This window comes from Desulfuromonas sp. TF (genome assembly GCF_000472285.1).
Classification (GTDB): domain Bacteria; phylum Desulfobacterota; class Desulfuromonadia; order Desulfuromonadales; family ATBO01; genus ATBO01.
Map to the genome: position 1 here is coordinate 348,618 of NZ_KI421418.1, position 43,756 is coordinate 392,373.

General features: G+C 56.4%; 37 protein-coding genes, 1 tRNA gene and 3 riboswitches. Of the genes, 23 read left to right on the forward strand and 15 right to left on the reverse strand.

Going from position 1 to position 43,756, the window contains the following annotated elements; all coding sequences use genetic code 11:
• Positions 1–434, forward strand: a 434-nt coding sequence (locus DTF_RS0109840; RefSeq protein WP_162148628.1) for a glycosyltransferase, incomplete at its 5' end; no start/stop codon positions are given.
• Positions 435–444: 10 nt separating this feature from the next.
• Positions 445–1,596: a glycosyltransferase family 4 protein gene (locus DTF_RS0109845; protein WP_027715187.1), complete on the forward strand. Its 1,152-nt coding sequence runs from the start codon at positions 445–447 to the stop codon at positions 1,594–1,596.
• A 142-nt stretch (positions 1,597–1,738) separates the two neighbouring features.
• Here the strand turns inward: DTF_RS0109845 and DTF_RS26510 are convergent, their stop codons facing one another.
• Together DTF_RS26510 and DTF_RS25460 are read right to left on the reverse strand one after the other, a co-directional pair.
• Positions 1,739–3,007, reverse strand: a complete 1,269-nt coding sequence (locus tag DTF_RS26510) for a hypothetical protein (RefSeq protein WP_155890776.1) — start codon at positions 3,005–3,007, stop codon at positions 1,739–1,741.
• 179 nt (positions 3,008–3,186) lie between these two features.
• The gene (locus DTF_RS25460; RefSeq protein WP_081702901.1) at positions 3,187–5,235 is read right to left on the reverse strand and encodes a MopE-related protein; all 2,049 of its coding nucleotides are present in this window, start codon (positions 5,233–5,235) and stop codon (positions 3,187–3,189) included.
• A gap of 93 nt (positions 5,236–5,328) precedes the next feature.
• Positions 5,329–5,408: riboswitch (cyclic di-GMP riboswitch) on the reverse strand.
• A gap of 258 nt (positions 5,409–5,666) precedes the next feature.
• Positions 5,667–5,756: riboswitch (cyclic di-GMP riboswitch) on the reverse strand.
• A 643-nt stretch (positions 5,757–6,399) separates the two neighbouring features.
• On the opposite strand from DTF_RS25460, the gene wecB reads away from it, so the two are divergent.
• The 8 genes from wecB to DTF_RS0109900 all read left to right on the forward strand — a co-directional run bounded on the left by wecB (position 6,400) and on the right by DTF_RS0109900 (position 15,441).
• Positions 6,400–7,506 (forward strand): non-hydrolyzing UDP-N-acetylglucosamine 2-epimerase, encoded by a 1,107-nt coding sequence (wecB, locus tag DTF_RS0109860; protein WP_027715188.1) that lies wholly within the window; start codon positions 6,400–6,402, stop codon positions 7,504–7,506.
• Entirely contained in the window at positions 7,503–8,345 is an 843-nt protein-coding gene (gene xrtA, locus DTF_RS0109865; protein WP_226989259.1) for an exosortase A, read from the forward strand. The genes wecB and xrtA overlap by 4 nt, the downstream gene beginning before the upstream one ends.
• The gene (locus DTF_RS0109870) at positions 8,342–8,974 is read left to right on the forward strand and encodes an exosortase C-terminal domain/associated protein EpsI (RefSeq protein WP_027715190.1); all 633 of its coding nucleotides are present in this window, start codon (positions 8,342–8,344) and stop codon (positions 8,972–8,974) included. Before xrtA ends, DTF_RS0109870 begins: the two co-directional genes overlap by 4 nt.
• Positions 8,975–9,052: 78 nt before the next feature.
• Positions 9,053–10,039 carry a VanZ family protein gene (locus DTF_RS22955; protein WP_226989269.1) on the forward strand — a complete coding sequence of 329 codons (987 nt, stop codon included), beginning with the start codon at positions 9,053–9,055 and terminating at the stop codon, positions 10,037–10,039.
• 1 nt (position 10,040) lies between these two features.
• Positions 10,041–12,131, forward strand: coding sequence for an XrtA/PEP-CTERM system histidine kinase PrsK (prsK, locus tag DTF_RS22960; RefSeq protein WP_051361204.1), 2,091 nt, complete (start codon positions 10,041–10,043; stop codon positions 12,129–12,131).
• The gene (gene prsR / locus DTF_RS0109885; RefSeq protein ID WP_027715191.1) at positions 12,128–13,510 is read left to right on the forward strand and encodes a PEP-CTERM-box response regulator transcription factor; all 1,383 of its coding nucleotides are present in this window, start codon (positions 12,128–12,130) and stop codon (positions 13,508–13,510) included. The genes prsK and prsR overlap by 4 nt, the downstream gene beginning before the upstream one ends.
• A gap of 488 nt (positions 13,511–13,998) precedes the next feature.
• A complete protein-coding gene (locus tag DTF_RS27195; protein WP_051361205.1) occupies positions 13,999–14,502 on the forward strand; it encodes a PEP-CTERM sorting domain-containing protein in 504 nt (167 codons plus the stop codon).
• A 336-nt stretch (positions 14,503–14,838) separates the two neighbouring features.
• On the forward strand, positions 14,839–15,441 hold the full coding sequence (locus tag DTF_RS0109900; protein WP_027715193.1) for a C-type lectin domain-containing protein: 603 nt from the start codon (positions 14,839–14,841) through the stop codon (positions 15,439–15,441).
• A 100-nt stretch (positions 15,442–15,541) separates the two neighbouring features.
• Here the strand turns inward: DTF_RS0109900 and DTF_RS0109905 are convergent, their stop codons facing one another.
• On the reverse strand, positions 15,542–16,405 hold the full coding sequence (locus DTF_RS0109905; RefSeq protein ID WP_081702902.1) for a fibronectin type III domain-containing protein: 864 nt from the start codon (positions 16,403–16,405) through the stop codon (positions 15,542–15,544).
• Between the two features lie 104 nt (positions 16,406–16,509).
• Positions 16,510–16,599: riboswitch (cyclic di-GMP riboswitch) on the reverse strand.
• Positions 16,600–17,244: 645 nt separating this feature from the next.
• Between DTF_RS0109905 and glmS the strand changes: the two genes are divergently transcribed.
• From glmS to DTF_RS0109920, 3 genes are all read left to right on the forward strand, one after another.
• A complete protein-coding gene (gene glmS / locus DTF_RS0109910) occupies positions 17,245–19,071 on the forward strand; it encodes a glutamine--fructose-6-phosphate transaminase (isomerizing) (protein ID WP_027715195.1) in 1,827 nt (608 codons plus the stop codon).
• A gap of 136 nt (positions 19,072–19,207) precedes the next feature.
• Entirely contained in the window at positions 19,208–20,395 is a 1,188-nt protein-coding gene (gene msrB, locus DTF_RS27680; RefSeq protein WP_027715196.1) for a peptide-methionine (R)-S-oxide reductase MsrB, read from the forward strand.
• Positions 20,396–20,537: 142 nt separating this feature from the next.
• Positions 20,538–20,969, forward strand: a complete 432-nt coding sequence (locus DTF_RS0109920; RefSeq protein WP_027715197.1) for a CBS domain-containing protein — start codon at positions 20,538–20,540, stop codon at positions 20,967–20,969.
• A gap of 81 nt (positions 20,970–21,050) precedes the next feature.
• On the opposite strand, the gene DTF_RS0109925 is transcribed toward DTF_RS0109920, so the two are convergent.
• From DTF_RS0109925 to DTF_RS0109935, 3 genes are all read right to left on the reverse strand, one after another.
• Positions 21,051–22,748: a TrkA family potassium uptake protein gene (locus tag DTF_RS0109925; RefSeq protein WP_027715198.1), complete on the reverse strand. Its 1,698-nt coding sequence runs from the start codon at positions 22,746–22,748 to the stop codon at positions 21,051–21,053.
• 63 nt (positions 22,749–22,811) lie between these two features.
• Complete coding sequence (locus tag DTF_RS0109930; RefSeq protein ID WP_027715199.1) at positions 22,812–23,549, reverse strand: DUF72 domain-containing protein; 738 nt, start codon at positions 23,547–23,549, stop codon at positions 22,812–22,814.
• A 12-nt stretch (positions 23,550–23,561) separates the two neighbouring features.
• A complete protein-coding gene (locus DTF_RS0109935) occupies positions 23,562–24,014 on the reverse strand; it encodes a hemerythrin domain-containing protein (RefSeq protein WP_027715200.1) in 453 nt (150 codons plus the stop codon).
• Positions 24,015–24,271: 257 nt separating this feature from the next.
• On the opposite strand from DTF_RS0109935, the gene DTF_RS26520 reads away from it, so the two are divergent.
• The 3 genes from DTF_RS26520 (at position 24,272) to DTF_RS26100 (ending at position 27,791) form a co-directional block, all read left to right on the forward strand.
• On the forward strand, positions 24,272–24,445 hold the full coding sequence (locus tag DTF_RS26520) for a hypothetical protein (RefSeq protein ID WP_155890777.1): 174 nt from the start codon (positions 24,272–24,274) through the stop codon (positions 24,443–24,445).
• A 182-nt stretch (positions 24,446–24,627) separates the two neighbouring features.
• Positions 24,628–27,423 carry a phosphoenolpyruvate carboxylase gene (locus tag DTF_RS0109945; RefSeq protein WP_027715201.1) on the forward strand — a complete coding sequence of 932 codons (2,796 nt, stop codon included), beginning with the start codon at positions 24,628–24,630 and terminating at the stop codon, positions 27,421–27,423.
• Positions 27,424–27,662: 239 nt separating this feature from the next.
• A complete protein-coding gene (locus tag DTF_RS26100; RefSeq protein ID WP_081702903.1) occupies positions 27,663–27,791 on the forward strand; it encodes a DUF3096 domain-containing protein in 129 nt (42 codons plus the stop codon).
• Between the two features lie 24 nt (positions 27,792–27,815).
• Here DTF_RS26100 and DTF_RS0109955 read toward each other — a convergent pair whose 3' ends face one another.
• A complete protein-coding gene (locus tag DTF_RS0109955) occupies positions 27,816–28,742 on the reverse strand; it encodes a ribose-phosphate pyrophosphokinase (protein WP_027715202.1) in 927 nt (308 codons plus the stop codon).
• A 212-nt stretch (positions 28,743–28,954) separates the two neighbouring features.
• Here DTF_RS0109955 and DTF_RS0109960 point away from each other — a divergent pair, with 212 nt between their 5' ends.
• Positions 28,955–29,530, forward strand: a complete 576-nt coding sequence (locus DTF_RS0109960; RefSeq protein WP_155890783.1) for an isochorismatase family protein — start codon at positions 28,955–28,957, stop codon at positions 29,528–29,530.
• Between the two features lie 103 nt (positions 29,531–29,633).
• Here the strand turns inward: DTF_RS0109960 and DTF_RS0109965 are convergent, their stop codons facing one another.
• Together DTF_RS0109965 and egtD are read right to left on the reverse strand one after the other, a co-directional pair.
• The gene (locus DTF_RS0109965; RefSeq protein WP_027715204.1) at positions 29,634–33,032 is read right to left on the reverse strand and encodes an IscS subfamily cysteine desulfurase; all 3,399 of its coding nucleotides are present in this window, start codon (positions 33,030–33,032) and stop codon (positions 29,634–29,636) included.
• A complete protein-coding gene (gene egtD / locus DTF_RS22965) occupies positions 33,032–34,111 on the reverse strand; it encodes an L-histidine N(alpha)-methyltransferase (protein ID WP_051361206.1) in 1,080 nt (359 codons plus the stop codon). The genes DTF_RS0109965 and egtD overlap by 1 nt, the downstream gene beginning before the upstream one ends.
• Before the next feature lie 230 nt (positions 34,112–34,341).
• Here egtD and DTF_RS0109975 point away from each other — a divergent pair, with 230 nt between their 5' ends.
• A complete protein-coding gene (locus DTF_RS0109975; protein ID WP_027715205.1) occupies positions 34,342–35,574 on the forward strand; it encodes a bifunctional alpha/beta hydrolase/OsmC family protein in 1,233 nt (410 codons plus the stop codon).
• Positions 35,575–35,705: 131 nt separating this feature from the next.
• Here the strand turns inward: DTF_RS0109975 and DTF_RS0109985 are convergent, their stop codons facing one another.
• The 6 genes from DTF_RS0109985 to DTF_RS22975 form a co-directional block, all read right to left on the reverse strand.
• A complete protein-coding gene (locus DTF_RS0109985; RefSeq protein WP_027715206.1) occupies positions 35,706–36,173 on the reverse strand; it encodes a cyclic nucleotide-binding domain-containing protein in 468 nt (155 codons plus the stop codon).
• Between the two features lie 2 nt (positions 36,174–36,175).
• Positions 36,176–36,793, reverse strand: a complete 618-nt coding sequence (locus DTF_RS0109990) for a phospholipid-binding protein MlaC (protein ID WP_027715207.1) — start codon at positions 36,791–36,793, stop codon at positions 36,176–36,178.
• A gap of 2 nt (positions 36,794–36,795) precedes the next feature.
• Positions 36,796–37,548, reverse strand: coding sequence for a VacJ family lipoprotein (locus DTF_RS22970; protein ID WP_027715208.1), 753 nt, complete (start codon positions 37,546–37,548; stop codon positions 36,796–36,798).
• A gap of 118 nt (positions 37,549–37,666) precedes the next feature.
• The gene (mlaD, locus tag DTF_RS0110000; protein ID WP_027715209.1) at positions 37,667–38,113 is read right to left on the reverse strand and encodes an outer membrane lipid asymmetry maintenance protein MlaD; all 447 of its coding nucleotides are present in this window, start codon (positions 38,111–38,113) and stop codon (positions 37,667–37,669) included.
• On the reverse strand, positions 38,110–38,898 hold the full coding sequence (locus DTF_RS0110005; RefSeq protein WP_027715210.1) for an ABC transporter ATP-binding protein: 789 nt from the start codon (positions 38,896–38,898) through the stop codon (positions 38,110–38,112). The genes mlaD and DTF_RS0110005 overlap by 4 nt, the downstream gene beginning before the upstream one ends.
• A gap of 138 nt (positions 38,899–39,036) precedes the next feature.
• Positions 39,037–39,771, reverse strand: coding sequence for an ABC transporter permease (locus tag DTF_RS22975; RefSeq protein WP_051361213.1), 735 nt, complete (start codon positions 39,769–39,771; stop codon positions 39,037–39,039).
• Positions 39,772–39,933: 162 nt separating this feature from the next.
• On the opposite strand from DTF_RS22975, the gene DTF_RS0110015 reads away from it, so the two are divergent.
• The 5 genes from DTF_RS0110015 to gltX all read left to right on the forward strand — a co-directional run bounded on the left by DTF_RS0110015 (position 39,934) and on the right by gltX (position 43,632).
• Positions 39,934–40,155, forward strand: coding sequence for a hypothetical protein (locus DTF_RS0110015; RefSeq protein ID WP_155890779.1), 222 nt, complete (start codon positions 39,934–39,936; stop codon positions 40,153–40,155).
• A gap of 167 nt (positions 40,156–40,322) precedes the next feature.
• Positions 40,323–40,396: transfer RNA gene (locus tag DTF_RS0110020), tRNA-Cys, on the forward strand.
• A 54-nt stretch (positions 40,397–40,450) separates the two neighbouring features.
• Positions 40,451–41,275 (forward strand): sulfite exporter TauE/SafE family protein, encoded by an 825-nt coding sequence (locus DTF_RS0110025; RefSeq protein ID WP_035056661.1) that lies wholly within the window; start codon positions 40,451–40,453, stop codon positions 41,273–41,275.
• A gap of 39 nt (positions 41,276–41,314) precedes the next feature.
• On the forward strand, positions 41,315–42,121 hold the full coding sequence (amrB, locus tag DTF_RS0110030; protein ID WP_027715213.1) for an AmmeMemoRadiSam system protein B: 807 nt from the start codon (positions 41,315–41,317) through the stop codon (positions 42,119–42,121).
• Between the two features lie 113 nt (positions 42,122–42,234).
• Complete coding sequence (gene gltX / locus DTF_RS0110035; RefSeq protein ID WP_027715214.1) at positions 42,235–43,632, forward strand: glutamate--tRNA ligase; 1,398 nt, start codon at positions 42,235–42,237, stop codon at positions 43,630–43,632.
• Positions 43,633–43,756 lie beyond the last annotated feature (124 nt).

Consider the following 43,756-nt stretch of genomic DNA (forward strand, 5'->3'; position numbering starts at 1 on the left):
ACCCCGAAGGGGATTTTAGCCCTGCATTGCGCCGCATGATCCAGGAGTTGGGCCTGAACAATGTTCACATGATCGACAAGGTCGATCATGAACAGCTCAACACCTGGTATTGCGCTGCCGACCTTTTCTGCCTGGCAACCCAGGGCGAAGGGTGTCCAAATGTTGTTTTGGAGGCTTTGGCCAGTGGTGTACCGGTTGTTGTGACTGATGTTGGTGCCATAAGGGATTTTGTTGCGCCTGGGCATAACGGTTTCATTGCTGATATTCAGAATTTGAAGGCTTTGGAACAGAATATTAAAAAAGCTTTGACTACTCTTTGGGATCGGAAAGAGATATCTGAAAGGATGCAGAGCAGGACATGGGAGGCCTGCGCCCGGCAAGTATTGGCTATTTATCGAAAGGTCCTTGAACCTGTGGCAGATCAAAAGTGCTGAGGAGAAGTGTGTGAAAATTCTTTATCATCATAGAACTCTTGGCGATGGCGCAGAGGGTATTCATATTCGTGATATGGTTGCAGCATTCCGAGCACTTGAGCATGAGGTCATGGTTGTGGGGCCGGTTGGTGAGACAAAGCCGGAGCTCAATCAAAGGGTTGGCTTGTTGACTAGATTGAAAAAGGGAATGCCCTGCATCCTATTTGAAGTCTGCGAGATTGCTTACACAATTTATAGTGCCTTTCAGATCTTTCGGTTAATCAAAAAAAATCGACCTGATTTCATTTACGATCGTTATATAACTTTTAATGCCGGATGTATTTTGGCTGCAAAAATCAACAAAGTTCCGATACTGGTTGAAGTAAATGCTCCTCTTGCGCTTGAACGTAGTCAGGAACCGGATGAAAAATTGATTTTTCGCAAGTTGGCTTTTTTTATTGAGAGTTGGGTTTGCAAACATGCTAACAGAACGATAGTCGTTTCAACTCCACTCAAGGAATATTTAATCTCTGTGGGTGTACCGCAAGAAAAAATCATTGTCATGCCTAATGGTGTGAATGATAAAAAATTCATACCCGCTCCGAAGTCTCAAGAACTTCTCGATGAATTAGGCATCGGAAGAGATGATGTAACAATTGGCTTTACGGGAGTTTTACGGCCGTGGCATGGAGTTGATATTCTGGTGCGGTCTGTTGCTGAGTTGTCAAAGGAAAAAAATATTTTTCTTCTGATTGTTGGGGACGGCCCCATCAGGCAGGAGATTGAACAATTGATCAAGGAAACAGGCTTGGAAGGTAAAGCAGCGATCACCGGACGTGTTGACCATGAGAAAGTTCCCCAGTATGTAAATCTGATCGATATCGCGGTTAGTCCCAAGACCACCTTTTATGCATCACCCATGAAGGTCATCGAGTATATGTCAATGGGCAAGGCTGTTGTGGCACCGGATACAAAAAATCTTTTGGATATTATTGACCCCGAGGTAAATGGAAAGGTTTTTCTGGTAGACGATTTCTATAGTCTGAGAGACGTCTTGGCATCGCTTTCTGAAAATGGGTGTTTCCGTAATTCCCTTGGCGCTTCGGCCAGAGAGAAAGTGAACAGACGACTGAACTGGGGCTGGAATGCCAGTGAAGTCTGTCGCATTGTTAGTGATTTATAGCCGATTAATAGTGTTTTGGTATCCGTAACTGACAAAGACAAATGAGTGACCAGCGTAGCCGTTGTCCTGAAAACTCCAAGGCACAAAAGCCTCCGGATGACTCCGGAGGCTTTGTGCCTCTGAGTGAGATATAACAAATTCTTTAATTGATAATGCGCAGGTTCGCGACAGGTTTAGGTGGCGTACCTCCTGCTGAATCGGAATCAGTTCCTGGTTTTAGATCATAGTCAATCGTGTGAATCAAAGAACTTGGTGCATTATGACCATCACCATTGGCCGTAGATGAAACATCTTTTATGGCAAAATAGATTCTATTCACAGACTGCTCAATAGAATTTGGAATGGTGAAGCGAGTCCATGCCGGCTTTTTCCAAGAGTTTGGGCGCCTGAACTTATTTGTAGTTCCACGCTCCCAATACTCAGGCTCTGCTACGGTAGCTTGAGCATAATTTGCATTGGTGATAGGAGATGTGGAGTAGCGGACCTCGAAAGTCGACTGAGATGACGAATTATATCCGGTTGCATTAAAAGAGTCGTCCATGAATCCAATTTCCCACTTGTCGCTTTCCGGCCAATATCCAACCCAGACTGAGTTAATTGAGATATCATTCTCTGGTTGACTTGTTTCACTTAACTTAACTTCGTCTAGGATATAATATGTTTTACTTGAATTCGGGTATCGAATTTCCAAATAAAAACTATTCATAACGGAAAAGTAGTTGTACGGAGAAGGATTGTCGTCTGGTTTATCAGCCTCTTTCATACCTCTCTGGTGTTGGGGGTGGCGATTTAGCTGCATATGCAACCATGTGCCTGAATTGACAGTGAACATGTGATAATAATGTTGGTTGTTGGCTTCTTTAGGACAACTTTCCCCTCCTAGACCGCCACCATCCCAACACAGATATGTCCCAAAGTGAATATTACCGTTATTAGGATCAGATGTCAGGCCGCTATTAGAGATGCCGACAGGCTTGAAATAAAAATCAAGTCTATCTGTATCATTGGTCGCCAAACCCTGGCTGCTAAAGTTTTTACCCCATTGAAACCAATGCCCAGCTTGATAAACAGAAGTTTTACCAGTGTCATATACCTTTAGAGATCCTCCAGATTCCGTACTAGGCGCCCTGTCTTGCACGATAGTACCAATACTATCATTGCCATAGTCACTTTTTTGGAATGCCCTTGGGAACCACCCTGAATCCCCATAATAAAACTTTCCGTCATTTTTCCTCCAGCCGGACCCTCCGTATCCATTTGTGTCATTTGACCAAGTCCATCCCGGCCAGGTTGTTCCAGACGTACCCGATTCATTCCAATCAAATATGGTTTGCGCCCCAAAAGCGACACCGGAGCAAAGGAAGATGATTGCTATTGCCAAAAATGCTTGTTTGATAAAGTTTATGCTCATAATCGATCCTTTTAACTAAATGTTTCCCTATTAGCCAAGACTACGTTATTCATACTTGTATGCAACCTGCCTGAAAAACTTCCGTGCTCCTTCAGATACGGTGAATCCAGACCGTCGATGGGAGGCCGCAATACGGCAAGGCAGAAGACGGTCATACCATACGGCAGGTTGAAAGACATTTACTTTTTCCCTTTCCCGGGATGCCCATCACCCCATTTCCCGTTTTTCCCCGAAGTATCTGAAGTGTCGTCCGCCATGCCGTTACAGTTCTCATCGATGCCGTTGCCGGTGATTTCAGTGGCCCTAGGGTTGATGCTCGCATCGTTGTCGTTGCATTCAGTAGCATATCCATAGCCATCGCCGTCGAGATCGTCATCGTCCTCCATGCCGTTGCAGTTCTCGTCCAGCCCGTTGTAGGGGATCTCTTCCACGTTGGGATTAAGCAGGGGGTCGAGGTCATCGCAGTCAGTCGCCTGGCCGAATCCGTCGCGGTCCAAGTCATCGTCGTCGGCCATCCCGTTACAGTTCTCGTCCAGCCCGTTGTACGGGATTTCTTCGGCCCCCGGGTAGATCTGCGGATCGTTGTCATTGCAGTCAAGATCCTGGGGGGAGCCGTCAAGATCGAAGTCCGTGACGACCGGGGCAGGGTCGCTGATCTCGCCGACCTTTTTCAGGTAGAAGTAGTCCAGGCCGACGTTCGCTTCGCGGCTGCGGAGAACGACGGTCGTCGTGCCGGCGGCCAGTTCGATGGTATAGGGATCGAACTGGGGCGTGGTGTAGTCGCCTTTTCCGCGGTTGGCAATGGGGTCATCCCGCCAGACATTGAACTCAGAAGCCGAAAGGTTCGGGTTGAGGTCCCAGACGAATTCGGAGCCGCCATTGATGGAGACATGGAAGGAGTCCGAAGCCTCGTCCGGTGCATGGACGCGGCCGATGATCTGGTAGACGCCCGCTGATTTTACATTGAAGACGAATTTGGCGCTCCCTGAATTGCTGGATGTGGTCTTGATGTAGGCGCCGCCCGAAACGGAGGTATCGGAGACCTTCTGTACGGTTCCGCTCAGGGTGGCCATCTCGGCCTCGAGGGTTCCGGATGGCGCCGGGGAAACGTTCCCGGTATCCGCAGTATCGTCCGCCATGCCGTTACAGTTCTCATCGATGCCGTTACCGGTGATCTCAGTGGCCCCCGGATTGATGGCTGAATCGTTGTCGTTGCAATCAACGGCATATCCATATCCGTCGCCGTCGAGATCGTCGTCGTCTGCCATGCCGTTGCAGTTCTCGTCAATCCCGTTGTAGGGGGTCTCCTGGGCTCCCGGGTAGATCATAGGATCGTTATCATCGCAATCAAGTTCCTTGGGGTAGCCGTCCAGGTCGAGATCGGTGACGACCGGGGCGGGATCGCTGATCTCGCCGACCTTTTTCAGGTAGAGGTAGTCCAGGCCGACGTTCGCTTCCCGGCTGCGGAGAACGACGGTGGAAGTGCCGGCGGCCAGCTCGACGGTAAAGGGATCGAACTGGGGAGCGGTGTAGTCGCCGTTTCCGCGGTTGGCCATAGGGTCTTCCCGCCAGGCATTGAACTCGGAAGCCGAAAGGCTCGGGTTGAGATCCCAGACGAACTCGGAGCCGCCGTCGATGGAGACATGGAAGGAGTCCGAGGCCTCGCCGGGAGCATGGACACGGCCGATGATCTGGTAGACGCCTGCCGATTCGACATTGAAGGTGAACTGGGCGGTCTCTGATCCGCTGGATGTGGTCCGGATGTAGGCGCCGCCCGAAGCGGACGAATCGGAGATCTTCTTTATGGTGCCGCTCAGGGTGGACCACTCGGCCTCGATGGCTCCTGAGGGCGCCGTTGAGGCGGGGTCCTGCGCCGCCTGGATACATACCTCATTGGAAACCCCGCTCTCCAGCCCAGACGTATTGTAGGCCGTGACGGTGAAGCAATGAGGCGAGCTGTCGTCGAGCCCTGACAGGGTGGCGGTTATGTTGTTGCCGACATCGATGGGTGAGGATCCTTCAAGAGCATCGACGCCGTTGTAGGAACCCGAGCCTGATCCATAATAAAGCCGGTATCCGATGACATCCGATTCCTGGTTCGGATCCCACTCCAGAGTGACGGCGAACGCCGAAGCCAGGCAAATCGAGTTGACCAGGCAGATGGCTAGAACCTGGAGCAATCTTACTGTAAATCGATTGGTTGGAAGACTCGCAGCTTTGCTTTTCATTGACAAAAATTACCTCCATGGCGGATGGTCTTGAGCTGCTTCGAATAGAAGACCGATCCGCCACCGGAGGCGGATAACAGATTCTTCAGTCCGTTCGGCAACCCGACCATCCCGTTACGGCTTTGGGATTCGTGGCTTTGGTACCCCCCTTGCGGGGTTTACCCTTTTCGTGGACTTGGATTGTAGGTTGTGGGCTCCATCCGGAAATTGCGGATGGGAGATGGTTATGCTGTTACATTCGCATGTCTGAACGTATCTAAATTCACCGGCCCTGTTGAAATCTTCTCCTCTTCACTCCAGACGCTCATCATCTGCCTTTTTCATCCCCTTTCTCGCTGATGGATTTGGTTCATTCACGAAAAAAGCGCTTTCCTTCATGCCGAAGAAAAGCGCTCCAGAACGGACCGATGCCCGCTTGTGATTGCGTTTCTCTTGGCAACCCGGCTATCCGCCATAGCCTTTGCGAAGGCGGACCCGTGGCTTTGCGTCACCGGATTACTCCGGTTTTGCCTTTGTCTGAGAAAAAATTACTATCTTTCCAGTGTTTGGATCGTTGGCCTATGTAGTTTGCACCTGGCGTGCCAATAACGATCATCTAAGAATGTCAGGGTCGATTCTCCACCCTGAGCCGTCGTTCTGCCAAAGCGCTTCCCCCTCCTGCCTGCATAGGGAAATTTGCTTTCGGAGACGGTCTTTTCGAGTTGGAAGGGGGCGGGAGTACTGGACTTTTTAGGTCTTCGCGTTTTCACGCAGCGGAATGGCGCAAAACGTCACAACCCGTTGTTATACAAGCGAAAATTGATTGAAAAAATTTATCGATGGGGCCTGGCGGGTGAAGATTTTCACCCTTTTTTCACCTTTTCCCGGGACCGTTTGAGGTGTTCTTGCAACTCGGTGTGGCGTGCGTGACACGATCCGGGGATGGGGCGGCGGTGAACCGCTCTGCGGAAACAGAGTCTGCCATGGGACTGTTTCCATCTGAAACACCCCCCTGCCTTCCTGTTTCCGATCGCGCCATGGGTCCGCCAATCTTTTTGGGATGGAGCGAGTAAGTAGCTGAATTTTTGGAAAAAACCTTCTTGGTATGGCTCTTGATAAAAGATCTTTTATCTTCAATTGTGCAAATGACGTCCTTGGCCTTGAGCAAATACGAGGAGAAAGACTTTGAAGGTCATTAATATCGTCGGAGCTCGTCCCAACTTCATGAAGATGGCCCCGATCATCGAGGCCATGAACAAGCATCCGGAGAGAATCGAGCATATCCTCGTCCACACCGGTCAACACTACGACGAGAAAATGAGCGTGTCCTTCTTCGGTGATCTGGGCATGCCCCATCCGGACATCAATCTCGAAGTCGGCTCCGGCTCCCATGCCGAACAGACCGCCAGGATCATGGTCGCGTTCGAAAAGATCTGCCTCAAGGAAAAGCCCGACCTGGTCATCGTCGTCGGCGACGTCAACTCCACCATGGCCTGCACCATCACCGCCAAGAAACTCGGTATCAAAGTTGCCCATGTCGAAGCCGGCCTGCGCTCGCGGGACATGACGATGCCTGAGGAAATAAATCGCCTCTGCACCGATGTTCTCTGCGATTTTCTGTTCACAACCGATCATTGGGCTGACGAAAACCTCATGGCCGAAGGGATTCCTAAAGAGAAGATTTTCTTTGTCGGCAATGTCATGATCGATACCCTGCTCAAGCACAGGGAAAAGGCCAGGGAAGTCGGACTGGTCGACAAGGAGTGGCGGATCAAGCCGGGAGGATTCGCCACCCTGACCATGCATCGCCCCTCCAATGTCGACGATCCCGGCGTTTTCGGCGGTCTTCTGAAGGCGCTGCACGAAATCTCAAGGGAACTCCCCATCGTCTTTCCCATCCACCCCCGCACCCGGAAAATGGCCGAGCAGTTCGGGCTCTCTCATTACTTCAGCAGCGGCGATACGGTCGAAGGGATCTGGATGACCGAACCTCTCGGATATATGGAATTCCTGCACCTGAATATGAACGCCAGACTGGTTCTCACCGACAGCGGCGGACTCCAGGAGGAAACGACAGTCCTGGGGGTCCCCTGCATCACCATGCGAAACAACACCGAACGCCCCATCACCTGCGAGGTCGGGACCAACTTCCTGGTGGGAAACAACCCGGAGAAAGTCCTGGAGTGCGCCAGAAGGATATTGGAAGGTAATGTGCCTGAAGGAAGGGTGCCGGAGAGGTGGGACGGGCGGGCGGCGGAGAGGATTGTGCAGGTACTTCTGGAGAAAAGATGATGGATACTGCTGCGGCGTATTTCCGGAAAAACCGGATATATTTTTTGTTGCTGCTCCCCTTTGTTGCGGTCCTCTACGCCACAATCATGCCCGATCTGTTCGATGATTGGCTGAACGACCCCAACTACTCCCACGGTCTCCTCGTCCCTTTTATTTCGGGGTGGTTCGCCTGGCAGCGCCGAGGTGACCTGCAAGCATCCGAGGTGCGCTCCAGCAATGCCGGGCTGGTCGTCATCTTCACCGCCCTGGTGATGCTGATCGTCGGCGCCGCTGGAACCGAATACTTCACTCAGCGGATATCTCTGGTCCTTCTTCTCGCCGGCATCATTCTCTACTGGTTCGGTAGGGAGGTTTTAAGGATCCTCGCCCTTCCTGTCGTCTTTCTCGTTTTCATGGTCCCTCTCCCCTATATCGTCTATGACGCCATCGCCTTCCCGCTGAAACTCCTGGTGGCCAAGGTTTCGGTGGCCACCCTCAAGGCTGCCGGAGTGATCGTATGGCGAGAGGGGAACATCATCATGTTCCCGAATGTCACGCTGGAGGTCGCCGATGCCTGCAGCGGTCTGCGTTCGCTGATGTCGCTTCTTGCCATCGGCGTCTCCTACGCATTTATCTTTCATAATTCGAGGCTGCAGAGGATCCTTCTGATCTTGATGGCGGTTCCGATCGCCATGATAAGCAACATGTTCCGAGTGATCGCTACCGGTTTTCTCGCGCAATATTACGGTGCCGCAGCGGCAGAGGGTTTCTTCCACGAATTCGCCGGACTTGCGGTTTTCGCCCTGGCGATGGGACTTCTGCTGCTGACCGGTATGATCTTGAGGAGGATCGGAAGATGACCCAGCGCTATCGCTTCTTTGTCGTCTATGCCCTGCTGATCGTCGCTGCCCTGTACCTCCATAACCATGAGGAATCAGCCGTTCCCACCAGCCGTCCCTTGAACGAGATCCCCATGCAGCAGGGAGCATGGGTAATGACCGGCGAAACCCGCTTCAGCGAACAGGTGCTGGCAGTCCTCAACCCGAGCGACTACCTCTACCGTGTCTATCACGACGCGGAAGGCCGGCAGGTTGCCTTCTATCTCGGCTACCACAACGGTGGAAAGGAAACCGGATCGATCCATTCCCCCAAGCATTGTCTCCCCGGCGGAGGCTGGTTCGAACTGAGTGAGAAGAAAATGGCACTGCCGGTTGGCGAGAAGGCTGTCCGTCTGGTCTGTTCGGTCTACCAGAACGGGGATGCCAAGGAGATGTTTCTCTACTGGTTTCAGGTCAAGGGTAAGACACTCAATGACGAGTACAGCCTTAAGCTGGCGGAGGTCACCAATTCCATTCTCCACGGTCGCCGCGATTCGGCCTTCGTTCGCATCTCCATTCCCTTCGAGGAGGACGATGAGGCGGCATTCGAAGCCGGGCGGCGGTTCATTGAGGAGTTCTATCCTGAGATCCGTTCTGTTTTGCCAATGTAGGAGGTCTCTTTTCTTGGTCGAAAAGGTACGCTTTCAGCAGTTTCGGATGGCGGCGCGGTTGAGGTGAGTTAGTTGATCATGTCGATTAAATGGGCTGTTGGCATACTGATAACCCTGATGTATCTGGCCGTCGGCTTTTACCCTTTCAACTGGGTTTATAGAGCACACACTTTTAACAATGAAAAAGCTGTACTTACCGCAGCGGGCTACAATTTCAGCGGACCCGGTATCGCCTGCGCGGACACCTCCCCTGAGTGGGTACAAAAAACCATAGATGGCACTCCTCTGGAAATCGATTTGGAAATTAAAGCGGCGCACCTGCGGCAATTCGGCCCTGCACGCATTTTTACTCTTTCTAAGGACCCATACTTTAGAAACCTGACCATCGCTCAGGAAGACGAGGATCTCATTGTCAGGATGCGGAATCCGGAGACCGGACTGAACGGAATCCCTCCATACGTGGTGAAAGGCGTATTCTCTTCCTCGTCCTGGCATCGCATTAAGGTTTCGATTACGACGAGCGCTCTGCGCATTCATGTAGATGAATCAACGCCGCTTTATGTACCCCTGCCGGAGAAACCCTTTTCCCAGTGGGACCTGACTTATAATCTCGCCTTGGGAAATGAACTGACATTCGACAGGCCCTGGCTGGGAAGTATCCGGCGGGCTACCGTTCGCTCGGGAAAAGAGTCCATTGAATATACTTTACCGGGCATGCTGAACGTTCCGGACAGATACGAAGTCCCGCGAAAGCCGCGCCCCTTACTTCAAACTTTGCTGGGTGGATCCGGCACCGGCGACATCCTTGATTACATGATAAATTTTTTCGGGTTTATCCCTTACGGCCTTATGATCATTTTTTTGAATTCAGGGCGCTCATGGGTGTTTGCGACGATCCTTTGCTTGGTATTGAGCCTGACGATCGAGACCGGTCAGCTGCTCGTCGTTACCGACAGGGTCCCGTCATTGGTGGACCTGACGCTCAACACGCTCGGCGGGATGTCCGGCGCATGGATGGGAGAGATAAGCCTCTCCCGCTGTTCCCCTCGTTTCAAGGTAAAATAAGATGCTACCGCAGACAGTCCTTCCCCTCATCGCCGTGTTCTTAGCAGCTCTCTACAGCCTTTTCCTTCTACTAAAGGCCGAGAAGCAGAGCGGCGGAGTCTATGCGCTGGCTGCAGGATTGTTGCTTTTTGCGGCTCTGGAGCTTTTCGACCTTCTGTCCGTGCTCCGGCCGGAGGAGCTCTGGACCTGGAGGCGGGGGGCACTTTGGGCCGAGTCCTTTCTCCCGGTGGCGTGGGGCCTTTTCTCCTTCATCTTCTGTCGGGAGATCAGGTTCCGGGATATCCTTCTTTCTTCTAAACTTTTTTTGTTCCTTTCGCTCGTCTTTCCATTGGTTATTCTGCTGGTCCCCCTCGATCGTTTCTACTACTCTCCCGATTTCGCCGAGGAGCGGCTTATCTTCCTTGGCCGTGCCGGATACTTCTTTTATTTCGGCCTTCTCATTTTTTTGATCTACGCTCTGATGCAACTGGAACGGACATTGAGAGTGCTGGGAAGGCAGGAGCGCTGGCAGGCGAAGTTTGAGTTTGTAGGCGCCGGCGTCCTTCTTGGGGTTTCCATCGTCTATTTCAGCCAGGGACTCCTTTACAGCTCCCTCGACCTGGCCCTGTTGCCGGCCCGCTCCATTGCGCTGGTGCTGGGAGTGGCTCTGATGGCATTTTCCCGTCTGCGGCGCGGTGTCCCCACGCGACTCGCCGTATCTCGTCAAGCGGCCTATCGCTCAACGGTCCTCCTGGCGGTGGGCCTCTATCTCTTCGCGCTGGGTCTGGCCGGGGAGGGGATGCGCTATCTCGGGCCGCACTCGCAAAGGTATTTTGTGGTTCTGCTGGGTCTGGTCGGAGCCGTGGCGCTCCTGGCGCTGGTTCTCTCCGACACTCTGCGGCGCAGGACCCGGGTCTTCGTTCACAAGCATTTTTTCAAGGAAAAGTACGACTACCGGGCGCACTGGCTGGAGTTCACAAGCCGTCTGTCCAACTGCTCGGATCTGAACGAGGTGGCCGTCGTGGTGCTGGCGTTTTTCTCCGAAACCTTTTCGGTACGGGGCAGCGCCCTTTATCTGCGCAACGGCGAGGGAGGGGATTTCAGGCCTTTTGCCGTCCATGAACTTGCCTTGCCTGTTCAGACCATCCCGGGCCGCGGAACCTTGGCTGCATTTCTGGGAGAGCGGCGCTGGGTGTTCAGTCACCGAGAGGGGCCCACGGAGATCGTCGAGGAAAACCGGACGCTGATGGAAAAGCAGGGGATCCATTTCGTGGTGCCGTTGTTCTTTGACGAACGCCTGGAGGGGATGGTGCTGCTGGGAGAACCCATCAATCCTGCGGAAGTATTCTTTTACGAGGATTATGACCTGATGAAGGTCCTCGCCCGCCAGGCCGCCGCCACCCTGATGAACCAGAAGCTCGCCGAGCAGCTTGCCGCCGGCCGGGAGCTGGCAGCCGTCGGCAAAGTGTCGGCATTTGTCATGCACGATCTGAAGAACTCGGTGTCGAATCTGGCCCTCGTGGTGGAAAACGCCCGCAACTACATGGAGGATCCCGATTTTCAGGCGGACATGCTGGAGACTCTCGACAACAGTGTCCGGCGCATGAAGGGCCTGATCGAGCGTTTGCGGAATTTCGAAAAAAAAACCTGCTTGGAGCTTGCAAGTTGCGACCTTTCAGCCCTGGTGGCGGAGACCGCCCTTGAGATACCGAAAAAATGCATCACATGGGAGGGAGCCCCGACACGCTGCACGATCGACCGATCCGAAATCGCCAAGGTTGTGCAGAACCTGTTGCTCAACGCCCTCGATGCGACCGCCGGCAACGGCCCGGTGCGGCTGGAGGTCGGCTGCGACGGAATGGCGTTTATCCGTTGCCTCGACCAGGGATGCGGGATGTCCGCGGAATTTATTCGCGAGCGGTTGTTCAAACCATTTGCGACAACCAAGCAGAAGGGCTTCGGCATCGGACTCTACCAGTGCAGGCAGATTGTCGAGGCCCACGCCGGCCGGATCGAGGTGAAAAGCACGCAGGGAGAGGGGACGGAGTTTACCGTTTGGCTGCCCTTGACCAATCAACTAATCACGAATCACCAATCACCGGATTTTCTATGAAAAACCTCCTGATCATCGATGACAATGCCGAAATCCGCAAACAGCTCAAGTGGGGCCTCGGTCGGGATTATTCCATCCTGCTCGCCGGGGATGTAACCGAGGCGCTGAGCCTGTTCAAAAAGCATCGACCGCAGGTGTTAACCCTGGACCTGGGCCTGCCCCCGGATGAGGAGGGGGTGACGGAGGGGTTTCGTTGCCTGGAGAATTTTCTGGGCCTGGCACCGCAGACCAAGGTCATCGTACTCACCGGCAGGGGGGAACGGGAGCATGCACTCAAGGCGTTGCAGATGGGGGCCTATGACTTCTATGCCAAACCTGTCGAGCTTGCCGAGCTGAAGGTGATGCTCCAGCGTGCCTTCCACCTGGCGGACCTGGAGGAGGCTAATCGGCAGCTGCAGAAGGATCTGAGAGGCGAGAGCCCTGGCTTTCAGGGGATTTTCGGGCAGAGCCCGGAAATGCTGGAGGTCTTCGCCACCATCCGCAAGGTGGCGACCAGCGACGTGCCGGTTCTGATCCTGGGAGAGAGCGGAACCGGCAAGGAGATGGTAGCCAGGGCTCTCCACCGCGAAAGTCTGCGGCGGGACGGTCCCTTCATCCCGATCAACTGCGGCGCCATTCCGGAAAACCTTCTGGAAACGGAACTTTTCGGCCATGAGAAGGGGGCGTTCACGGGCGCCCAGGCACGGGTGCAGGGGAAGGTCGAGTACGCCGACAAAGGGACCCTTTTTCTCGACGAGATCGGTGAGCTGCCGACCATGCTGCAGGTCAAGCTCCTTCGTTTTCTCCAGGATCATGTCATTCAACGGGTCGGCGGCAGGGAGAACATCCGTGTCGATACCCGGATCGTCGCCGCCACCAACGCTGATATTGGCAAGATCCTCGAAAGCGGCGCCTTCAGGGAGGATCTTTATTACCGGATCGGAGTGATCACCGTCAGCCTCCCCCCTCTGCGCCGTCGGGGCGACGACATCATGCTGCTGGCCACCCTCTTCAAGCATCGCTATGGGGAGGCGTTTCGAAAACGGGTGCGAGGCTTCAGTGCCGCGGCCCTGGATGCCCTGCGGAGCTTCGACTGGCCGGGGAATGTGCGGGAGCTGGAAAACAGGGTCAAGCGGGCGGTCATCATGGCCGAGGGGCCGATCCTCGAGGCGGAAGATTTGGGATTGGCGGCGGTCGCAGGAAGGCTTTCGACCAAGGCAACAAATGCCGCCGGTTTGACTCTGCGGGAGGCTCGGGAGCAACTGGAGCGGGAACTTCTGGCGGCGGCCCTGGAACGACAGGAGGGGAACATCGTCAAGGCCGCCGGAGACCTCGGCGTCAGCCGCCCGACCCTGTACGACCTGTTGAAAAAGCACAAGCTGTATCAGCCGACGGAGTAGGGCTCTCTCCATACCACCCTCCAGAGGGCGCCGGAAAAACTCTTGAAATTCTTAAGATGTTCCCGGCGCCCTTTTTTTCTCCGATCGGGAAACATTGACCCCCTCGACCCGGCCGCTTTCGTTCTCATTGCGATGCAGGATGACCGTGGGATCTGTTCCGCCGCTCCCTCGGGAATGGAGAACGAGTTTTTTGATTGTCGGAAAAACTTACAAAGGCTGCGACAAGAGGAGTGCTGCGGAAAAAGGTCATTAAATTCCTATTATTGTAGCGTTGGCTTTGATTGTGCAAAACAGAAGATTAACGCTCGCGAGACAGGATACCTCAGGTCAAAAAGGGAGGATGAAATGAGAGGTTTAATGAATTTTATGCGAGCAGGCCCCTGCATATCAGGATGTCACATGGAGCTGAGCGCAGGCGAGTGAAGAGTGGCAGGGGGGGTGATAGACGGTTGACTCAAAACGTTCATCAAGGATAAAGGAGGCAAACTATGAAAAAGTTCCTGGTCGTGGGATTTGTTACCTGCATGCTGTTCTGGGTAGGTACCGCATGGGCTACGCCGATCACCGGAGACCCAGTGGGATCAGTTAATTTTAACTTCCCTAGTACAAACGCAGATAACTACAACAATGGAATAGCGCCCCAATTCCCGTACGTCCTTTTTGATTCAAATGATACGGACTCCGTTACGCTTAATTTTTTCAACACCACTGGTTTTTCAACGGTGGATTTTGATATTCGTATCGACAGCGCGGGCGGCCCGACCGAGCCTGACGTTGTCCCTGGCGTGAATTCCTCTTTACTACAGACGTTCTCCGCAATCAGTTTTATAGATGTTCGCTTTAGTACCGGTCCCGAAAGAGACTGGCGTTTTGACTGGACTCGCTTCTATGTGGCATCCGTCCCCGTCCCCGAACCCGGCACCCTGCTCCTTCTCGGAAGCGGCCTGGCCGGCCTTGGGGTAGTGACCTGGAGACGCCGGAGGAACGGGTAAGGCACGAGCCGGCACCTCCGGTCTTCTCAGCCGGATCGCCGCCAGAAGTGTAAAATATCCCGACGGAAATTTCCCCGGGAGATCGATCCTGAATACCTGTCCGGAGATCAGCTTCTCCGGATTTTTCTTTGTCGGACTGACAGGGCGCGCCGGAGGGACTGCCGGGAGCCGGGGGGGAGATTATGTCGGAATTCTTTACATCTTTATAGTTGAGCATATTTTCATTCGATAAAGTTATTGAAATTATTGCGGTTTACTTTTTGGAACGAACCTTGCTCAACTTATAAGTGACCATCAAGAAATAATGAGGCCCCATACTGAAAAAGGAGGAAAAAAATGAGAAAATCTATCTTGAGGCTATTTTTGGCATCACTATTCCTTGTCGGTTCAAGCGGTGTTGCATCCGCAATCTTGATTCACACAGCAACAGATTTTTCGACAGGAATCACCTATGAATTCTATTACGAGGCAAATGGCATTAGTTGGGGCGATGCTTATTCAGCGGCCATGGATCTGGGTTGCATGCTGGCTGTCGTGGATTCAGAAGCAGAGAATGAGTTTGTCGCAACCGCGCTTGCCGGACTGTCGACGGACTTATACAATTCTTTTGGGGTCGGTCCTTGGCTGGGTGCTTCTGCCGAGTCGAGTATAGCAGGTTTTGAATGGGTAGACGGATCGGCATTTGGGCCATACACAAATTGGTATGGAGGCGAACCCAACTTCGGTGAAGGCGGCGTGGCTCAAGGCCTTGTTTATTATAACGGTGGTACTCACTCTGGGTCCATGTGGGCTGATTATGGCCAAAATGGTGGTTCCCACGGCCAAGTGGTGGGATATGTCGTCGAATGCGCCCCCGTCCCCGAACCCTCCACCTTCTTCCTCCTCGGTGGTGGTCTGGTGGGCCTGGCCTTTGCAGTTCGCCGGAGAAAGGAAGTATAAATTTACAGACACCAAATTTACAGACACCAAATTACGATCAACACCAAGCCCCAGCCTTCCCCGGTTGGGGCTTTTCATTTCCTCAAATCTGCACCGAAAATCAATTTTCCGTCATGAAACTCCCGCTCACGCTCTCATAGGTTTTGCCCTGAGCGTCCATGCCAACGACCTTCCAATAGTATTTAGTGGCTGGCTCCAGATCGAAGGCGGTGTAATAGGTATCCCTCAGGCCGGCCACTGTCTCCAGGGTGGAACGGCCGCCGTCGATGGTGGGACCGGCTCCGTCGTCGCTGATGCCTCCAACGAGGGCCGGATCACTGCCGTCACCGTCACCACCGCCACCACCACCGCAACCGAAAATGAGCACGGGGGCAAGCAGCAGGGCAATCACCAGGATTGCTTTCCCCCGTCGACGCGGTGCCCGGGCGAAGCCGATGAGGCCCATGAAGGCCCCGCCGGCCAGCGTCGCCGGAGTCTGGAAGGGGGTGGAAGCCATATTGCCGCCGGGTTCCAGGGCAGGATCGGTACTGTAATACAGGGTGTAAGTCATGTCCTCGCCGATGGGAGCGCTTTCCCAGCTGAAGGTCACCTCGGCCGGCGTCACGACTTCATTGGGCACCGGATAGTACAGTCCGGGAACCCAGTCGCTGACGACCATTTCCGAAAGCGGACTCTCCTGTCCAGCCGTATTGTAAGCTGTGACGGCGAAATAGTAGATCTGACCGTCGGGTAGACCGGTCAGGGTGGTGGTCACGTTGTCCTGAACGTCTATGGGCGAGGCACCTTCGGCGGCGGCGATACCGTCCAGTGGAAGGGAAGAAGATCCAGCCTTGTAGTAGACTCTATAACCTTCAATATCAGTCTCCGGATTTTCATCCCACGCCAGGGTGATATCCCTGGCCAGTGCCTGGCCGGTCGAGAAAATGGCGATAATTGAGAGCAAAACAAGTAATTTCCTGGTCATTTTTTATCCCTGATGGATTCTGTTTTATCCCCAAAACGCGAACAAAAAAAGCACACATCTGTATAAATCGAAGATGAGTGCCTTGGGATTGCTTGCGGCATCTCTTCGGCGGTCCGGCTATCCGCTGAAACCTTGGTGAAGGCGGACCCGTGACTTTGCGTCGCCGGATTGCTCCGGGTTTGCCCTTGTCGGAGAAAATTTCTGACTATTTTCCCATAGATTGACTTGTATGTTTCAAACGAGTGCACTTGGCGTGCCGATAGAGCCCATGGAAGAAGATCGACCCCCGGTTACTTTGACGGCATCGTCGTTCGTAAAGGCGGTTTCATGCCCTCCTGGATCGGGTTTCTGATCTTGTGAAATAGGTCTCAGATCGGGAAGGGGGCGACAAGACTGGACTTCCAAGGTCGCGTGTTTTCACGTATTCCAACGACGCAAAACGGCACAAGGTCTTGTTTTGTAGAGAAAAAATAACTTAAAATTTTTTTTGTGGGGGCGTGGGAGTGGAAAATTTCCTATATTCCCCTCTTCCTCTGAGGCAAGTTTACAACGCGGGTGTGGTATGAGTGATACGATCCGGAGGGATTGCGAAGAGTCTACAGGTCGATGCCATAAGGGACACCCGTATTTAAGGGTCAATCCATGCCTTGCCAACACGTTGTTCCCATATGAAACAATCCCCCGCCTTCCTGTTTCAGATGGCGCCATGGGATCGCTGATCTCTTCATCCGATGGCCTCCAACACGTTGTAATCGCATTGAAATCTCTTTGGTACGACTCTTGAAATATGAATCCGTGAGGAATGAGGAGAAAAAAATTCAACCGGGCGGGAGGCTGACATGTGCGGTATCGTCGGTTTTATCGGGTCGAATGAGGCAACTCCCATCATTCTCGACGGCCTGCGGCGGCTGGAATACCGCGGCTACGATTCGGCGGGCATTGCCACACTGAACCACGGCAAGGTGGAGATCCGTCGGGCTGCCGGAAAGCTGGTCAATCTGGAGATGATGCTGCAGGAGCGGCCGTTAGGTGGGAGCTGCGGCATCGGCCACACACGTTGGGCCACCCACGGCCGCCCATCGGAGATCAACGCTCATCCTCACTGCGCCGGTGGCATTGTGGTGGTGCACAACGGCATCATAGAGAACTACCGGTTTCTGAAGGGGATGCTGACGGGAAAAGGGCATCACTTCCGCTCTGAGACCGATACCGAAGTCATCGCCCACCTGATCGAGCATCACTTCAAGGAGACCGGCAGCTTCGAAGCCGCCGTCCGTCTGGCTCTTTCCGAGCTGCGCGGCGCCTATGCCGTGGTCGTTCTCTGTGAAAAAGAACCGGGGCACCTGATCGCCGCCAAATCAGGCTCCCCCCTGGTGGTGGGCCATAGGGGAGGGGAGTTTTACGTTGCCTCCGACATCCCCGCCATGCTCTCCCGCACTCGCGAGATGATCTTCCTCGATGACGGCGAATTCGTCCTCTTCGGCAATAGGGATATGAAGGTGTCCATGCTGGATGGACGAAAGGTGCGGAAGGAGTCGAAGACGATCACCTGGAATCCCCTGCTGGCCGAGAAGGGGGGGTACCGGCATTTCATGCTCAAGGAAATCCATGAGCAGCCCCGGGCCATCGCAGATACCCTTGCCGGACGGATCCAAGAGAAAGGGGAGGTCCAACTGGAGGAGCTCCATCTGACCGACGTGGAGCTGCGCCGGATCGAGAAGCTGTTCATCGTCGCCTGCGGCACCTCATGGCATGCCGCCCTGATCGGCAAGTTCTTTATCGAAAAGCTGGCCCGGGTGCCGGTGGATGTCGACATCGCCAGCGAGTTTCGCTACCGCGATCCGATCGTCACCGGGAACACACTTACCCTTCTCATCAGCCAGAGCGGCGAGACTGCCGACACCCTGGCGGCGTTGCGCGAGGCCAAAGGGAAGAAAGGGAAGACAGTCGCCGTCTGCAATGTCGTCGAGTCCTCCATCGCACGGGAGAGCGACGGGGTTATCTATACCCATGCCGGGCCGGAGATCGGCGTTGCCTCAACCAAGGCCTTCACCACCCAAATCGTGGCCCTTTACATGTTTGCCATTCGGCTGGGTCTGGCGAGGGGGACGATCAGCTCTGGGCAGTGCCGGGGAATGATTCATGATTTGCAGGCTCTGCCTGAGAAGGTGGAAAAAACGCTGATGCAGGATGGGGCGATCGAGGAGGCGGCCCGCGCCTACATGGGGGCGAAGGATTTCCTCTTCCTGGGCCGCGGCAACCAGTATCCGATCGCCTTGGAGGGCGCACTCAAGCTCAAGGAGATTTCCTACATCCATGCCGAAGGCTATCCGGCCGGAGAGATGAAGCACGGCCCCATCGCCCTGATCGATGAGCAGATGCCGGTGGTGATCCTGGCCCCGCGCAACGAGACATTCGAAAAGGTGGCTTCCAACATGGAGGAGGTACGTGCCCGGGGCGGCAGGGTGATTGCCGTCACCGACCACGCCGGCGAGGAGCTTACGGGAAAAGCCGATCTGATCCTGAATCTTCCGGCGGTTCCCGACGATCTGATGCCCGTCATCACCGCCGTCCCGATGCAGCTTCTTGCCTATCATGTCGCTGCTCTGCTGGGCAAGGACGTGGATCAGCCGAGGAATCTGGCGAAGAGTGTGACGGTGGAATAGGGGAAATCTTTACCGAATCTTCATATCGGCTTTAAGCACCCTTTATCCTTTTGCCTTATGATGAGATCATAAATAAAGCAATGGGACAAGGTGCGGGTCGGGCTTGAGCCGGACACGACGCCGATTGGAGGTAATCATGAAAACCCTGTTCACGGGATTCGTTGTTCTGGCGCTGATACTTGCCGGCTGTCAACAGAGCCGGGGAATGGATGAAGAAAGGAATCAGAAAGCGGGAGAGATGTCCGGGGCTACACGGACGGCGGTCTTTGCCGGCGGATGTTTCTGGTGTACCGAGTCCGATTTCGAAAAGGTGCCCGGGGTGATTGAAGCCGTTTCGGGCTACACCGGCGGGCATACGGAGAATCCGACCTATGAGCAGACCTCGGCCGGCGGAACCGGCCATATCGAAGCGGTCAAGGTGACGTACGATCCGGAGCGGGTCACTTACGGCCAGCTGTTGACCTGGTTCTGGCGTCACGTGGATCCCACCGATGCCGGCGGCCAGTTCGTCGACCGGGGCGACCAGTACCGCGGCGCCATTTTCTACGCCGACGAAGAGCAGCGCAGGCTGGCGGAGAGCTCGAAAGAGAAACTGGCCGCCTCGGGCCGCTTCGAGAAGCCTATCGCCACGGACATCCTGCCCCTCGGTGAATTCTACGTGGCGGAGGAGTACCACCAGGATTACTATAAGAAGAATCCCATCCGCTATAAGTTTTACCGCTTCAATTCAGGACGCGATCAGTTCCTGGAAAAAGTCTGGGGAAAACAGTCGCCCGAAGCGATTCCGGAGGCCGATGGGAAGATGAAGTCCATGGCGGAAGCGGGCGGGATGAGCGCGGCCGATTCCGGGATGGAGAAGGGAAATAAGGGTATGGAGAAGGAAAAGGAGTATGTCATTCCTGACGATGCGGAGCTGCGCCGTCGCCTTACGCCGCTGCAGTACAAGGTCACGCGCGAGGACGGTACCGAGCCGGCCTTTCAGAATGACTACTGGGACAACAAGGAAGAGGGGATCTACGTCGACATCATCTCCGGAGAGCCGCTTTTCAGCTCGACGGACAAGTATAAGTCCGGAACGGGGTGGCCGAGCTTCACCCGGCCTCTGGTCCCGGAGAACATCGTGGAGAAGGAGGACAGGAGCTGGTTTTCGGTGCGCACCGAGGTGCGGAGCCGCCACGCCGACTCCCACCTGGGACACGTCTTCGAGGACGGCCCCCCGCCCACCGGCCTGCGGTACTGCATGAACTCGGCGGCACTTCGGTTCGTTCCCAGGGCGAAGCTGGAGAAGGAGGGGTACGGTCAGTTTCTGAAGCTCTTCGAATAAGCCGTGTCAGAAGTTTCCGACCATCATTGGAATCATTGTCCACTTCCAAGTCAGGCTGGTTGACAATCGCCTTAGGCCCATTATGATTTATAAATGATTTGGGGAATGTATTATATCTGACCAGCAGGCAATGGAGGTGTTTATGAAGACAGTGCGACAGCTGATTGAAGCGAAAGGGCGGGATGTCTGGTCCGTCAGCCCGGATCAGACGGTGTTCTCTGCCCTGGAGTTGATGGCGGACAAGGACGTCGGGGCGGTGATGGTGATCGAGGGGCAACAGGTCGTCGGCATCATGTCCGAGCGGGATTACGCCCGCAAGGTAGTCCTGAAAGGGGTCTCCTCCAAAGAGGCAAAGGTTTCCGAGATCATGAGCAGAAAGGTCGTTTTTGTCCGACCCGAGCAGAGTGTCGAGGAGTGCCTGGCTCTCATGACCCAGAAGCACTGCCGGCACTTGCCCGTCATGAGCGGCAAAGACCTTGAAGGCCTGGTCTCCATCGGCGATGCGGTCAAGGCGATCATTGCCGAAAAGGAGTTCATGATCGGTCAACTTGAGAACTATATCCTTGCCGGATGACCTCCCTGAACGGTCCGGCAGCAGTCACAGAGGCGTACCTGCAATGGTGCGCCTCTTGCTTTTAATGGGTGGTGTCGGGATCTAACCGTTTTTGGAATAAATCCTGCTGAATTCCTCTTCCTGTTCGGGACTTCCGATAAGAATCAGGCTCATCCCCTCCTCGAGAACCGTCTCAGGCGACGGTACGACCATCGGATCTTCCTTCCCTGACGATTCGAGCGCGACGATGGAACATCCCGTTTTCGGGCGGATCCGAGAATCACCGATGGTCTGGCCGACCAGGCCGGGTGGCAGGGACCGTCGGAATACGTTGATCCCCTCGGTGAGAAAGGCCGAGGTCTTCGACTCGATGATGTTCAGAAGAATGCTGGCTCCCACCGAAGCCTGGGAGACGACAAAATCAGCGCCGGCGGCGTAGAGCTGGGTAACGTTCTCGTCGGTATTGGCCCGGGCGACGATGCGGATGTGGGGCTGAGTGTGTCGGCTGACCAGGGTGAGAAAAATGTTGGTACTGTCGTCGTTGGTGGTGACGATCAGTCCCTTGGCGCTGTCGATGCCCGCTTTCTTGAGGACGTGGCGACCGGTAGCGTCCCCGTAGATCGTCACATGCTCGTCACAGGCCGAGTTCTCCTCGCGGTCGACAAGAAAGAAGGGAACCGGTTTGCGGTCGAGGAACGTCGCGGCTGCGCAGCCGATGCGGCCATGGCCGAGAATGAAGACCAGATCTTCATCCGCCTGTTCACCCGTCAGTTTCTCTAGCTCGTCGAGCTGTTCACGAGTCCCCGCCAGCACCATCAGTGCCTCGTCGTCGAGCCTGGATTCGGCGGTGGGGATGGTGAAGCAGCCTCGTTCCCACAGACCGATAATAGCGAGACCGGTGCGCTGGCGTACCTGAGCCTCGGAAAGGGTCAGGCCGGAAAAAGGAGTACCATGCACCGGGATCTCGGCGATCTGCAATCGTCCGAAGCTGTCGAGCACATGGGCCATGGCGCCCCTGGTGGTCGCACGCGTCGCCAGGTAGCTGCCGAGTATCTTGTGCAGGGGAATGGCATGGTTGGCGCCGGCCAGCCGCAGAAGTTCCCCATGGGAAGCTTCGGAGACCGTTGCTGCGATCGGTGTGTCGCACAGGGAGCGCACCGTGAGGCAGATGTTGACATTCTCGGGGTCGGTGAGATTGGCGACCACATAACGAGCCGCGGCGATCCGGACCGATTCCAGGACCTGGGGATCGGTCGGTGAACCGCACACAACCCGGATTCCGTCTTCCTCCTCCAGGCGCAGAGCATTGTCGGAATCCGGGGTGACGACCACGAAGGGGATCTGTCGGTTCTGCAGTTTTCGGATCAGGGTGCGGGCGACGGCGTCGATGCCGAAGATCAGGACGTGCCCGGAAGTTTCAGGCGGAAGTTCAAGGGTTGGTCGATAACGCAGTCGATGTTCGATCCAGGGTGCCAGAAACAGGCTGATCAGTCCGAAGGGGAGGATGATGAGAAGGAAGATCACCCCCGTGAGCGTCACCACCGCGGCGAAGATGTACCCAGGGTCGGTGTGGAAGGTGATGTCGCCGAAGCCCAGGGTGGTCATGACCGTGATGGCCCAGTAGATGCCGGCGATCAACGAAAACTCGCGCCCTTCCAGATGCCACATGAGAAAGCGGAACAGGACGGCATAGATGAGAATCATGGCGATCAGGAAAGCGCAGTAATAAACCAGGTACTTGAGGTTATGCTTGGCGCGCCCGCGAAGGAAGTAGGCGAGTTCCGAGGCGATGGTCTTCATGTGGTCCCGTCATCGTAAGAATTTCAATCAATCACAGAACTATGACAGTTCACGGGACAATCGTCAACGCCGACCCACCATCTCCTTCAGGCTCAGGGCGTTGCGAACGGCGTGGCCGCCGATGTCGTTGTTGAAATAGACGAAGACGCTCCGCCCCTCCTCACGCCAGGCGGTAATCCGCTTCGCCTCCCGTCTCAGTGCTTCTTCCGAATAACTGCCCGAGTACGAGGCTTCGGAAGAGCCGTGAAAGCGCAGGTAGACGATGCCGGCGGTCACCCAGTCGGGACATTTGCCGACAGCTCCGTGGTCGTGAATGCAGAAGGCGGCGCCGTATCGTGACAGCAACCCGCGGATGGATTCCTGATGCCAGCTCTCATCGCGGAATTCGAAGACCTTGGTGAGCTCTCGCGGCAGGGCCCGCAGGAAATTTTCCAGGCGCTCCGCATCCGCTTCAAACCGGGGGGGAAGCTGAAAGAGAACCGGACCAAGGGTCTGGCCGGCCAATGCAGCCCGCTCGAGAAATTTCTCCAGTGAGGCCTCCGGGTCCTTGAGCCGCTTGATATGGGTGATATACCGGCTGGCTTTGAAGGTGTAGAGGAAGTTCGGCGGAGCCACCTCCCGCCAGTGATCGAAGGTTTCCGGTTTGGGGAGGCGATAGAAGGTGTTGTTGATCTCTACCGTGTCGAAATCCCGGACATAGTGTCCGAACCAATCGCGCTGCGGAAGGTCTTCAGGATAGTAATCTCCTTTCCAATGGGGATAAACCCAACCCGAGGTGCCGATACGAACGTCTCCTCGCATATTCGGGGTGCCTCAGTGCAGGTATTTCGAACGCACCTTGCCCAGTTTCTCTTCCGCCAGCAGACCCAGGTCCTCTGCCTGTTCGGGCGAAATCGCCTGGCGCGCCATCTCGAAGAGAGCGGTCTCCTGGTGTTCCAGGTAGGAGAGGATTTCGGTGTACAGTCTTTCGATCCAGTCTTGAAATTCCGGCTTTTCTTTAGAAGCCCGGGCCATCTCTTCTACCATGGCGAGGATTACCTTCTGCTCCCCATAAAGAATTCGCGCCTGCTCCCGGGTGCTTTCCATGTTGAGAATGAGCGGATAAATGAACGATTCCTCCACTTCTTTCTGCGCCAACAGGCGGCCCCGGATCTCCTCGATGAAATCCGACCGCTCCCAGTCCTGGTCCGCCGTGGTGTTCAGCAGCTTGCCGAGTGTTTTGCGTATCCGGGTATTTTCCACTTCCAACAACTGGTAGAGATTCATCGATTATCTCCTTCGATTGCGGCCTGATGAGCATCGGAATAAACCTACCATGGCTTCCAATAATGTCAAAAACATGGATTTTCCCCACAGTTCGGCCCGTAAAAGTCTACTCTCCCGACCCATCTCTCCTCAGACACCGTGTGGAAAATTTTGCGGCGGATCTCCAATCCCTGTTTGACATCCCTTTTTTTGTTGATATGGATTCATAAAGGAGGCCCCCCGGCTTAGACCACAACCTGGAAAACAATGGAGCTTGTATGAACATACCGGAAGAAATCGACCGAATCAAAGCGGCGATAAAGATGGTGGAAGATCCGGGCGCAGCGACGGCCCTGAGGCATGTGTGCAAAGTGCTGACGGAAATCAGCGATCAACTCGAATCGGAAGCGGGCAGAACCCTGAAAGAGGAGGAAGTGAGGGAGAGGCACTGAACCGTGACGCGAATACGGACAAAAAGCCCGGTCAGCAATCGCTGGCCGGGCTTTTTGCTTTACCTGAATTTGTCTTTCCGCTGAAAAGAGTCAAACTAAAAGTATCTTAGCCATCCTTCGAATCTTGCGAAGGCATCACGTATTGGCTTCCCGGTGGATGCTGTCTGGCGAAAGGACTTCTCATGGGCGAACTGGAGTTTTTCTGGAAGGCGCCGGTACAGGCCGAACGGCTGAAGGAGCTGCTCAGCTCCGATCCGGAGACAAAGGACCTGCCCTTGCGGCGAGATGTCCGCTCCCTGGGGAAGCTTCTCGGGGTGGTCATCAAGGAGCAGGCGGGACAGAAGGTGTTCGACGATGAAGAACGGCTGCGGCGTCTGGCGATAAAGCATCGCGAACTGGAAGACGCCCAGGGGGAGGACGGGCTTGAGAACCCCGCTGAGAGGGAGCTGCTGAAGGAGATGGCGCAAATCGTCGGGCAGATGAGCGATCTCGAAAGCCACCAGATCGTCAAGGCCTTCGCCACCTTTTTCGAACTCACCAATCTGGCCGAAACCAACCATCGAAAGCGGCGCAGCCGCGCCCATCGGGTCGGCGGCATCCCCGACAAGCCGGGTTCCCTGCATGCCACCCTGGAGCGCATGCGGGGGGCGGGCATCGATGCCGAAAAGGCCCTGGAGCGGCTGGGGCTGGTGGAGGTGGTTCCCGTGTTTACCGCGCATCCTACCGAGGTTGCCCGGCGAGTCGTTCTGTTCAAGCGCCGCCGCATTGCCGGCGAACTGGAGAAGCTCGATCGGCTCCCGCTGTCTGATTCCGAAGCGTCCGAAAGTCAGGAGGCGGTCCTGGCTGAAATCAGTGCTCTATGGCAGTCCGACGAAGTCCGCCGCCGCAAGCCGACGGTGCAGGACGAAATCGCCATGGGGCTCGATCACTACACGGTCTCCCTGCTCCCACCCATTGCCGACTTCTACGAGAACCTGGCGGCGGATTTTCGGGACGTTTACGGAATAGATATCGATGCCGCCGATCTGCCGACGGTGGTGCGCTTCGGCTCCTGGATTGGAGGCGACCGTGACGGGAACCCCTTCGTGACGGCCGAAAGCACCAGGGATGCCCTGGAGAAAGCCCGTGAGCTGATCCTTTCCGACTACCTGGATGAGGTGGAAGCCTTGAGCCGGCTCCTGACGCCCTCCACCTGCCAGGCGGGAGAGACCGACGAATTGCGTGCGGCTCTGGCGGACTGTTCCGCCGCATTCCCCGAAGCGGCGCAGGAGGCGGATGCCCTGCCCGAGTGCGAGCTGTACCGGCGTTATCTGACTATCATGCGTCACCGACTGCGCCGCGCCCTGATGGAGCCGCATCACCCGGACGCCTATCCCGATGCCGAAACCTTCGGAGACGACCTGAAGCTGCTGAGCCGGAATCTGCGCAAACAAAGGGGAGAACGCCTCGCCCGCCGCCTTGTCGACCCTCTGAGGCGCAAGGTGGATACCTTCGGTTTTCATCTCCATGCGCTCGATATCCGGCAGCATGCGCAGGTCCACGCCCGGGCGGTGGCCGAGTTGGCCGCCGGCGCCGGACATCTGGTCGACCCTGCAGGCCCTCTCCCTGCACCCCCCTCGGGCCAGACCGCTGAATTGCTTGACACCCTCCGGGCTGTGTCGCGGTTGAAGACGGAATACCCGTCTCAGGCGATCCGCAGCTACGTGATCAGCGGCGCCACCTCTGTACAGGATATCCTCTCCCTTGTCTGGCTGATGGAGCTTTGCGGTATTTCCGCTGCCGGACACAGGGAAAAAGGGGATCCGGGCCTGATGCCGGTGCCGCTGTTCGAGTCGATCGAGGATCTGCGCAACGCTCCGGAAATCTGCCGCACCCTTTGGGCCAGCTCCGAATATGCTCCCTATCTGGACTCCTGGGGGCACTGGCAGGAGGTGATGCTCGGCTATTCCGATTCCAACAAGGACGGCGGCATGCTGACCAGCACATGGGAGATCTACAAGGCCCACCGCGCCCTCCACCGGGTGGCGGAGGAATGCGGCGTCTCCCTGCGCCTGTTTCACGGGCGCGGCGGAACGGTCGGGCGTGGCGGAGGCCCGACCCATCGGGCGATCGTCGCTCAGCCAGCCGGGGCTTTTTCCGGCGCTTTCAAGCTTACCGAGCAGGGCGAAGTGATCAATTTCAAGTACTCGGATCCGGCCTTGGCCCGACGCAACCTCGAACTGATGGTTTCCGCTTCTCTGGAGGCTTTGACTCGCACAGGCCTCGTCGAAGCGACCGCCCAGGCGGAGTGGGAGGAGGCCATGGAGGAGATGTCTTCCGCAGCCTATGCCTGCTATCGGGAGAAGATTGCCGACAATCCTTCAATCCTTCCGTTTTTCGAACAGGCCACGCCGGTGCGTGAGTTCGAACTGGCCAAGATCGGCTCGCGCCCGGCGCGCCGCAAGGAGAGCAAAGGTCTGGAGGACCTGCGGGCCATCCCCTGGGGATTCGGTTGGATACAGAGCCGACTGCTCGTGCCGGCCTGGTTCGGGGTCGGAACGGCCTTCGAAAAATTCGCTTCCGGCAGCGAGGAGAAGAGGAGACTGCTGCAGATCATGATGCGACGTTTTCCGATGTTTTTCGACATGGTGCGGAACGTCGAGATGGCCCTGGCGAAAGTCGATCTGCCCCTGGCCCGCCAGTATGCTTCTCTGGTCGGCGACGCCGGTCTGCGCGATCGGGTCTTCACCCTCCTGGTGGACGAACTTCAGCGTACCCGGCGCATGGTTCTCGAAATCACCGGCCAGAAGCGCCTGCTCGAAAACAATCCCGATCTGGCCCATTCCCTCCGTCTCCGCAACCCCTACGTGGATCCCATGAGCATGATCCAGATCGAGCTGCTGAGACGCAAGTCGAGCGGCCGGGAAACCGATGAGCTCGACTATGTCCTGGCCGCTTCCATCAACGGCATAGCGGCCGGTCTGCGCAACACCGGCTGATTTCGAGAGCCTCATGAAGCGAGGTTTCAGACAATAAAAAAGCGCGTCAGGTAAGCAGGAGGGACCTGCAAAGGCGGGCACCGTAACGCGCAAAGTTGGCGAATTGTTTTTCGGGGGAATCATGCTTTGTTCATAATCAATTGCTTTGCTCAAAAGAAATATCAGCCCGCTTCAATCTGTCAAGGCGGGGGGAAATTTTATTCGGCAATAAAAGCTTTCCTGATTGAAAGGAGACCACAATGGTCCTCACCTACCAACCGGTTATTGCCCTGATCGCCGGGATTCTCATTTTGATTTTTCCTCGGCTCCTGAATTATATCGTGGCCATTTACCTGATCCTGGTCGGCATCTTCGGTCTGATCGGATGACCGGACACCGGATACCTCACCGGGTCATCGCAAACATGAATTCTCCTCGGGAATCCGGTGCAGGCGATCTATCCCCTTAGCGATGACCTTTTTCAGGCTGACGGTTTCAAGAGGAAAGGAAGAGAAGTCCCGCTGCACGCTGTCCGTGGTCAAAAACCGGCGGACGGGCAGTTCGGCCAGGCTCTTCTCCGCCTCGCCGACCAGCAGGGCATGACCGACAGCTACAGTGATCTCCGCCAGGCACCCTTCTTCGAGAAGTGCCCGGACCGCCGACACCACGGTCCCTCCGGTGCTGATCATGTCGTCGACGATGATCGGCCTGCGCCCCTTCACCGATCCGATGACCCGTCGAACGCTGACATCCTCGCCGCTGTGGCGGATCTTATGAATGTAAGCGACCGGCAGTCCCAGCCGATCGCCGTACTCTTGGGCCAGTTTGACCGCACCCAGATCGGGAGCCACCAGGATGGCCTCCTCATCGAGACCGCTGCGCAGGGCTTCCGCCAGCAGCGGGACGACCGAAAGGTGTTCAACAGGAATGGCGAAGAAGCCTTCGATCGCCGGATTGTGCAGGTCGACGACGACGATCCGGTTGAACCTCAGGCTCAGCAGGTCGGCTACCAGCCGTGCCCCGACCGGTTCCATCTTCCCGGTCCGGCGATCCTGGCGGGCATAGCCGAAATAGGGGATGACGGCAGTCAGGTGCCCGGCCCCGGCCCGTCGGCAGGCATCCGCAAGAAGAAGAAGTTCCAGAAGGTGTTCGGCCACCGGCGGGCTGGTCGGCTGGATCAGGTAGACGTCGGCGTTTTCCAGCGGCTCCTCAAGTTCGACATGGATTTCGCCGTCCGGAAAATCCTCGATGCTGCAGGCGCCGCAGCGTATTCCAAGCTCTCCAGCGATTCCCTGTGCGAGGGCGGGATTGGCCCGACCGGTGAAAATGACTTTTTTCATCTACCTTTTCGCCTATCTTACTTATATGCAGGCTGAAGAAAATCAGTCGCCCAAACCACGCACGGCGCCGTGGGACTCCCTTTAATGGTTCATGTACCCACTCTATCGGGGAGAAGAGATTTTGCAATTCAACATGACACATTCATCGGGCTGGACAGACCGATTATCTGCGATACGTTAGGGGGGTAATCCCCATACCGTGAGGAGGAATGATAATGGCCGATCCGCGAGAGATCATCCGGTCGGGAGATGGATTGCTGGTGGTTGACGTCCAGAATGACTTTTGCCCTGGCGGCGCTCTGCCCATAGAAGATGGCGACAAGGTCATCCCGGTTCTGAACTACTGGCTCGCCGTCGCTCGCGACCGTAAGATTCCGATCTACGTTTCCCGCGACTGGCATCCGGCCGGGCACATCAGTTTCGAAAAAGAGGGGGGTAAATGGCCCCCCCATTGCCTGCAGGACACTCTGGGGGCGGAGTTTCATCCCAAACTCACCCTGGTCGGCGATGAGGTGATCATCACCAAGGGGGTGCGCTTCGATCAGGACCAGAATTCCGTCTTCGATCAGACCGGACTGGCGCATCGGCTCCGGCACGACGGGGTCGGAAGGCTGCTCGTCGGCGGGCTGGCCCAGGACGTCTGTGTCCTTGCCTCCGTCCTCGACGCCCGAAAGGAGGGGTTTGATGTATCCGTAATCAGTGGGGCCACCCGTCCGGTGAGTATCGAGGCGGGAGCGGAGGCGATGACGCAGATGAAAGAGGCCGGAGCGGAAATCCTGAACGAATGAGCCTGAATATCCTGTTTCCACGAAGAGCACGAATAAACACGAAGAAGCCAAGCGTTACTTCGTGAAGCTTCGTGTCCTGCGTGGATAGATACTTTTAAGTGCATCATCTGCAGGCGACAAACCGGATCGTGCTGCGGGTTTCGCGCAGGGTCTCTTCCAGGGAGCGAAGGACATAGTCTATGTCCTCGGCGATGTTGCCTGTTCCCAACGAGAAGCGTACCGCGCAGTGAGCCTGCTCGGCAGTCAGCCCCATGGCCAGCAGGGCAGGGGAGGGTTCGGGGTTTCCCGACTTGCACGCCGAACCTGACGAGAAAAAGACGCCGCGCCGGTCGAGGAACAGAACGAGAGACTCGCCCCGTATTTCCGGCAGGGTCATGTTCAGCGTATTCGGCAGACGCCCTTCGCCCGGCCCGTTGCGCCGGGCTCCCGGCAGAAGCTTGCGGATGCCGGCCTCCAGCCGGTCGCGCAGCTTCGAAACCCGCAGCATTTCGTCTTCGTTCAGCCGCCGCTGGGCCAGTTCGCAGGCTTTGCCGAATCCGACGATTCCGGCGACATTTTCCGTGCCGGAGCGCAGACCCCGCTCCTGACCGCCGCCGGTGATGAGGGGTTTCAGCTCCATGTCGCGCCTGACGTAAAGAGCGCCCACCCCCTTGGGACCGTGGATCTTGTGCGCCGACAAAGAGAGGAGGTCCACGCCGAGTTCTTCCACGTCGACGGGAATCTTCCCCAGGGCCTGCACCGCATCGGTGTGAAAGGTGACGCCCCTGCTCCGGGCGATGGCGGCGAGTTCGGCCACCGGCTGGATCGCGCCCGTTTCGTTGTTGGCCAGCATGATGCTCACCAGTGCCGTATCGGGCCGCAGAGCTTCGGCCAAAGACTCTGGTCGGACAATGCCGTCGCCGTCGACGGGCAGAACAGTGACCTCATAGCCATCCTGCTCCAGGGAGAGGCAGGTCCGGAGGATTGCCGGATGCTCGATCGCCGAGGTGATCAGGTGACGGCCTTCGCGGTATGGGAGAAGCCCGCGGATGGCGAGGTTGTCCGCCTCGGATCCGCTGCCGGTGAAGACGATGCGCCGGGCGGTGCAGTTGAGCATCTGCGCCACCCTGCGACGGGCCCCTTCCACAGGAGTGCGGCTGCGGTTGCCGAGGGTGTGAATGCTGGAAGGATTGCCCCAGTCCTCCCGGAGGAAGGGGAGCATGGCTTCCAGAACCTCGGCATCGAGAGGGGTGGTGGCGTTATGGTCGAGATACACCCGTCTGCTCGGCCGCCCCTCGGCGGCAAGCTCTCTTTCCTGCTGGGTGTCGGATTCCGCTTCGTGGTCTATCGTGGCTGCTAATCCGCTTCCTTCCGCCCGGCTGACCTGGCAGAGGAGGGTCTTGTAGACGGGAAAACCTGAGATGGGATCGTAATTCTCCAGGTCGGTCAGCGCATTGACATTGGCTTCCCGCCACGCCTCTGGACCGAGGGGGCCGCCTCCTCCCATGGCCGCGTCGACGGCACCGCTAACGATATAGTCACTGAGCCTGGCCCTCAGGCGGACGCGGCCGCGCGGCGTCTCGACCCACACCGGATCGCCATCGAGGATTCCCCGCGGTGCGGCGTCGTCCGGATGCATGATCACGTCGGGTTCCGGGTGTTTTTCGGAGAGTCCCCGGACGCCGTGATGCTGGCTGCGGAAGTCATAGGGGGTGCGGGTGCCTGAGTTGAAGACGAGGGGATAGCGCCTGGCCAGATCCGGCTGCGAGAGGGGGCCTTCTTTTGGTTCGGTATAGACCGGCAGGGGATCGTAGCCGTGCTCGGCGAGGATCGACGAGGCGATTTCAAATTTCCCGGAAGGGGTGTCGAACCCGGCTTTGCCGTCGGAGCGCAGCAGTCCCTTCTCCCATTTCTTGTACTGCATCATTGCCGTCGGCACCCGGACCGAGCCGCCGGCGCGGCGCACTTCGGCGGTCGTGAAGCCGGTTCCTTCAAGGGCCGTTTCGAGAATTTCCTCCTCGCTCTGGGGGAAGAGGTGTCCGTAGCCGAGACGACGGGCGAGTTCGGCGAGGATGAGAAAGTCGTTGCGCGCCTCCCCGATCGGCTCGACGAGTCTTTCTCGGATCTTGAACAGGGGGCCATAGCGCATGAAGGAAGTCGTTTCATACTGAGTGGTGGCGGGCAGGACCAGGTCGGCATAGGCTGAATCGGCGGTATGGTAGCGGTTGATGCAGACGGAGAAGTCGAGGGCCTCGAAAGTCCTTCGCCAAAGATCGGGATTCGGCCACGAAGTGATGATCGAGCCCCCGAGGTTGATCAGCGCCCGGATTCTGTAAGGCTCCCCTTCGAGAACCGAATCGGGGAGGGCGATGGCATGGGATTCGCCGCGATAATGGCTGTAGACGGGAAAGCGGTCCCGGCCGAGGGCCTTGCGCATGTCCGGGTTGGCGATCAGGCGCCGGCGGTTCTGTGGGAAGGTGTTTTCCTTCATCCGGAAAAGGAGGCCGCCGGGGACATCGAGCTGACCGGCCAGGGCCCAGAGGGTGAAAACGGCGCGAATCGCCTGCACTCCGCTGTCCGAATATTCGAGTCCGGTGTACATGATCGGGCAGGCGCCCCGGGCCGAGGCGATCCTGCGGGCCGTTCGGCGCACCGTCTCGGCGGGTACGCCGGTGATCCCTTCGACGATCTCCGGGCGGTAATGCTGAACCAGATTCTTCAGTTCGGCAAAGCCGACGGTCCAGTGATCGACGAAATCGTCATCGTAAAGCTCCTCTTCGAGGAGGACCTGGATCATCCCAAGGGCGAGGGCGCCGTCGGAGCCGGGTCGAACGCCGATCCATTCGGCCTTCGCTTCTCGAGCCGTGCCATTTCTTCGGGGGTCGATGGCAATAACCTCGGCGCCCCGCCGCCGGGCTCTCAGGATCTGCTCGTGCGCCAGAGGGGGAGAGTCGGTTGCCGGGTTGGCGCCCCAGATCACGATCAGTTCGGCCTGCTCGATATCGGTATCCATGGTGACGTACAGCTCTCCCATGGTGACGTGCGGAGCGATCATGGCGAAAGAGACGTAGCAGAGGGCGCCAACTCCGAGGGTGTTCGGCGATCCGAAGGGGAAGAGGACGCTGGAGGCGGAGGAGACGGCGACGCCCGCCGGCTGGAAGAGGTCGCACATGGCCATATCGAAGCTGCCGCGGCCGGTGTAGATGGCCGCCGCTTCCGGGCCGGACTCTTTCTTGATCGACAGCAGTTTATCCGTAAGGAGGTCGTAGGCCTCATCCCAGGAGATGCGTTCGAACTCCCAGGTCCCCTTGGGCCCGCGGCGGCGCAGGGGAAATTTCAACCGGTCGGGATCATGGACGATCTGCGGCGATGCCAGGCCGATCCGGCACATGACGCCGAGAGGATGGTCCGGCAACGGCTCCACCGCTTCCAGCCTCCCGTCGCGAAGGCGGGCGCGCACCCAGCATCCCGCCGGACAGATGCCGCAGAGACCATCGCGTTCCTCCACCGTGGCCTGCTTCATCACGAACTGCCTTTCAATGCTTCGCCGCTTCTTTTGGGAAGGGTTTTTTCCAGTAGCAGCAAGGCAAACCACTTCTGTTCGTCGGTGAAGACACGCCGGGCCCGGAAGCCGAGCATTCCCAAACTTGGCAGAAGGGTCTCGATGCTGAATTTACGGCTGATTTCGGTCAGGATCTCTTCTCCGGCCTCAATTTTGAAAGAACGCTGCAGGATGGGAAGGTCGATGGTCTGGGACCTCTTGAACCGGGCATGGATTTCGATCTGCTCGAGCTCGCTGTTGAAGCGGGCCACATGCTCAACCCCTGAGATGTCGATATCGCTTTCCAGTTCCCGATTCATGCGCACGAAGAGGTTGCGGGTAAATTCATCGCTGATTCCGGCGGCGTCGTTATAGGCCGCTTCCAGAAGTTCCGGATCTTTCAGGAGGTCAACGCCCAGGAGGAAATGGTCCCCTGGATCCAGATGATCAGCTACCCGGTTGAAAAATTCCATGGATTCCTTCCGGCTCATGTTGCCGATGGTGCTGCCCAGGAAGATGACCATGATGGGAGAGGCGACGTCGAAGACCGGGAAGGCTTCCTGGTACGTTCCATGGATGCCGATGACCTGAACGCCGGGATGGCGTCGATTGATGTTGCGGATTGCTCCTCGCAGGGCGCTTTCGCTGACGTCGATGGGAACGTAACAGAGCGCCGGATTCTGTTTCATGTAAGCCGATAGCAGATAGTCCGTCTTCACCGAATATCCGGAACCGAATTCAACCAGGGTCGAAGGCCCGGTCATCCTGCTGATCTCGGTGGAGTGACGGGCCAGAATGGATGCTTCGGTGCGGGTGAGATAGTATTCGGGCTGCACAGTGATCTGCTCATACAGCCTGCTTCCGCGTTCATCATAGAGAAATCGGCAGTCGAGTCGGCGTGGCTGACGGTCGAGGCCGGCGGCGACTGAAGAGGCGAAATCCAGGACGGGGTCAGATCGGTTCGAGCCTGCTTTCAGGAGCACGCTGCGGGTCCTTCTTTCCAGGGCGCTCAGAAATCCCCGGGGCAGTTCGTTCTCCCGGTTTATCAGGTCGGAGAGCAAGAGTAGACTCCTTTCTCGGGGGAGTTGGAAATTCGTCATTCTTCTGAATAGGATTGAATATGAATCAGTTTAAGGTCTGACCGCCCCATGTCAAGCCGGTTCAAGGGACATGGGGAAGGTGGAAATTCAGTCTCATCAGGGGCTTGTTTTTTTATCAGGGCGAATTGGAATGTTAAGATAGGAACGACTGGAGAATCAGGAGATTCCGGAAGGCCCAAAGGAGGAAAGAGATGAAACAGAAAAAGATTACCTTCACCAATGCGGAGGGTACGGAGCTTGTCGGTCTTCTTGATCTGCCGGAGGACGAAAAGCCGGTCGCCTATGCTCTCTTTGCACACTGTTTCACCTGTACCAAGAATCTAGCCGCAGCCGCAAATATCTGCAGAGCGCTTTCCCGAAGGCGTATTGCCGTCCTGCGGTTTGATTTCACCGGAATCGGGGAAAGCGAAGGGGAGTTCGCGGACACGACTTTTTCAACCAATATCAGCGATCTCATCGAAGCCTCGCGCTTTCTGGAGAAGGAGTACGGGGCGCCTCGCATTCTTATCGGTCATTCCCTTGGCGGTACGGCGGCTCTGATGGCGGCTGACCGGATTTCTTCGGTATCGGCCATAGCCACCATTGCAGCTCCCTGTCATCCACGGCATATAGGGAGACTGCTGAAGGACTCCCGGGAAGAGATCGAGCGCTCCGGCAAGGCCACCGTCAGGCTTGCCGGACGGGATTTCACCATTCGCAGGGAGTTCCTGGAGGATCTGGAAAAACAGGACCCCGTGGAGAGAATTGCCCGTCTCGGAGCGGCGCTTATGGTCATGCACTCGCCTCGAGATCGAATCGTTGGAATCGACAACGCCGCCGACATCTACAGAGCGGCCAGGCACCCGAAGAATTTCATCTCCCTCGACCCGGCGGACCACCTTCTTTCGCGCCCGGCGGATTCACGTTATGCCGGCCACATGATCGCCTCCTGGGCCGAACGCTATCTCGAGGCCGCCGAAGAAACCGAAGCCTTGCCGGAGATGATCGACAACCGGGTGACCTCGCGCACCGGCAGGGAGGGATTCCGCACCGACCTTTTCGCCAACGGCTTTGCCCTGGTTTCCGACGAACCGGAATCCTATGGGGGCAGCGGGCAGGGACCTTCACCCTACGACCTGCTGCAGGCCGCCCTCGGCGCCTGCACAGGGATGACCGTGCAGATGTACGCCCGCCGTAAAGAATGGCCTCTTGAGGAGGCGGTGGTCCGTCTTCGCCATGAAAAAATTCATGCCGATGATTGCGTTCACTGCGAGGAGAAGGGGCGCAGGATAGACCGATTCGAGCGGGAGCTCGAACTGAAGGGACCCCTGAAAGAGGAGCAGCGCCGGCGCCTGCTCGAGATTGCCGAGAAATGTCCGGTTCACCGCACCCTGAACTCCGAGGTGCTGATCGAGACCCGGCTGCGGAGGGAGGAAGAAGACTAAAAAAACAGAAAGGAAAAAGATATTCTTTATCCGCAGATTACGCAGATGTCCGCAGATGAAATCAGGATTGACGCTGAGCTTTACAAGGTCCTTAGCGCTAATCTGCGTTCATCTGCGGAAAAATATGTTTTTTAGAAAATGGCGGCGATCCGTTCGAAGGATTTCTTCAGGCGCGTGGAAACGGTCATCAGCATCCCTTTAAGAAGGCGAACTCCGGACTCGGGGTGTTCGATGAGGAAACGATCGAAATCCTGCCGATTGAGGATCAGCAGTTCGACTTCATCACAGGCAACGGCGGTCACCACCCGGGGTGAACTGTCGAGGAGGCAAAGTTCGCCGGCAATCGAGCCTCGGCCATAGATGCCGACGATCATCTGCCGTCCGGCGAATTCGGTGTTCTTCTTGATTTCAAGATTGCCTGAAATGATGAACACCATAAAGCCGCATTCCCCTCCTTCCAGCCACAAGGTCTCTTCCGGTTTCAGTTTCCTGCAGTCGAGATAACGGGCCAGAAGTGAAATATCCTCTTGACGAAGGAAACGGAAGTAGTGGAGGTCCGCCTTCATCCGGGCACAGATCTGTTCGGACGATAAAGTCATTCTCACGGGTCTTCTCCCGCAGTATCCGAGCCGCTTCTCAGCTCGGTCAGTTTTTCCTCCATTCGCTGCAGAAGGCGATCGATTCCCTCCTTCCGCACGATCTCATCGTAGGTGCTGCGGTAGTTGCGAACGAGGCTTACGTTTTCAATCACCACATCGTAGACTTTCCATTCTCCATCTTTGCGGATCATGCGATAGATGATGGGGATCTCGGTGCTTTGAGTCACCAGCATGGTCTCCACCAAAGCCCGGTCATCTTCGATCCTCTCCTCGCCGTAATCCACCCGTTCATTGGTATATTGCTCGATCTTGCTCACATAAGTCGATTTAAGAAGCTCGGAAAACAGGTCGATGAAGCGCCGCTTCTGGGTTTCCGTCGCCCTGCGCCAGTTGACGCCGAGCACCGATTGGGACATGATCCGGAAATCGAATCGCGGCCGTATGATCGAAGTCAGGTTCTCCCGCCGGGCGGCAGCGGTGAGAGTTTCGTCCTTGAGAGTTGCAATAACCTGATCGACCGTGGCCTTTACCTCAGTCCGGGGCGATGCTGCCGGAGAAGACGAGGGAAAGAGGAAAAGAATGGCAATTAAGGCCGGTGTTATGAGTCTGGAAAGGATCATGGTCATTTCTTTATAGCGGCCTCACGCCTCTGGGCGTAGGCATCGCGGATGAAGAGGTAGGGGTCGAGAGCATCCCGCTTGATTCCCTCGTAGGTGTCCTTGTCAAGGGAAAGGGCATTTTCCTTCTCGACCGCAGTGACGGCGATGCGCTCTTCCGTATCGAACGCATAGGTAAGAGGAGAGAGGAAATAATCGCCGACGCGCCCTATGGCGTCCCGGGCGTTGGAAGGTCCGAAGACGGGCAGAACGAGGTATAATCCGGACCCGACTCCGTACCGCCCCAGCGTCTGGCCGAAATCCTCGTCCCGTCTTACGATACCTCCTTCTTTTTTGGCGATATCGAACAATCCGGCGACGCCGAAGGTGCTGTTGAATATAAACCGCGCCAATTCGTCGCTGGCATCGTCAAATTGCAGCTGCAGCACATTGTTGAGGAAGCGAAGCGGAGCGGAAAGGTTGTCGAAGAAATTGTCGGCTGAAACGCGGACCCTTTCGGGCACAACCCGCAAGCCTTTGGCCACCGGTTTGAACAGGTAAAAATAAAGCTTGTCATTAAACCAGAAGACGGCGCGATTGATCGGCTCGATCGGATCATGAACGGTCAGCGGAGGCTCTTCGTCGAAGAATGCGAGATCGTCCTCGAAAAATTCTTCATCCGCCGTCGATTCGCCGCCGATGACGGGAGGCTCTTCGGCGACCGAATTGAAGTGCGGATACAGCAAAAGGAGCAGCAGAAAAGCAATGATCGCTCTCATTCAGGTTCCTTTTATTCTTGATGGTTTCCCAAAAAATCCTTTTTCCTCACAGAGGACATAGAGAACGCAGAGGTAAGTTGTTAATTTCAAATTACTTTCACCGTGACCTCGAATTTATTCATTCTTTCTCGAAAATGTACTTCCCAAGCAGCTCTTCCAGGTTGATGGCGGATTCCGTCTCCTGGATTTTTCCCCCTGCGCTGAGAAAATCGGGAGCGCCTCCGGGCGAGATGCTGACGTAGCGGTCGCCAATGATGCCCGCGGTGCGGATGGAGGCGATACTGTCCTCGCTGATTTTCACTCCTTCTCTGATGGACATGAATACCTCGGCCTCGTAATACTCCTGATTCAGGTTGATGTCCGAGACTTCTCCCACGGGGACCCCCGCTATTTCGACGACGGCCCCTTCCCTGAGTCCGGAAATGGAGCCGAAGTTCGCCGAGACCTGATATGTTCCGGGACCCAAGAAGGAAACATCCCCCAACCTGACCGAAATCCAGGCGAAACAGAGAAACCCCAGTACCAGAAAGATACCGACGCCGGTTTCGAGGTTGAATCTTCTCATAGGGTATATTCCTCCCGTTCACTCTTGTAGATCGGCCCCATGGTTTCCTCGACGTAATCGCGTATGATCGGATTATCCGAGATCTGGAAGGCTTCCGGCGTAAGACAATCCTGAATCACCCCCTCGGCCAGCATCGCCACATAATCGGCCAGCTTGAGGATCTTCGGCACGTCATGGCTGACGATGACCGCCGTGTAATTGAGTCTGGTCTGGGTTTCGTAAAAGAGGCGGTAGATCTCGTTCGCCTTGTTGACGTCGAGACCGGTGGTCGGTTCGTCGAAAAATATAACCTTCGGATTGAGCACCAGGGCCCGGGCCAGGCCGGCACGCTTGCGCATTCCTCCGCTGAGCTGGGCCGGATACTTGTCTTCGGCTCCCTCGAGATCCATAAGCGCCAGCTTTTCCATCACCTTGGTGCGGATCTCTTCTTCCGCCATGGAGCTGCGCTCGCGCAACGGCAAAGCGACGTTGTCGTAGACGGTCAGGGAGTCGAAGAGTGCTGCATTCTGAAAGAGAACCCCGAAATTCATACGGATTTTCTTCAATTCCTTCCTGGTGATTTTCGCCAGATCCCGGCCGAAGACCAGAACCTGACCCTGGTCCGGGCGGATAAGTCCCAGCATATGTTTGAGAATCAAGCTCTTGCCCGTGCCGCTGGCCCCGACGATGACCGTTGTTCTGCCCTCCCGCACCTCGAGGTTGATGCGCCGCAGGACCTGTTGGCGGCCGAACGATTTTTCCACCTCGATCAACTGGATGGCTATCTGCTCATCCTTCTGACTCATAGTATCCGAACCTCGCAACGATTCATGTTCAAAACATCGTGTTAGGAGGCTGTCGGACTATCCATGAGCCGGCTGCAAATTCGGCTGCTTGGCCCATATTTCAACTCCTTTTCGGCCCATAGCTATGGCTATGAGCTCTCATACATCGTTTATCAGAGCATGATGGCGCTGATCAGGTAATCCCAATCCACCGGATTTTTCCAGGTGCAGGTAATAGCCCTTTGCTGCGGGGATCCAGACGATCAGAAGGGCGAAGACGAAGGACTTGACGAGTCCCATTTCGATATCCGCCCATTCCACGCTTCGATACATCCCCTGGAAATAGGTTCCCTCGTTGATGCCGAGCAGCACGACTCCGACAAGGTACCCTCCAAGGATGCCCATTAAGTCGAAAATAAACGTCAGAAGGGGGACTGAAATGATCCCCGCCACGTATTTTGGCGCCAGCAGAAATTTGTAGGGATCGATGGCCATGCACTCCAGGGCGTCGATCTGCTCCGAGTTGCGCATGATACCCACTTCGGCGCAGATGGCCGACCCGGCTCGGCCGATAACCATGAGTGCTGCAATGACGGGTCCGAGTTCACGGACCAGACTCAAAGCTACGGCTGAACCGAGAAGTCCTTCGGAGCTGAACTTGCGAAGGGTATAGTATCCTTGCAGTCCAAGAACCATTCCGGTGAAAGCACCGGTGAAAAGAATAACGAAGACCGAACGAGAGCCGATAAAGTGGATCTGTCGGATTACCGCGTCTATCTTATACGGCGGCCGGACCACGCTCCACAGGCAGACCAGCAGGAAAATCCCCATGCGGCCGATTCGCTCGAGGGTTTCGAGGCAGTAGTCGCCAATGATTTCAAACATTCTCAGCATTTTGAAAGCATATCCTAGCGGACGCATCCTCACTCCAATGTCGGCATTAACCACACCCTGGAGGGAAAAGTCCGCTCAGCCGAGGAGAAAATCAGATAGGCACCCGTGTCTCTCCAGCTTCAGTCGGGCACCTTTTTTGTGATGAAAGAGGAGACGATGGAAATGAGAATTGACGATGTTTTGGAAAGAGCATTACTTGAAAACCGTATCAGCAGGCAGGAATGGGAATCGATAATCGATATTGCAACCATTGAATATGAAACCATCCTTTCGGTGGAGAAAGACAGCCTGATGCGGCTCGTGACATTGCTGGAAGGCGGCGTGGTGCAGGTGGAAGGCGTTCCTCAGGCGGAGATTCTGCGGCGGCTGTCGGTTTTCGTCTGACACGGAATTTCTTCGCCGGCGGCTTTATGAAGGCAGAGACCGCATCTCGGATTCCGATTTCATCCGATCTGTTTCCCAGCCGCTGTTTTCTCTATTTTGTCCTTGACACCCTGATATCGGATTTGGTATCAATACCGAGCTTTTTCGGCACCCTGTCGTGTCGTAACGGCCCCGTCGCCAAGTGGTAAGGCAGAGGTCTGCAAAACCTCCATCACCAGTTCGAATCTGGTCGGGGCCTCCATTCACCTGCAAGCCAGCCTCCCGGGGCTGGCTTTTTTCATTTCATTCGATCGACATGCATCTATTCGCTCCCGACATCCTCATCATGTTCGTTTTCCTTGGCTCTCTGGCCGGTTTTCTGGCAGGTCTGCTGGGGATCGGGGGCGGAATCATCCTGGTCCCGCTTTTTCTCTGGAGCTTCAGCCTTGCCGGATTCGCACCGGATCTCATCGTTCACGCCGCGTTCGGTACCAGTCTGGCCATAATCATTCCAACGGCATTCAGCAGTACCCTGGGTCATCGAAAGAGGGGGAATGTGGACTGGCGTCAGGTCCGATACCTCGTCATGGGGGGGGTGATCGGGGCGATAACAGGTGCGACGCTTGCGGCGGAACTCTCCGGAGTCCGGCTCAAGGGTCTCTTTGGTCTGATGCAGATCATGGTGGCCCTGGAACTCCTTTTCTTTCACCCTCACCTTCCTCCGGAGGAAACCGGTCGCCTGGCTCGCACTCCGCTGCTGCTGGTCGGTTTGGCCGGCGGCGCCTTCTCCGCTTTTTTCGGCGTCGGGGGTGGAGTAATCGCCGTACCGCTCATGGTGATTCTGCTTCGACTGCCCATTCATCTGGCGGTCGGCAATTCAAGCGCGCTGATTGTCATTTCCTCTTTTTTCGGAGCCCTGTCCTATGTCATACACGGTTGGGAGATCCCTCTCCTGCCTCCTTTTTCTTTTGGGTACGTCAATGCCCTCGTGGCCCTGATTGTCGCTCCTTTCACCATGCTGTCGGCCCGCCTGGGGGTCAGGGTTGCCTGCCGGGTTCCCCATGATAAACTGGTCAGGATGTTTGCGGTTATTCTTCTGCTGGTGGGCTTCAGAATGATCATCAAGACCTTCTTTCCCTGATCTCTGTCTCACCACTCTCTCTTCGGTTCAGGAGGCCCTATGCAACGATTGCCTGCGGTGGCCGGCCAGTTCTATCCGGATAATCCGGGATCGCTGCGTGAAACAGTGACGGACCTTCTTGGATCGCCACGGGAGAGACGGTCCGCAATCGGCCTGATCGTCCCTCACGCCGGATATGTCTATTCAGGAGCCATTACCGGTCAGACCCTCGCCCGGGTGCTCATTCCCCGGCGCGTCGTCATTATTGGTCCAAACCACCATGGCTACGGCCATCCCGCCGCCGTGTACGCCTCCGGGACGTGGGTATCGCCACTGGGAACCACGGCCATTGATTGTGAACTGGCAAAATCGATCCTGAACGCCTGTCCCACTCTGGCCTCCGATGAGTCGGCCCACCGCTTTGAACACTCCCTGGAAGTTCTGCTCCCCTTCATTCAGGTTCTGGCGCCTGAGACGGCCATTGTCCCGATCTGCCTCGGCCGTCTGCCCCTGGAAGATCTGCTGGCCCTGGGTGACTCCCTGGGGAAGGTCCTGGCTGCCTCCGGTGAAGAGATCCTGCTCGTGGCAAGCTCGGACATGACCCATTACGAGTCTGGGGATATCGCCAGGGAGAAGGATATGCTGGCCCTGCAGAGAGTTCTCGAACTCGATCCTGCCGGGCTCTACAGAACCGTTGCCGCGCGGAAGATCACCATGTGCGGGGTCATCCCGGTCACTGTGATGCTGGCGGCGGCCCGGCAGCTTGGCGCCCGCAGCGCCACCCTTGTGCAATATGGCAACTCCGGAGATGTGACGGGTGATCAGTCGCAGGTGGTGGGGTATGCCGGGGTGATTCTCGACGTCTGATCGAGGGGGCATCCGGAGGAGTCTGCAAAAAGTCCTTGTCAAGGTCGGGTCATTCCAGTATAAAAACGGGGCCGCGAAGGCGGCCCTTTTTTTTCATGACAAGGAGCATGCTCATGTCCGCACTGCGCGTTCGATTCGCCCCCAGTCCAACGGGTTACCTGCACATCGGCGGCGCCCGCACGGCGCTCTTCAATTACCTTCTTGCCCGCAAGGAAGAGGGGACCTTTATCCTGCGCATCGAGGATACCGATGTCGCCCGCTCCACCCAGGAGTCGACGGACGCCATTCTGCAAGCTATGGAATGGCTGGGACTCTCTTATGATGAAGGCCCTTATTATCAGTCGCAGCGTTTCGATCTTTACCGGGAAAAGGTGGAGCAGCTTCTGGCCGAAGGGAAGGCGTATCGCTGCTACTGCTCCCCTGAGGAGCTGGAAGCCAGACGGGAAGCGGCCCTGAAGAGCGGGCAGAAGCCTAAATACGACGGCACCTGCCGGGACTGCACCGACCTCCCCGCCGGCCGTCCGTTTGTGGTGCGCTTCCGCACGCCCCGCGAGGGTTCGACGTCATTCAACGACCGGGTCAAGGGGCCGATCACCTTTCAGAACGACGAACTCGACGACGTGATCATCCAGCGCTCGGATGGCACCCCGACTTATAATTTCGTCGTGGTGGTCGATGATGCCGATATGGGACTCACCCTCATTCTTCGCGGCGATGACCATATCAACAACACGCCCCGGCAGATCCTCATGTACCAGGCGCTCGGCTACCCGGTTCCCGAATTCGCGCACGTGCCGATGATTCTCGGCTCCGATAAGGCGCGCCTGTCTAAACGTCATGGCGCTACGTCGGTGATGGCGTACAAGGAGATGGGTTATCTCCCCGAGGCCATGGTCAATTACCTGGTTCGTCTCGGTTGGTCCTACGGCGACGAGGAAATCTTTTCCATGGAAGAGCTGATCGAAAAGTTCAGCCTCGACAACGTCGGTAGATCGGCCGGTGTCTTCAATCCGGAAAAACTCCTCTGGCTTAACGCCCACTATATCAAGAACGGCGACCCCAGGCGCCTTGGCGAGTTGCTGCGCGAGCATCTGGCAGCAAAAGGAATCGACACTGCAGGCGGCCCGGACCTGTCCGCCGTTGTCAGAACGCTCCAGGAACGCTCCCACACCATGGTGGAAATGGCCGAGGGCGCCACCTTCTATTTCCGGAAGGACATCGACTTCGATCAGGAAGCCGTCGAGAAATTTCTGACGGCGGATAAAGAGCCGGTTTTCAAAACCATTATCGGTCACCTGGAGGCCTGTGACGAGTGGACCCATGAAGGTATCGCCGCCGCCTTTTCCAGGGTGACTGAGGAGACAGGCCTCAAACTCGGCAAGTTCGGCCCTTCAGTCCGGGTCGCGCTTGTGGGCGGAACGACCAGTCCGAGCATTTACGAGGTCGTCGAGGTCCTGGGAAAGGACGAAAGTCTGCGTCGGCTTAAGGCCGTCCTTGAAATGCTTCGCTGAGAGTAAATTTTTTCTTGACTCGATCCGTGTTCTCTGTTAAAAACTCGATCTCTCCTTGGGGTGTCGCCAAGCGGTAAGGCACTGGACTCTGACTCCAGCATTCCTAGGTTCGAATCCTAGCACC

Coding starts and splice junctions, on each gene's coding strand:
- DTF_RS26510 (WP_155890776.1), bottom strand. CDS start 3,007: ATGAGCATAAACTTTATCAAACAAGCATTTTTGGCAATAGCAATCATC.
- DTF_RS25460 (WP_081702901.1), bottom strand. CDS start 5,235: ATGAAAAGCAAAGCTGCGAGTCTTCCAACCAATCGATTTACAGTAAGA.
- xrtA (WP_226989259.1), top strand. CDS start 7,503: ATGATGGATACTGCTGCGGCGTATTTCCGGAAAAACCGGATATATTTT.
- DTF_RS0109870 (WP_027715190.1), top strand. CDS start 8,342: ATGACCCAGCGCTATCGCTTCTTTGTCGTCTATGCCCTGCTGATCGTC.
- DTF_RS22955 (WP_226989269.1), top strand. CDS start 9,053: ATGTCGATTAAATGGGCTGTTGGCATACTGATAACCCTGATGTATCTG.
- prsK (WP_051361204.1), top strand. CDS start 10,041: ATGCTACCGCAGACAGTCCTTCCCCTCATCGCCGTGTTCTTAGCAGCT.
- prsR (WP_027715191.1), top strand. CDS start 12,128: ATGAAAAACCTCCTGATCATCGATGACAATGCCGAAATCCGCAAACAG.
- DTF_RS27195 (WP_051361205.1), top strand. CDS start 13,999: ATGAAAAAGTTCCTGGTCGTGGGATTTGTTACCTGCATGCTGTTCTGG.
- DTF_RS0109900 (WP_027715193.1), top strand. CDS start 14,839: ATGAGAAAATCTATCTTGAGGCTATTTTTGGCATCACTATTCCTTGTC.
- DTF_RS0109905 (WP_081702902.1), bottom strand. CDS start 16,405: ATGACCAGGAAATTACTTGTTTTGCTCTCAATTATCGCCATTTTCTCG.
- glmS (WP_027715195.1), top strand. CDS start 17,245: ATGTGCGGTATCGTCGGTTTTATCGGGTCGAATGAGGCAACTCCCATC.
- msrB (WP_027715196.1), top strand. CDS start 19,208: ATGAAAACCCTGTTCACGGGATTCGTTGTTCTGGCGCTGATACTTGCC.
- DTF_RS0109920 (WP_027715197.1), top strand. CDS start 20,538: ATGAAGACAGTGCGACAGCTGATTGAAGCGAAAGGGCGGGATGTCTGG.
- DTF_RS0109925 (WP_027715198.1), bottom strand. CDS start 22,748: ATGAAGACCATCGCCTCGGAACTCGCCTACTTCCTTCGCGGGCGCGCC.
- DTF_RS0109930 (WP_027715199.1), bottom strand. CDS start 23,549: ATGCGAGGAGACGTTCGTATCGGCACCTCGGGTTGGGTTTATCCCCAT.
- DTF_RS0109935 (WP_027715200.1), bottom strand. CDS start 24,014: ATGAATCTCTACCAGTTGTTGGAAGTGGAAAATACCCGGATACGCAAA.
- DTF_RS26520 (WP_155890777.1), top strand. CDS start 24,272: ATGAACATACCGGAAGAAATCGACCGAATCAAAGCGGCGATAAAGATG.
- DTF_RS0109945 (WP_027715201.1), top strand. CDS start 24,628: ATGGGCGAACTGGAGTTTTTCTGGAAGGCGCCGGTACAGGCCGAACGG.
- DTF_RS26100 (WP_081702903.1), top strand. CDS start 27,663: ATGGTCCTCACCTACCAACCGGTTATTGCCCTGATCGCCGGGATTCTC.
- DTF_RS0109955 (WP_027715202.1), bottom strand. CDS start 28,742: ATGAAAAAAGTCATTTTCACCGGTCGGGCCAATCCCGCCCTCGCACAG.
- DTF_RS0109965 (WP_027715204.1), bottom strand. CDS start 33,032: ATGAAGCAGGCCACGGTGGAGGAACGCGATGGTCTCTGCGGCATCTGT.
- DTF_RS0109975 (WP_027715205.1), top strand. CDS start 34,342: ATGAAACAGAAAAAGATTACCTTCACCAATGCGGAGGGTACGGAGCTT.
- DTF_RS0109985 (WP_027715206.1), bottom strand. CDS start 36,173: ATGACTTTATCGTCCGAACAGATCTGTGCCCGGATGAAGGCGGACCTC.
- DTF_RS0109990 (WP_027715207.1), bottom strand. CDS start 36,793: ATGATCCTTTCCAGACTCATAACACCGGCCTTAATTGCCATTCTTTTC.
- DTF_RS22970 (WP_027715208.1), bottom strand. CDS start 37,548: ATGAGAGCGATCATTGCTTTTCTGCTGCTCCTTTTGCTGTATCCGCAC.
- mlaD (WP_027715209.1), bottom strand. CDS start 38,113: ATGAGAAGATTCAACCTCGAAACCGGCGTCGGTATCTTTCTGGTACTG.
- DTF_RS0110005 (WP_027715210.1), bottom strand. CDS start 38,898: ATGAGTCAGAAGGATGAGCAGATAGCCATCCAGTTGATCGAGGTGGAA.
- DTF_RS22975 (WP_051361213.1), bottom strand. CDS start 39,771: ATGCTGAGAATGTTTGAAATCATTGGCGACTACTGCCTCGAAACCCTC.
- DTF_RS0110015 (WP_155890779.1), top strand. CDS start 39,934: ATGAGAATTGACGATGTTTTGGAAAGAGCATTACTTGAAAACCGTATC.
- DTF_RS0110025 (WP_035056661.1), top strand. CDS start 40,451: ATGCATCTATTCGCTCCCGACATCCTCATCATGTTCGTTTTCCTTGGC.
- amrB (WP_027715213.1), top strand. CDS start 41,315: ATGCAACGATTGCCTGCGGTGGCCGGCCAGTTCTATCCGGATAATCCG.
- gltX (WP_027715214.1), top strand. CDS start 42,235: ATGTCCGCACTGCGCGTTCGATTCGCCCCCAGTCCAACGGGTTACCTG.